The following is a 57,671-nucleotide window of genomic DNA, read 5'->3' as shown; positions in this document are numbered from 1 at the left end:
AACAAGCTGGTCATTCCCGGCGCCGGCACCATTGCCCCGGCCTCCAGCCAGCCGGCCCCTACCCAGCCGGCCGCCACCGTGACGCCGCTGGTGCCCAGCACGTTCCTTGGGTTCAGCTACCCGGAAGCGGTCGTCAACTCGGCCAACCAGAACAAGGCACTGCTCAACGCCGCGCCGGTTCCCAGCACCGAACAGATGAAGCAGATCGTGGCCGACACGGCGCGCCGCATGGGCGTGGATCCCTCCTTGGCCCTCGCCTTCGCCTTCCAGGAATCCAGCTTCAACCAGCGCTCGGTGTCCCCCGCCAACGCCATTGGCGCCATGCAGGTGATCCCGTCCTCGGGCCAGTGGGCTTCGGACCTGGTGGGCCGGAAGCTGAACCTGCTGGACCCGTATGACAACGCCACCGCCGGCGTCGCCATCATCCGCCAGCTGGTCCGCACCAGCAAGGACCTGGACAACGCGATCGCGGGCTACTACCAGGGCCAGTATTCGGTGAGCACCAGGGGCATGTTCGACGATACGAAGATCTACGTGGCCTCGATCAAGAAGTTGCAGCAGAGCTTCAGCTGACCGCCAGCATCGCGCGGAGCTGAGCACTCCGCCGCGTAACGATACGGGTCCGGATTGCATGTCAATCCGGGCCCGTTTCCGTGCAGAGCTTAGGATCAAATGGTGCAGGAATACACATCGGACGCTCTCGTCGGGACCCTGGTGGACAACCGGTACCTGATTCAATCCAAGCTGGCCCGTGGCGGGATGTCGACCGTCTATCTCGCCACCGACCGCCGGCTTGAGCGGGACGTGGCGCTCAAGGTCCTGCATCCGCACATGGCCGGCGACCCGCAGTTCCTGGACCGGCTGGGCCGCGAAGCCAAAGCAGCGGCCAGGTTGTCGCACCCGCACGTCGTGGGCGTTTTGGACCAGGGTGAGGACGGTCCGTTGGCGTACCTGGTGATGGAGTACATCAAGGGCCACACGCTGCGGGACGTGCTCAGGGAAAAGGGCGCCCTCACCCCGCGGCTGGCCCTGGCCCTGATCGACCCTGTCGTGGAAGGCCTCGGCGCGGCGCACGGAGCCGGCCTCATCCACCGCGACGTCAAGCCCGAAAACGTGCTGATCGCCGACGATGGCCGGATCAAGATCGGCGATTTCGGCCTGGCCCGGGCTATCACGACGACGACGAGCACCGGGGCGCTGATCGGTACGGTCGCCTACCTCTCACCAGAACTCGTGATGGGCCGGCAGGCCGACGCCCGCAGCGATATCTATTCCCTCGGGATCATGCTTTACGAGATGCTCACCGGACAGCAGCCGTTCGACGGCGAAGTCCCCATCCAGGTCGCCTACCAGCACGTGAACTCCACCGTCGGTGCGCCTTCCGCGCTGGTCCCGGGACTGGCCGCCGAGCTCGACGAACTGGTTCAGTGGTGCACCGCCAACGACCCCGACAAGCGCCCGGTGGACGGCAATGCGCTGCTTTCCGAGCTCCGCCACATCCGCACCAACCTCAGCGACGCGGAACTGGAACTCCGTCCGCCCGCGGCCGCAGCCGCGGTCACCATGCCGGGAATCGCAGCGACGGCGGCAGCCGGTGCGGGCGCGCCCGGTGAAGCCCACACCGAAATGCTTGGCGGCATCCAGCGGCCCACCGAGGTCATCAGCCGGGCCAGCAATCCGACCACCGTCCTCTCCGGCACGCCGCGGCAAGGTCCGCCGCGGCAAGGTGCGTACGGACCGCTCGCCACCCCGGAGGAACGCGAGTTCGGCGCCGATGCGGAAGTGGGCCGGGAGGCGCCAACGGTCCCGGCCAGCAAGCGGGCCCAGCGCAAACAGGGCCGTGACGAGGAGAAGGCCCGTCAGCGGGCGGCGGCAACGCCCAGCCGCAGCCTGCGTGCGGGCAACCCGCGGCGCCGCGGCCTGGTCTGGATCCTGGTGCTGGTCATTGTCGCGTTGCTGGCAGCAGGTGCCGGCTGGTTCTTCGGCATGGGCCCGGGGTCGCCGGGGACCATTCCGCAACTGGCCAACAAGACCGTCGCCGAGGCACAACAGCTGCTCCGCACGGCCGGTTTCCAGTCGACCACCCGGGACGTCTTCGATGACAACGTGTCGCCGGGGCTGGTGGTCGGCTCTGAGCCTCCGGCCGGGAAGGTCATCCGCAGATTTGAGCCCGTCTCCCTCGCCGTCTCAAAGGGGCCGGAGCTGTTCCCGCTGCCCGCGCTGACGGGCAAGTCGCTCGATGACGCCAAGACCGCCCTCAACGGCGCCGGGATGGCCCTGGGGCCGGTCACCGAGAGCTACGACGACGCCGCGGCTGCGGGAACCGTGCTGGCCCAGGCCCCGGGCAAAGACACTCCCGCCAGACACGGGACGCCCGTCGGRCTGACGGTCTCGAAGGGCCCGCAGCCGCTTCCGGTGCCGGATGTGCGAGGCAAGGATCAGGGTGAGGCCGTCAAAGCCATCGAAGCCGCCGGCCTGAAAGCCGCGATCGCACCCGAGACCGTCTTTGATAAGAAGGTGCCTAAGGGCGCCGTGGTATCGCAGGATCCGGCGTCCGGCACCCTCACCAAGGGCGGCGCGGTGACCCTGACCATCTCCAAGGGTCCCAAACTTGTTGACGTGCCCAGCTTCATCGGCAAGCAGGTCGACGAGGCGCGCAAAGCCCTTGAACAGCTGGGCTTCGAAGTCCGGGTGAACAACATCCTGGGCGGCTTCTTCGGCACCGTCCGGGACCAGGAACCTGTGAACAAGAAAGTCCCCGAGGGCTCCGTTGTCACGCTGACCGTGGTCTGACAACCGTCAGGCGGCCACTTACACAAAACAGCTCCGCCCCCGGCCTTATCAGGCCGGGGGCGGAGCTGTTTGCCGCGACGGAACCGCCGTTTAGCGCTTGGAGAGGGATCCCGCGACCAGGAACGCCATTTCCAGGGACTGCATGTGGTTCAACCGGGGATCGCAGACGGACTCGTACCGGTCCAGGAACGCGTCCTGGTCGACCGGGTCGGCCCCGCCGAGGCATTCGGCCACATCGTCGCCGGTCATTTCCACGTGCAGGCCGCCCGGGACTGTGCCGAGGCCGTGGTGGACTTCGAAGAAGCCGCGCACTTCGTCGATGACGTCGTCGAAGTTTCGGGTCTTGTAGCCGTTCGGCGAGGTCACGGTGTTGCCGTGCATCGGATCCGTGACCCAGAGGACCTGCGCGCCCGAAGCGGTGACCCGCTCAACGATGGGCGGCAGCTTCTCCCGGATGTTGCCCGCGCCCATCCGGGTAATGAACGTCAGGCGGCCCGGTTCCCGGTTCGGGTCCAGCTTGTCGATCAACCGAAGCGCGTCATCGCCGCTGGTGGCCGGGCCGAGCTTCACACCGATCGGGTTGCGCACGCGGGAAAGGAAATCGACATGCGCGTGGTCAAGTTCGCGGGTGCGTTCCCCGATCCAGAGGAAGTGCGCCGAGGTGTCGTAGGGCAGCCCGGTGCGCGAATCGATGCGGGTCAGGGCGCGCTCGTAGTCGAGCAGCAGGGCCTCGTGGCTCGCATAGAACTCCACCCGCTTGAGCGCCTCGAAGTCAGCCCCGCACGAAGCCATGAATTTGATGGCGCGGTCGATGTCGCGGGCCAGCGACTCGTAGCGCGCGTGCGCCGGGTTCTCGGTGAAGCCCTTGTTCCACTGGTGCACGAGCCGCAGGTCGGCGAAGCCCCCCTGGGTAAAGGCGCGGATCAGGTTCAAGGTCGACGCCGAGGTGTGGTAGGCCTTGAGCATCCGCCCGGCGTCGTGGGCGCGCGATTCGGGTGTGAACTCATAGCCGTTGACAATGTCGCCGCGGTAGGCCGGCAGGGTGACGCCTTCGCGCGTTTCATCGTTGGAGGAGCGCGGCTTGGCGAACTGGCCCGCCATCCGGCCCATCTTGATCACGGGCATCGCCGCGCCGTAGGTGAGCACGACGGCCATCTGCAGGATGGTCTTGACCCGGGCGCTGATCTTGTCCGCCGTGGCGGCTTCGAAGGTTTCCGCACAATCCCCGCCCTGGAGCAGGAACGCCTTGCCCTGGGCCGCCGCGGCGAGCCGTTCGCGCAGGATGTCCACCTCGCCGGCGAAGACCAGCGGCGGCAATACGGACAGTTCCTTAACCGAGGCCTCAAAGACGGCCGGGTCGGACCAGCTGGGCTGCTGCGAGGCGGGCAATTCCCGCCAGTCGTCCAGTCCCGGATAGTTGGCGGCGCCGCTCTGGGCAGTGCTCGCTAACGACGTGCTCGCTAACGACGTGCCGGCGAAAGGCGTGCCGGTCAGGGCGGAACCCGCAGGCGAGGAGTTGTTGACGGGGGACGTCGAAGGCGCAGATAGCTCAGTCACCCTCTAAGGATAGTTGCCGCCGCACCGAACGGGGGTGCCCGGCGTCATTGACTGAACGCCCTCCGTCACACTGATCCGGGAGCGTCCGGGCCGGTGCTCCCGGCGCCGGCCTCCGGCAGTCCGGTGGCCTTCCCGGCCAACCGGAGTTTGACGACGGCGGCGTACTCGTCGACGTATTCCTGGCCTGAGAGCCGCATCAGTTCGTACATGATCTCGTCCGTCACGGAGCGTTGGATCAGCCGGTCGTCCTCCATGCCGTAGTAGCGGCTGAAGTCCATCGGTTCGCCGAAGATCATTCCGATCCGGCGGATGTTCGGCACCCGCTTGCCGATCGGCTGGACCTTGTCCGTACCGATCATCGCGACCGGGATCACTGGAACGCGGGCCTGCAGGGCGAGCCGCGCCACGCCCACCTTTCCGCGGTACAGGCGGGCGTCAGGGCTGCGGGTGCCCTCGGGGTAGATGCCCAGGAGCGAGCCGTTTTTCAGCACATCCATGCCCGCGTTAAGGGAGAGCGCGGACGCCGCTCCCCCGGACCGGTCCATCGGCAGCTGGTTGGTGAGGCGGAAGAAGGCAGCCGTCAGTTTGCCCTTGATTCCCTTGCCCGTGAAGTACTCGGACTTGGCCAGGAACACCACCGGCCGGGGCACCATAAGCGGCATGAAGATGGAATCGGAGAAGGACAGGTGGTTGGAGGCCAGGATTGCCGCGCCTTCGGCCGGGACGTTGTCCAGCCCCTTGACCCACGGGCGGAACAGCGACTTCAACACCGGCCCAAGGACGAAGGTCTTCATGAACCAATAAAACACGCGATGTACCCCTCCGGCAGGCGTCTGGCCGGCCCTGGGTCGGCCCGGCCAGGACTTCAATGACACCCTACTCTAGTGAGTTTTGCCACGAACAGTGACACGATGGGCACATGAGCGAAAGCAGCACTCCGATGGCCCCTGCCGCTTTCAGCTACCCCGGGCATGGGACCAACGCCGGCATCGGCGTGGCCATCTGCCACGGCTTCACGGGAAGCCCCCTGTCGGTTCTGCCTTGGGCCGAGCATCTGGCGTCGCTGGGCCATGCGGTGTCCGTTCCGTTGCTGCCCGGACACGGCACCGACTGGCGCGACCTCGCCCGGCACAGCTGGCAGGACTGGTACGGCGCGTTCGAAGCCGCGTACCTGGACCTCGCGGCCAGGACCCGCACCTGCTTCGTGGCCGGGCTGTCCATGGGCGGAGCCATCGCCCTCCGCACCGCGGCCCGGCAGCGGGTGGCCGGCGTCGCCGTCGTCAATCCCGGCCTCAGCTTCTACGACCGCCGGGTGCGGTACATCGGGGTACTCAAGCACCTGCAGCGCACCACCGTGCCGCTCCGGGAGGCCGAGTCGACGGCGGCGCCCACGCAGGACGGTGACTACTCGCTGACCCCGCTGCACGCCGTGCATCAGTTGCGCAAGCTGTTCACCGCGACCCTGCGCGAACTGCCCGCCGTCGAGGCGCCCACCCTCGTGTTCAAGTCAGACACCGACGCCGTGGTGCCGCCCTCCTCGCTGGACCTGCTGCGCAAGCGCCTCGGATCGCGGGAGCTGTCAGTGGTGCGCCTGCCCGAGAGCGGACACGTTGCCACCCTGGACGTCGACGCACCGCTGATCTTCGCGGAGTCCGACCGCTTTTTCCGCGAGCACACGGCCGCATCCGGCGTCCAGTCCCATGTCCAATCCCCTGTCCAGTCCCCAGTCGAACCCAGAGTCCCTGCCGGCCCCGCGCAGGCAGCTAGCACGGAGCGCCCATGAGCACAGCACCGGACCACTCACCCTTCAGCAGCCCGTTTACCGGCGCCGGTCCCCGGACCGGCGTCGTGGTCTCCCATGGATTCACCGGCAGCCCGCACGGCGTCCGGGAATGGGCCGAGTCCCTCGCCGCCGCCGGATACGCCGTGCGGATGCCGCTGCTGCCCGGGCACGGCACCAGCTGGCAGGAACTGGCCCGGACACGGTGGCAGGAGTGGCACGCGGGGATCGACGCAGCCTACTTGGAGCTGGCCGCGGAGTGCGAGCACGTGGTGGTGGCCGGCCTCTCGATGGGCGGGGCCCTGGCGCTGCGGCTGGCGGCCACCCGCCCGGTCGCCGGAGCGGTCCTGGTGAACCCCGGTCTGGTTATCGACGATCCCCGCGCGCCGCTGGCCGGGATCCTGAAGTTCGTGCTCAAAAGCACGCCGGCAATCGCCAATGACATCCTCAAGGCGGGCGTCGATGAGGGCGCGTATCCGCGCACCCCGGTGGCGGCGGCCCACGAATTGAACAAGATGTTCAGGGACACCCTCCGACTGTTGCCCCGGATCACGGCGCCGGTCCGGGTCTACCGCTCCGCCGTGGACCACGTCGTCTCCGACGCCAGCGTGGCCGCCCTCCGCCGCGGGCTGAGCAACGCCCCGCTGGAAGTCATCAGGTTGGAGAACAGCTACCACGTGGCTACCTTGGACAACGACGCGCCCCGGATCTTCCGCGGCACGGCCGAGTTCATCCGCTCCGTCGTGGACGGGCAAAACCCCGGTGCCACCAGCACCAGCCGGAAGGAAACGGCAGATGACTAAATCCGACTCCGGCTCCCCCGACCCGGACTCCAGCGCCAACCAGGACGACGCGGTCTGGCTGGATCTGGTCGCCAGGCTCGAGGCCACCGACTCAGGCCTCGGCGGCCCTGGCGACGGGACCCCCGCCGCACGGACTTTCCGCGACTTCGACCCGCTCGGCCTCGCAGCCCCGCCCCCGCCGGAACCCCATGCCGGCCGCCCGGCCGCGCAGGACGGTGTTGGCCAGCACCGTGACGGCGGTGGCGATGGAGATGCCTTGCCCGGGCCGCGGGACTATGAGCCGGAGGACGAGGGCGACTTCATTCCCGAAGAGCCTCCCACCCTGGCCGGATCGGACCCGATGACCGTGCTGGCATGGCTGGGGGCCGTCGGCGGCCCGATCGCGCTGCTGCTGTCCGCCATCTTCTGGCGGACTGCGCCACCGTTGGCGGTGGCCGGCATGGTGGTGGCGTTCGCGGCGTCGGTGGTGTTCCTGATCATGAAGTTGCCGCAGGAAAAGGACGAGCACGACGACGGAGCCAGGGTCTAGCCGGCCCGGGGCCGCCGAGCTTCGGACCCGCTAGCCCCGCATCCGGCTGCTGACCCGGGAGAGGTCCGCGGCGCCGATCAGCCCCGCGTTGGGGCCCAGCGCCGCGAGTTCGATCGCGGCGGCCGGGCGGAAGCCGCGGCCCGTCAGGTTACGCGCGAAGGCCTTCCGTGCGGGGGCCAGGAGGAGGTCACCGGCGTCGCAGAGGCCCCCGCCGATGACGAGGGTGCCCGGGTCCAGGGCAGCGGCCAGGTTCGCCAGCCCCAGGCCGAGCCACTCCCCGACATCTTCGAGGAGTTCCCGCGAGGCGGGGTCGCCGGCTTTGGCAAGCCCGGTGACGATCGCTCCGGTGATCCGCTCGGGGCGGCCGTCCGCCGCCTTCAACAGTTCCTGGGCCACCGGCGAGTTGCCGTCGGCCAGTTCCCGCGCCTCGCGCCCGAGCGCGTTACCGGAGGCATACTGTTCCCAGCACCCGCGGTTGCCGCATTCACAGCGGTGGCCGCCGGGCACCATGATCTGGTGGCCGAATTCGCCGGCGACACCGAACCGGCCCCGTTCCAGCCTGCCGTCCATCACCATGGCGCCGCCGATTCCGGTGCCCAGGGTGATGCAGACCAGCCGGCTCTCGCCCCGCCCCGCGCCGAAGCGCCATTCCGCCCAGCCGGCGGCGTCGGCGTCGTTGGTCAGCAGCACCGGCCGCCGCAGCATGCGTTGCAGGTTGTCCCGCAGCGGCTCGTTGCGCCAGGCCAGGTGCGGGCTGAACAGCACGGTGGACCCGTCCAGGTCCATCCAGCCTGCGGCGCCGATGCCCACCGACCAGATCCGGTGGCCGCGCCCCAGTTCCTCGACGAGTTCGACGATCACCCGTTCGACGGCGCGCGGGTCGCTTCCGGGGGTGGACCGTCGGGCCTGGCTGAGGATGCGCCCCTCGGCGTCCACCACTCCGGCCGCCACCTTGGTGCCCCCAATGTCCACGCCGATCGCCAGTCCCCTGCGCCCGAGCCGCAGGTGCTCGCGGAAACGTCCGCCCCCCGCCGGGCCGGGGTGGCCTGGTGCCCTGCTCCGCCAGGCGGCTGTCATGCGCTGAGGGCCGGCCGCCGGCCGGGTGTTGGTGTGTGCATCGTTCCTCATTCTATGGTCTGCCAGGTCATTCTCCGCGGGCACCCGGGGGCGGCCCGGGTGGCACGACCGGCGGTCGGGACCATAAAGTTACTCACCAGTAGTGAAATTGAACACACCCGCCACGGGCCACCTACTAAGGTTGGTCGTACCCCCTTGCGGGTCTATGGATATCAAAGGAGCTATCGTGCGAGAAATCATTGTCCCGCCCCTGGTCACCGTCCCGCCGGAAACGAACGTGACGGACCTGGTCCTGCGCCAGGCCGCCAAGGCATCCAATCCTGCCCTGTTCTCACGGCTTGACGCCGCCGGCCAGTGGCAGGACGTCCGGGCCACTAATTTCCTGGCCGACGTATCCTTGCTCGCCAAGGGCCTGATGGCCAGCGGCGTGGGGGCCGGCGACCGTGTCGGCATCATGTCCCGCACCCGGTACGAATGGTCTCTCGTCGACTTCGCGATCTGGTTCGCCGGCGCCGTCTCGGTCCCGATCTACGAAACGTCCTCCCCCTCGCAGGTTGCCTGGAACCTGGGCGACTCGGGCGCCGTCGCGGCGTTCGGCGAGTCGGCCCACCACGAGGACATCATCCGGCAGGCCGCGACCTCCGAGGGCCTGACCGGGCTAAGGCACGTGTGGCAACTCGAAGGGGACGGCCTCCACGAGGTCCGCGCGGCCGGCTCCGCGATCAGCGACGAGGCACTCGAGGCCCGGCGCAGCCAGGCGTCCCTGCAGGATCTCGCCACCATCATCTACACCTCGGGCACCACCGGGCGCCCCAAGGGCTGCGAGCTGACCCACGGAAACTTCGTGGAATTGTCCGACAACGTGCTGGCCACCTCTTTGGGCCAGACTGTCAACGAGCACGCCCGGACCATCATGTTCCTCCCGCTGGCGCACGTCTTTGCCCGCTTCATTTCTGTCCTGGCCGTGGCGGCCGGCGTGACCGTCGCGCACACCCCCGACATCAAGAACCTGCTGCCGGATCTGCAAAGCTACCGGCCCACGTTCATCCTCGCGGTGCCGCGGGTTTTTGAGAAGGTGTACAACTCGGCCCTGACCAAGGCCGAGGACGGCGGCAAGGGCGCCATCTTTCACCGGGCCGCGGAAACTGCCATCGCCTATTCCCGGGCCAGGCAGGCAGGCAAGGTGGGCCCGGGCCTTCGGCTCAAGCACGCCCTGTTCGACCGGCTGGTCTATGGCAAGCTCCGCGCCGCGATGGGCGGCGAGGTCGCGCACGCCGTATCCGGAGGCGGCCCGCTGGGCGAACGGCTCGGGCACTTCTTCCAGGGCGTCGGCCTGCAGATCCTCGAAGGTTACGGCCTGACGGAAACCACCGCCCCGGTCACCGTTAACACGCCGTCGCTGATTAGGATCGGCACCGTCGGCGCCCCGATCCCCGGCAACGCCGTGAAGATCGCCGACGACGGCGAGATCCTCGCCAAAGGCGTCTGCGTGATGCGGGGCTACTTCAACCGGGACGATCTCACTGCCGAGGCCTTCGAGGACGGCTGGTTCCGCACCGGCGACATTGGCCAGCTCGACGACCAGGGCTTCCTGACCATCACCGGCCGGAAGAAGGAAATCATCGTCACCGCCGGTGGCAAGAATGTGGTGCCGGCGCTGCTGGAGGACCAGATCCGTGCCGACGCGCTCGTCTCGCAGGTCCTCGTGGTGGGCGACAACCGGCCCTTCATCGGCGCCCTCGTCACGCTCGATGAGGAGGCCCTCCCGGGTTGGCTGCAGCGCCACGGGCTCCCGGCGTCCACCACGCTGGCCGAGGCCACCGGGAACCCCGCCGTCATGGCGGCGGTCCAGGAGCTGATCAACCAGGCGAACCAGTCCGTCTCCCAGGCCGAGGCCATCAAGTCGTTCCGGATCGTGACGTCGGACTTCACCGAGGCCTCCGGCCACCTGACCCCGTCCATGAAGGTAAAGCGCGCCCAGGTGATGAAGGACTACGAGGACGTGGTCGAGGAGATGTACGCCGCGAAGCGTCCCACCCACGCCTGAGACGCCCGCACCACACTCACCTGCACAACGAAGACCTGCACCACTCAGACCAGAAAGGGCTCCCCCGGCCGCAGCCGGAGGAGCCCTTTCTGCTGGATGCCGCTGCCGCTATTCGACGACCAGCAGCAGGTCACCGCCCTGGACCTGTTCGACGGCGCTGACGGCGATCCGGGCCACGGTGCCGGCCACCGGCGTCGTGATCGAGGCCTCCATCTTCATCGCTTCGATGGTCGCGACGGTTTCCCCGGCCTTAACCGCGTCGCCCGGCTTGACGGTCAGGGTGACGGCACCGGCGAACGGCGCGGCCACCTGGCCCGGCTGCGAGGCGTCGGCCCGCTCGGCCGCCTTGACGTTGCTCACCACGGACCTGTCACGGACCACCACCGGCCTGGACTGGCCGTTGAGCGTGCACATCACGGTCCGCATCCCCTTCTCATCCGGCTCCGACACGGCCTCCAGCGAGGCGATCAGCCGGACCCCCTTCTCCAGTTCGATCTCGTGCTCCGCGCCGCGTTGCAGCCCGAACAGGTAGTCGCGGGTGTCCAGGACCGAGAGGTTGCCGTAGGTGTCGACGCTCTTCTGGTAGTCCTTGGTGGGACCGGCGAAGAGCAAACGGTTGAGCGTCTGCTGCACCGTCTTGGAGTCGCCCTTGAGGGCCTCGCTGTCCTCGGCGCTGAGTTCGGCGTCGCGGACCTTGACGCTGCGGCCCTGCAGGGCCTTGGTCCGGAACGGCTCCGGCCAGCCGCCGGGCGGGTCGCCCAATTCGCCGGAGAGGAAGCCGATGACGGAGTCCGGGATGTCGTACTTTTGCGGGTTCTCGTTGAAGTCCGCCGGGTCCGCGTTGAGGCCCACCAGGTGCAGGGCCAGGTCGCCGACCACCTTGGAGGAGGGCGTGACCTTCACGAGCCGGCCCAGGATGCGGTCCGCCGCGGTGTACATGTCTTCGATCGCTTCGAAGCGTTCGCCCAGGCCCAGCGCCATCGCCTGCTGGCGCAGGTTCGAGAGCTGACCGCCGGGGATCTCGTGCTGGTAGACCCGGCCTGTGGGGCCTGGCAGGCCCGATTCGAAGGGGGCGTAGACGCGGCGCACGGCCTCCCAGTAGGGTTCCAAGGCGCACACGTTGGCCAGGCTCAGGCCGGTGTCGCGGGGTGTGTGGGCCAAAGCCGCGACCAGCGCCGAGGCGGAGACCTGGCTGGTGGTACCGGCCAGTGAGGCCGAAGCCACGTCCACGGCGTCCACTCCGGCATCCACGGCGGCCAGCAGGGTGGCCAGCTGGCCACCGGCGGTGTCGTGGGTGTGCAGGTGGACCGGCAGGTCGAACCGCTCCCGCAGGGCCGTCACCAGGCGTGCGGCGGCCGCTGGGCGCAACAGCCCCGCCATGTCCTTGATGGCAAGGATGTGCGCGCCGGCGTCAACGATCTTCTGCGCCAGCTCCAGGTAGTAGTCCAGGGTGTAGAGGGTTTCCTCCGGATCCAGCATGTCCGCGGTGTAGCAGAGGGCGACCTCGGCCACGGCGGTGCCGGTCTCCCGCACGGCGCGGATGGCGGGGGCCATCTGGTTGACGTCGTTGAGGGCGTCGAAGATGCGGAAGATATCGATGCCGGTCGCGGCGGCCTCGTTGACGAACGCCACGGTCACCTCCTCCGGGTACGGCGTGTACCCGACGGTGTTCCGGCCGCGGAGCAGCATCTGCAGGCAGATATTCGGCAGCGCCTTGCGCAGCGCGGCCAGGCGGTCCCAAGGGTCCTCGCCCAGGAAGCGCAGGGCGACGTCGTAGGTCGCGCCGCCCCAGGCCTCGACGGAGAGCAGTTCCGGGAGCAGCCTGGACTCGGCGGGGGCGGCCGCCACGAGGTCTCGGGTACGGACGCGGGTCGCCAGCAGTGACTGGTGCGCGTCGCGGAAGGTGGTGTCGGTGACGGCGACCGCCACCTGCTCGCGGAGGGCCTTCGCGAAGCCCTCCGGCCCGAGCTCGAGCAGCCGCTGGCGGGACCCCGCCGGGGCGTCTCCTTCGGCGAGGGCCGGAAGCTTGTCCGCCGGGTCGCTGTGCACGGTGAGCTCGCCGTTCGGCTTGTTGACCGTGACCTCGGCGAGCCAGGTCAGCAGCTTGGTGCCGCGGTCCGCGGAGACCCGCGCCTTGAGCAGTCCGGGGCGTTCGTCGATGAACGAGGTGGCGACGTCGCCCGCGACGAAGTCCGGATCGTCCAGTACGGCCTGCAGGAAGGAGATGTTGGTGGACACGCCGCGGATCCGGAACTCGGCGAGGGCCCGCCGGGCGCGGGCGACGGCGGTCGGGTAGTCGCGGCCGCGGCAGGTCAGCTTGACCAGCATCGAGTCGAAGTGCGGGCTGATCTCGGCACCCGAGTACACGGTGCCGCCGTCGAGCCGGACACCGGCGCCGCCGGCCGAACGGTAGCCGGTGATCTTGCCGACGTCGGGACGGAAGCCGTTCGCCGGGTCCTCGGTGGTGATGCGGCACTGCAGCGCGGCGCCCCGAAGCTTGACCGTCTCCTGCGAGAGGCCCAGGTCGGCGAGGGTCTCGCCGGCGGCGATGCGCAGCTGCGCCTGGACGAGGTCGACGTCGGTGACTTCCTCGGTGACGGTGTGCTCGACCTGGATGCGCGGGTTCATCTCGATGAAGACGTGCTGGCCGGCCCGCTCACCCACGGTGTCCACGAGGAACTCCACGGTGCCCGCGTTGACGTAGTTCAAGGCCTTGGCGAATTTCACGGCGTCCCGGTAGAGCGCCTGCCGGATTCCCTCGTCCAGGTTGGGCGCGGGGGCAATCTCGATGACCTTCTGGTGGCGGCGCTGGATGGAGCAGTCGCGCTCGAAGAGGTGCATCACGTTGCCCTCGGCGTCGGCGAGGATCTGGACCTCGATGTGCCGCGGCCGCAGCACTGCCTGCTCCAGGAACATGGTGGGATCGCCAAAGGCTGCATCGGCCTCGCGCATCGCGGCCTGCAGGGCCTCGGGCAGCGCCTCACGGGTGTCCACCCGGCGCATGCCCCGCCCGCCGCCGCCGGCGACGGCCTTGGCGAAGATGGGGAACCCGATTTCGTCCGCGGCGGCGATGAGCTCGTCAACGTCCTTGGAAGGCTGGCTGGATCTAAGCACCGGCACGCCGGCCCTGCGGGCGGCCTCGAGGGCGGCGACCTTGTTGCCGGCCAGTTCCAGGACCTCCGCCGGCGGACCGACGAAGGTGATGCCGGCGGCCGTTGCCGCGCGGGCCAAGTTGGGGTTCTCGGAGAGGAAGCCGTAGCCGGGGTAGATCGCGTCGGCGCCCGCCTCCTTCGCGACCCTGACCACTTCGTCCACGTCGAGGTACGCCCGGACCGGGTGCCCCTCCTCGCCGATCAGATACGCCTCGTCGGCCTTCTGGCGGTGGATGGAGTTACGGTCTTCGGTAGGAAACACCGCAACCGTTTTGGCACCCAGCTCATAGCTGGCCCGGAAGGCACGGATCGCGATTTCGCCGCGGTTAGCCACCAGAATCTTGGAAAACATACTTCTCCTGCATCATTGCGAGCGGTCGGTAAGTTGTCACAGTTTCTAAGACCTGTGCGCACACACACAAATGAATGTGTCGACCATCACAGCATTATGCTTCATTTCGGGTGCAGTAAGGAGATCACCGGCCTTCCGGGAGCGTCCGGCATGGTTCCCGGCCACCGGGAGGGTCGCCGGGCCGGATGAGACGGGTTTAGCCGGCGCATCAACATATGATGAATGCGTGGGTTGCGCATGCACGCCCCCGGCCCAAGGAACGCACGGGCCGGCATGACCCCGTCCCGGCAACCGGCGTTAGGTATTGGTTTTTCAAGTGCAAGTAGTCAGCATCAGCAGCCTCAAAGGCGGTGTCGGCAAGACCTCCGTGACAACCGGACTCGCGTCGGCCGCACTCGCAGCCGGCATCTCCACCCTCGTGGTCGATCTTGACCCGCACGCGGATGCCAGCACAGCCCTCGGTGTCCGCCCAGGCGAACAGTTGGACATCGGACGGATGCTCAAGGCCCCGCGACGGGCACGCCTCGCCGACAACGTAGTCCCCAGCGGCTGGGTGGAGCACGGCCCCGCGGGCTCCCCCGGCAGCTCCAACGGCGCAGCTGCGCCCGTCCTGGATGTCGCCGTCGGGTCCGCGTACACCGGGATCTATGACCGGCCCGACCTGGGCCGCCGCGACCTGCGCCGGCTCTCCTCGGTGCTGGCCGGCGCCGGGCAATACGAGCTGGTCCTGATCGATTGCCCGCCCTCGCTCAACGGGCTGACCCGGATGGCCTGGTCGGCCAGCGACAAGGTCACCCTGGTCGCGGAACCCGGGTTGTTCTCCGTCGCGGGAACGGAGCGCACCCTGCGCGCCATCCAGCTGTTCAGGCAGGAATTTGCGCCGGGGCTCTCCCCTGCCGGCATCGTCGCCAACCGGGTGCGTTCAGGCTCTTCGGAACACAGCTTCCGGCTCTCCGAGATGCAGTCCATGTTCGGCGAACTGCTGCTGTCTCCGCACATCCCGGAGCAGGCCAACTGGCAACAGATCCAGGGCGCGGCCCATTCGGTCCACCACTGGCCGGGCGATTCCGCCAAGAATGCAGCCGCCTTGTTCGACGCGCTGCTGGAGAACCTGCTGCAGACCGCCGCTCCGGGCGATGCGGCTGGACTGGTCCGCAACCGCAGCCGGCGCTGACCACAGCACCGCGGGGCCACTTGGCGGCCATCATGACGTGCACGATGGGCGCGAAGTGACCCCGCGTTGCTTTTAAGTAGTGGGCTGTGCGCTAGCCGATTTTCCGGGCGGCTCGGCGCTTGCTGAGTTCGTCGTCCGGAAAGGACTGGTCCGTGGCGTGTTCGCTCGGCAGGGCGGCAAGGCTCCCCTCGACTTCGCGCCAGACCCGGCCGACGGCGATGCCAAAGACACCCTGCCCGCCCTGGACCAGGTCGATGACCTCGTCCGCCGAGGTGCATTCGTAGACGCTGGCGCCGTCACTCATCAGGGTGATCTGGGCAAGGTCCTCGACCCCCCGCTCGCGGAGGTGTTCGACGGCGGTGCGGATCTGCTGGAGTGAGACGCCGGTGTCGAGGAGACGCTTGACGACCTTGAGCACGAGGATGTCACGGAAGCCGTAGAGCCGCTGCGAGCCGGAGCCCGCGGCGCCGCGCACTGCAGGCTCGACGAGTCCGGTGCGGGCCCAGTAGTCCAACTGCCGGTACGTGATTCCGGCGGCCTTGCACGCCGTCGGGCCGCGGTAGCCCGCGTCTTCGTCCAGGACCGGAAGATCTTCGGTGAACAGCAGGCCCTGGGCACCGCTTGCGGGCACAGCAACACCTGCCGTCGAGGCCTGCTTGAGCTCGCCTGCTTCGCCTTTCGGACTCACGTGGATCCTCCTTGTCATGAGTTCCCGTGGGAACTTGCAGCAACAGCGCGTTCTTCGGGACAGGCGTCGGTCGGAACGGCACTAAAATCATCCGTGTACGTCCGGATCCGGCTGCACTGTCCAGTGTGACTTGCGCGGCTGTTGTATGCAATGGGAACTTGTACCTCCGACGTTAGGCCTGCCGGGGCCCAAGGTCAAAGACGTCGGGGCTATTCCCGGGGCGTGTCGAAAGTTTCGACCTCGACTTTAAGCTTTGGGCCGTTTCAGCCGGCAAAATCCTCGGGTTCGACGTCGTCGAGGAACTCCCGGAAGCGCCGCAACTCACCCTCTTCGTCGACGGCGGGCCCGGGTTCGGTATCCTCACCGTCGTCGTGCTCGGTGATCCGCACACCGGCGTCCTCCATCACGGCGTCCGCGCACCAGATCCGGCATCGCGCGCGCAGGGCCAGTGCCAGGGCATCCGAGGCCCGCGAGCTGACGGTGGTGCCGTCGTCGAACTGGAGCTGGCCGTAGAAGATATTGTCCTCCACCGCGACGATGTTCACGCTGACGATCGTGTGGCCCAGCGCCTCGACGACGTCCACGAGCAGGTCGTGCGTCATGGGCCGCGGCGGGACCACACCCTGCTGGGCCAGGGCGATGGCGCTTGCCTCCGGGGTGCCGATCCAGATGGGTACATGGCGCTCCCCGTGCAGCTCCTTGAGCAGGACGAGTGGCTGGTTGGACGGCAGCTCGATCCGCACGCCTACGATTTCCACCTCAATCATCAGCTGTCCATCCTCGAGATGCGGTCCTGGACGAGGGCCCGGTGCAGCGAGAGGCAGAGCTCGCTGATCTCCCGAGCCGCTTCGGCCGCGCGGGCCTGCGAGGCGGCGTCCTTGCGTGACATCAGGGTGCCCACCGCCCGTTCCACGAGCCCGAATTCGCGGTCCGCGGCCGCCTGGAAGGGCCGCAGGTGGCGGGGTTCCAAGCCGTGGCTTTCCAGCTGCACGCACGCGCGGGCTACCTGCAGGGCGTGTTCGTCGAAACTTCCGTTGACATGCCCGATCAGGCCGAAGCTGAGGAGCGACTCGAGCAACGGGACGCTGGCCCCGGACTCGACGCGCAGCTGTTCTTCGCTGAGCATGCGCACCCGATTGTTCAGCTCCGAGGCAAGTTCCGCGGAAACGATCCGCGGCGAGACCGTGACGCCCGGGGGCAGATTGTCCGGGCGTTCGCCGCGGTCGATCGCGTCGAGGTAATCCTTGATCACCTTCAGCGGCAGGTACTGGTCGCGCTGCAGGGCCAGCACGAAACGGAGCCGTTCAACGTCGCTCTCGGAGTATTGCCGGTAGCCCGCCGGGGTCCGCTGCGGGTTGATGAGTCCCTTTTCTTCAAGAAACCTGATTTTTGACGCGGTCATGGTGGGGAAGTCATCGCTCAGTTGAGCCAGGACCTCCCCGATGTTCAGGACCTGGGGTCCGCGCCGTTCGGCTTGTGCCATGGCCACCGGCAACTGCCCCGATATCAGACGTTGCCTGCGGTACGGGCAGGGCTGAGGTAAAAGGTGAGCCGGAACTTGCCGATCTGCACCTCATTACCGGACTTCAGCTCCACGCTGTCGACACGGTCGTGGTTGACGTAGGTGCCGTTCAGGCTCCCGGTGTCGACCACCTCAAAGCTGCGCGCCGTGCGCCGAAATTCGACGTGCCGGCGCGAAACCGTGACGTCGTCGAGGAAGATGTCGGCGTCCGGGTGACGGCCCGCCGTCGTCACATCCGAATCGAGCAGGAAGCGGGCGCCCGAGTTGGGGCCGCTGTGTGCCACCAGCAGGGCGGACCCGGCCGGCAGCGACTCGATCGACGAACGCTCGTCGGCCGAGACTTTCGGGGTGATGGTGGGCTCATCGCGCACGGGAGTGAGATGGATCGACGTGGTCTCCGAGGCTTTCACGCCACCCGCGCCGTAGTCACCGGTGTCGTTCTGTCCGTGCCCAACCATTGAGTCCTCCTCATTCGTTGCAGGTGTCCCCCCTGCAAACAACGCATACCGTCCGGAAAAGCCTGGCAGATCCGGTAATCGGTCCCCCGGCGCGGTAACGCGTCCCGTGGACCTTAGCTTTAGCCTACCTGCTGTTCGTACTCCGATGCACTGAGCAACGACTCGACGGCGTCCGCCTCCGCGAGCTTAATCTCGATCAGCCAGCCCTCGCCGTACGGATCCGAATTGATCAGGGCCGAATCGGTGTCCAGTGCCTCGTTGCGGGCCACCACTTCGCCGCTGACCGGCGCGTAGATGTCGCTGACGCTCTTGGTCGATTCGACCTCCCCGACGACGTCATTGGCGCTGATGTTGGTGCCGACCTCCGGCATCTGGGCGTAGACGACGTCCCCGAGGGCGTCCTGGGCAAAATCCGTGATCCCGACGCGCACGACGCCATCGGCGTTCGGGGCGGTAATCCATTCGTGTTCGGCGGTGTAGGACAGGTCTGCGGGAATGTTGCTCATGACGGGCCTTTCGTCGGGTCAATCACCAAGGTCGACGGCGGCCTACCGATCGGGCCGCCGCTGAAAGTATAGGCATATCCGTCCGGGGCCGGGAGGACTCTGGCATGATGGGGCCATGGCGGCACCAGCACCGGTTCTGGAAGGAATTGCCCATGCCTGAGCTACCGGAAGTGGCAGCCTTGGCGGACTTTTTGGATGCGCGCCTGCGCGGAACTGTCCTGGCGAAGGTCCAGATTGTCTCCTTCGCGGTGCTCAAGACCGCGGATCCGCCGCTCTCCGAGCTGGAGGGCAGGACCGTGACCGGAGTGAGCCGGCACGGCAAGTTCGTGGATCTTGAGGCCGGCGGCCTGCACTTTGTCTTCCACCTGGCCAGGGCGGGCTGGGTGCGCTTCACCGAAACCCCCACCGGGACGCTGCTGAAAATGGGCAGCGGGCACATTGCCGCGCGGCTCTCGTTTTCGAGCGGAACCGGTCCGCTGGGCCTGGATCTGACCGAGGCCGGCACCAAGAAAAGCCTGGCCGTCTATCTGGTCCGGGATCCGTCCGACGTTCCCGGCGTTGCGGCGCTCGGTCCGGACCCGTTCAGCCCGGGGTTCGACGTCGACGCCTTGGCCGTGATCTTGGCCGGCAGTTCCCAGCAGATCAAGGGTGTGCTGCGCAGCCAGGCCATCATGGCCGGGATCGGAAACGCCTACAGCGACGAGATCCTGCACGCGGCCAAAATGTCGCCCTTCGCGGTCGCCGGCTCCTTGGACCGGCCGGCCGTGCAGCGTCTTTACGACTCGATCCACGAGATTCTGGGGACTGCGGTGGCGGAAGCCCGCGGGAAACCCCCGAGTGAGCTGAAGGATGCGAAGCGCAGCCATATGCGGGTCCACGGACGGACCGGCGAGGCGTGCCCGGTATGCGGTGACACGGTGCGGGAGGTGTCGTTCGCTGACACCTCGCTGCAGTACTGCCCCACCTGCCAGACGAAAGGCAAGATCCTCGCCGACCGGCGGACCTCGCGCTTCCTGAAGTAGGTACTGCCTGAAAGTTCGCACTGCCTGGGTAGCCCCTTCCGGGATACAGAAAACCCCGCCATTCCGTTGCCGGAATGGCGGGGTACTTTCTGTTGGTCGGGCTGACAGGATTTGAACCTGCGACCCCTTGACCCCCAGTCAAGTGCGCTACCAAGCTGCGCTACAGCCCGCTGGTCCCGCCGTTCTCCGCTCCCGATGCTTCACTTGGCGAACCAAAAGAATTCATCTGAGCAGTCCGGCCGAACCACCTCCAAAAGCTTACACGATGCCGGAGGGTGCCCGTGACATTTTGACTTGTGCCACGGGAACTTTCTCCCCCGGCGGGCGCGCGCCGAATCAGCGCTTCTTGCCGCGCTTTTCCCGGACCCGCATGTTGACCTCGATCGGCGTGCCCTCGAAACCGAAGGTCTCGCGGAGCCGTCGGGTGATGAAACGGCGGTACCCGGGGTCCAGGAAGCCGGTAGTGAACAGCACGAACTTCGGCGGCCGGCTCGAGGCCTGGGTGCCGAAGAGGATGCGCGGCTGCTTCCCGCCGCGGACCGGGTGCGGGTGGGCCGCCACGAGCTCGCCAAGGAACGCGTTGAGGCGACCGGTGGGGATGCGCTTGTCCCAGCTCTCCAGCGCGGTGTCCAGGGCCGGGACCAGCCGGTCCTTGTGCCAGCCGGTTTTAGCCGAGATGTTCACGCGCGGGGCCCACGCCACGTGGGCGAGGTCCTGTTCGATTTCGCGTTCCAGGTAGCTGCGGCGTTCGTCGTCGAGCAGGTCCCACTTGTTGAACGCGAGCACCAGCGCTCGGCCGGATTCGATGGCCAGCTGCAGGATGCGCACATCCTGCTCGCTGAGCACCTCGTCGACGGCGAGCAGCACCACGGCGACCTCCGCCTTTTCGAGCGCGCTCTGGGTGCGCAAAGAGGCGTAGAAGTCGGCGCCCTGGGCCATGTGCTGGCGGCGCCGGATGCCGGCCGTGTCCACGAAGCGCCAAGTCCGGCCGCCGAGTTCGATGAACTCATCGACCGGGTCGCGCGTGGTGCCGGCGGTGTTGTCGACGACGACGCGCTCGGAGCCGGCGAGCTTGTTCAGCAGCGAGGATTTGCCGACGTTCGGTCGGCCGATCAGGGCGATCCGGCGCGGGCCGCCGCTGCGCTCGAGGCCTTCGATCGTGGAGAACTCGGGAAGTGTGTCCATGACGTGGTCCAGCAGGTCGGCGACGCCGCGACCGTGTAGTGCGGACACCGGGTACGGCTCGCCGAAGCCGAGGCCCCACAGCGCAGCCGAGTCGGCCTCCTGGGCGAAGTCGTCGACCTTGTTGGCCACCATGATGACCGGCTTCTTGGACTTGCGCAGCATCTTCATGACGCCTTCGTCCGTGGCGGTCGCGCCCACGGCCGAGTCCACGACGAACAGCACGGCGTCGGCGAGTTCCACGGCCATCTCGGCCTGCTCGGCGACGCGGGCGTGGATGCCGCGGGCGTCGTGCTCCCAGCCGCCGGTGTCGACCACGGTGAAGTTCCGGCCGTTCCAGGTGGCGGAGTACATGACCCGGTCCCGGGTGACGCCGGGGGTGTCCTCGACCACGGCTTCGCGGCGGCCCAGGATGCGGTTGACGAGAGTGGACTTGCCGACGTTCGGGCGGCCGATGATGGCCAGCACCGGGTCAAGCTTGACCGGGCCGTCGAAGTCCTCGTCCTCGTAGCGGCCGCTCAACAGGGCGGCGTCTTCCTCGTCCAGCTCGTAGTCGTCCAGGCCGGCCCGGAGCGAGGCCGCGCGGAGGTCGGCTTCCTCGTCGTCCAGGGCAGCGAGATGCTCCGCCACCTGGTCCGTGCCGGTGGGCGTGTATTCGTCTTCACCGGCGCCAAAATGGCCGGGGGTTTGAGTCGTATCGCTCATTGCACTTTCCTTAGGTGGTGATCTGCCGGCGTCCCGGCTACTGCTGTCTGAAGTTCTTGCGGGGAATCCGCGTCGGGCAGGCGCTGCCCGCTGCATTGAATTGCGTCCTGGACGTGCCGCGCCAAAGCTGCGCGGATCTCGGTTCCCACCCTGTCCATTGAAGCACGCCCGGTCTCTCCGGGCCTGCGGTTGACAGTGAGGGCACCGCCGAAGCTGACATGCAGCCTGCGGCCGGGCCGGGGAACCGTGTTGAGGTGCTCGCCGCCGATTCTCGTTCCGAGGATGGCCACCGGGATCACGGTGGCCGCCGAGTTCAACGCAAGCCAGGCCACCCCGTTGTTGATCGTCGCCGCCTGTCCGCTCCCCCGGGTGCCTTCGGGGAGGATCCCGACGCACCGTCCGGCGTCAAGGATGTTCTTGGCCCGGTGCAACGCCGCCCGGTCCCCCGCGCGGTCGACCGCCAGTTGGCCGGAGGCCTTCAGGACCAGGCCCGGGAGGCCCGCGAACATCTCCTTCTTGACGAAGATATGCATCGGCCTCGGCGCGGCGCCAAACATCACCGGACCGTCCAGGAAGCTGATGTGGTTGCCGGCGAAAATCACCGGACCGGCCGCGGGAACGTTGGCTCGGCCCATGACTGTGGTCCGGTACACCAAGTGGTCCAGGGTCCAGCCGACCGGCCGGCTCCAAGCCATGGTTCCGTCCAGGAACCAGCGGCCCGGACGCTGCGCCCCGGCTCCGGGCTCAGTCACGATTGAGCGCCGTATGGTTGATGACCGTGTGCACAATCCCGAGCGCCGCCTCGACGGTTTGGGCGAAGTCGAGCTCCGAGGAGTCCAGGGTCACCACGCCGTCGGCGGCCTGGGTGAAGTTCACCACCGTAGAGTCCTTGGCGTCCCGCGCCGTGACCTGCGCCGCGAGCTGTTCGGCGTTCTGGCTGCCGCCGAGCTGGATTCCGCGGCGGCGAAGCCGGGCTTCCTCGCTGGCGGTGAGCAGCATGCGCACTTCGGCATGGGGCGCGACGACGGTGGTGATGTCGCGGCCCTCCACCACCATGCGGCGGTGGTGCTTTTCGATCAGCTCGCGCTGCCGGCGGATCAGTTCGGTGCGTGCCCCGAGCGTGGTGGCGACGGCGCTGACGGAGCCGGAGATGCGCGGCTCCCGGATGGCCAGGGTGATGTTGGCCCCGGCCACGCGGACGTACTCTTCCTGCGGGCTGGTGCTGATTTCGAGGGGAAGGCCCTCCGCTGCGGCTTCGACGGCTTCGGCGTCCGCCAGATCGGTGCCGCTGTCGAGGCAAAACCAGGTCAGCGCCCGGTACATGGCGCCGGTGTCCAGGTACGACAGCCCAAGCCGGCGCGCCACCTCTTTGCTGACGCTGGATTTGCCCGAGCCGGAGGGTCCGTCGATCGCCACGACGAGGCTTTTTCCGGGGCGGACGACGTCCACAGTTTCGATAAGTTCCTGGGTCATTACTGGAGTACCCGCCATCCGCGGTCGTTGAGGGCTTCGATGAGCAGTTCGTGCTTGTTGGGCAGCACGGAGATTTCCACCATGCCGACATTCTGCCCCGAGGAGTGGTCCAGCCGGAGGTCCTCGAGGTTGACGCCGATCTCGCCGATCTCGGTCAGGAGCTTCGCAATCTGTCCGGGCGTGTCGTCCACCAGGACGGTCAGCCAGGAGTAGGCCTGCGGGGGCCCGCCGTGCTTGCCCGGGATCCGGGACTGGCCGGCGTTGCCTTCGCTGATCAGCTGCGCGAGGTCCAGCCTGGCGCCCGGCGCCGTCGGATCCTCCAGCGTTCCGATCAGCCGGTTCAGGTCCTCGCGGACGCCGTGCAGGATCTCCACGACCTTGCCGGCGTTGGCGCCGAGGATCTGCACCCAGAGCGTGGGATCGCTCGCGGCGATCCTGGTCACGTCCCGCAGCCCGTTTCCGGCCAGCGAGAGGGCGTGCAGGGGTGTGCCCTGGAGCCGGCTCGCCACCAGCGAAGACATCACCTGGGGCAGGTGCGAGACCAGCGCCACGGCTTCGTCGTGTTCTTCGGCGCCGAATTCGGAGACCACGGCGCCAAGGTCCGTGGCCAGCGCGCGCGCAGTCTGCAGGGCCTCGGGCCGGGTTTCGGCAGAGGGACAGAGCACCCACGGCATAGAGGTGAACAGTTCGCCGCGGGCGGCCACCGGGCCGGACTTTTCCCGGCCGGCCATCGGGTGCGTGCCGACGTAGCGGCCCAGGTCGGCACCRCGGTCACGCAGTTCCGCCTGGATGCCGGCCTTGACGCTGGCGATGTCGGCGACAACGGCCTGCGGGTATTCCGCGAGGGCGCGGGCGACGACGTCGGCCGTCACGTCCGGTGGCGCGGCAACGACGACGAGTTCGGGCGCCTCGCCGTCAAGGCGCGCCAAGGGCAGGCCGGCGCCGATGTCGACGGCGACGGCCTGGTTGGTTGGCGACGGGTCGGTCAGGAAGACGGCGACGCCGCGGCCGCGGAGGCCCAGCCCGATGCTGGTTCCCAGCAGCCCGGTCCCCACGACCACCACCGGCCCGTTCAGGTGGCCGCGGCCGTGAGTGCGAAATGCGGACATGCCCTACAGCCCCACGGATGCCAGCAGGTGGCCGACTTCCTGCCTGCCGAGGTTGCGGATGCTGCCCTGGCGCTGGTCGCCCAGGCCGATGGGGCCCACCTTGACGCGGACCAGGCGCAGCACCGGGAACCCGACGGCGTCGAAGAGCCGCCGCACAATGCGGTTCTTGCCGGAGTGCAGCACGACCTCGATCAGCACGTGGCCCGGGGTCGAGTCGACGAGCCGGAAGGAATCCACCGAGGCGATGCCGTCTTCGAGTTCGATGCCGGCCTTGAGCTGTGCGCCGACGCCCTGCGGGAACGGCCCGCGGACCTGGACGAGGTAGGTCTTGGGGACCTCATAGGACGGGTGCGTCAGGCGGTTGGCGAGCTCGCCGTCGTTGGTCAGCAACAGCAGCCCCTCGGTGGCGACGTCGAGCCGGCCGACGTGGAAGAGGCGTTCGCCGTGATGGTTGCGGACGAAGTCGCTGATGCACGGCCGGCCGTCCGGGTCCTCCATCGTGGAGACGACACCCTTGGGCTTATTGAACACCATGTAGACCATGTTTTCGTCCAGCTGGATGCGCAGGCCGTCCACGTGGATCACGGCGGACTTGGGGTCGACGCGCATGCCAAGCTCGGTGACGACCTGGCCGTCTACCTCGACGCGGCCTTCGGCGATCATTTCCTCACACACGCGCCGGGAGGCGACGCCGGCGGAAGCCATGACCTTCTGCAGGCGGATGCCGTCGGCGTCGTGCAGTTCGGACTGGGGCACCTCGGCGCGCGGGCCGCGCTTGCGGGCCGGCTTCCGGACGGGGCCGAGGCTCTGGCCGAAGCGTTCGCCGCCGAAGGCCCGGGAACCGACAGCCTTGGCTGCCCCGGCACCGATCCGCGGTTTGGGCTTGAGGGCACCGGGCGTGCCGGGGACCTTGCCGGCGCCGGGCTTGCGGGCGGCCGCCTTGCGGGCCGCGGCCTTTGCGCCGCCGCCCTTTCGCTCCGCCGGGTTGGCGCCCTTCCGCTCGGCGGGGTCAGAGACCCCGCCGCCGGGGTTCAGGTCCGGATCGACGAATGCTTCTTCGCGCGGCTTGGGGCGCTTGAACGGGCGGTCGCCGCCGCCCTTGGTGAAGTCGCGCTGGCCGCGGCCGGCGCCGCCGGCACCCTGGGTGCGCGCTGCCTGTTGTCCGGCGCTGGTGCGTCCCGAACCGTTACGTGGTGAACCCTGGCGTCCCGCCTGTGTCATGACCCGTCCTTCGTTTGGATACTCTTTGCGTAGGCAGCGTTCCTGCCTACATTCTTCCTGCGTCGTAATACTCTGCAATGCCTTCAAGCCCCGGAAGATGGGGTGAAAGCTGCGGCAACTCAGCCACCGAGCCGATTCCCATGCGTTCGAGGAAATACGACGTAGTGCGGTACAGGACGGCTCCGGACTCAGGATCGTGTCCCGCGTCCTCTATCAGTCCGCGCTGGGTCAGCGTCCGCACCACGGAGTCAACGTTGACCCCCCGAATTGCCGACACCCGCGCCCTGGAAACTGGCTGCCGGTAGGCGATAACGGCGAGCGTTTCGAGCGCCGCCTGCGTCAGCCTGGCCGTTTGACCCTCCAGCACAAACCCGCCGACGACGTCGGCGAACTCGGCGCGGGAGTAGATCCGCCAGCCTCCGGCGATGTTCCGCAATTCAAAACCCCGGGGGGCGGCACTGAAACCAGCTGTCTTTGTACACGCGCTGGCGTCGTCCGCATCCGGGGCATTACCAGTATAGCCGTTATACTCCCGTTGCAGTTCCCCGAGCAGGCCGTCGACGACGTCGACGGTCAGGTTCAGGCCGGCGGCAAGTTGGGTCGCCGTCGCCGGTTCGTCGATCACCATCAGGACGGCTTCGAGGGCGGCGCGGGCTCCGCCGGGCAGGTTCGCGACGTCCGGCCCGGCGTCCGGGCCGGTGGCGGGCGAGGTGTCAGACACTCGTTCGGTCATGGCTGCTCCTCGTATTCTTCGCTCAGGTTCTCGCTGCTCCAGTCCTCGGCCGCTGCGCTCCACTGCACCGACAGCTCGCCGAGTGGCAGCAGCTGGTCGAAGGTCACCGCCTTGTCCCGGAACATTTCCAGCAGGGCGAGGAACCGGGCCACCACCACGAGGGTGGATTCAGCGTCGGCGATCAGGGCGCGGAAGGTCAGCGCCTTGCCCAGCCGCAGCCGGAAGCCGATGATTTCGGCCTGCTCCCGTACGCTGACCGGCGTGCCGTGCAGATGCGCCAGGCCCACCTCGGTGGGGGCTGCTTCCTTGGGTTTCAGCGCGGCTTCGGCCAGCGCCGCGAACTCCTGCGGGCTGTGCTTCCAGACCAGTTCCGGCAGCAGCGCCGCGAAATGGCCCTCCAGGGCGACCTGGCGCGGGTAGCGCCGGCCCTCCAGTTCCAGGGTGGCGTCGATGAGTCCCGCAACCTGCTTGAACGCCTTGTACTGCAGCAGCCGGGCGAACAGCAGATCGCGGGCCTCCAGCAACGCGATATCCTCGTCGTCCTCGACCTCGCCGGCGGGCAGCAGCCGGGCGGCTTTAAGGTCCAGCAAGGTGGCGGCGATCACCAGGAACTCGCTGGCCTCATCCAGGGCCCAGTCCTCCCCCAGCCGCTGCAGCCCCTTGATGTACTTGATGAACTCGTCGGTGACCGTGGCCAGGGCCACCTCGGTGATGTCCAGCTGGTGCTTCGAGATCAGTCCCAGCAGCAGGTCGAACGGACCCGTGAAGTTGGCCAGCCGGACCTCGAAGCCGGGCTTCTTCCCGGGCGGAGCGAGCTCCGGCTGCGCTGTGGGGGTGCCTGTAGCCGTCACGGCCCTGGCTAGGGGGCGCCGCCGCGCGAAATCAGCTCTTTGGCCAGGCGGCGGTAGGCATCGGCGCCGGGATGGTTAGCGGCGTAGCTAGTGATCGGTTCGGCGGCCACGGTGGCGTCGGCGAACTTGATGGAGCGTTTGATGACGGTTTCGAAGACCGTGTCACCGAAGGCCTCCACGAGCCGGGCGATGACCTCGCGGCCGTGCAGGGTGCGGGCGTCGTACATGGTGGCGAGCACGCCGTCGACCTGCAGTCCCGGGTTCAGCCGGTCCTGAACCTTGTCGATCGTCTCGACCAGCAGCGCGACGGCGCGCAGGGCGAAGAATTCGCAGATCAGCGGGATGATGACGCCGTGCGCCGCGGTCAGTGCGTTGACGGTGAGCAGCCCGAGCGAGGGCTGGCAGTCGATCAGGACGACGTCGTAGTCGTCCTCGACCTTTTTCAGCGCCCGGTCGAGCACCTGTTCCCGGGCCACCTCGTTCACCAGCTGCACTTCCGCGGCGGAGAGGTCGATGTTGGCCGGCAGCAGGTCAACGTTTTCGACGCCGGTCTTCTGGATGGCGTCGCGGATGTCGACCTTGCGGTCCATCAGTACGTTATAGACCGTGAGGTCCAGTTCGTGCGGGTTCGTTCCGAAGCCCGCGGAGAGGGCTCCCTGGGGATCGAAGTCGACCAGCAGCACCCGGCGGCCGTATTCGGCCAAGGCCGCGGCCAGGTTGATGGTGGACGTGGTCTTACCCACGCCGCCTTTCTGGTTGACCATGGCGATAACCCGCGCCGGGCCGTGGGAGGACAGCGGCGCAGGCTCCGGGAAGTCGCGTTGGGGGCGCCCGGTGGGGCCCATGATGGCGTCGTCCAGGTCGAGTTCGGTGCCTTCCAGAGTGGCTGAACCCTGTTCGCTGCTCACGTATCTATCCACACTTTCGATGACGGTGATTTTCGTGCCCGATCCGGCCGCCCGGCGCGGATCGTTACGTTATTCCTCCCAAGGTTACAGCCCCCGACACGGTATTCCGCGGACCTTGACAACCGCCGTTCCGCGCGCCTTGACCCTCTGGTAGAGGTGGAAGGTTGCCTGATGGCATCCCGTCCGGGCATGGAAAACCGCCCGGACGCAGCGGCTGCGTCCGGGCGGTTCTTGGTTGGTGCGGGGCGCTCCTTAGGCGTTGGCCGGGACCGGCTGGGGTGCGGGCTCGTCGACAGGCTGGACCGCGGAGTGGCCGGCGATCATGGTCTGCTCGTCGAAGGGTGCGGCGCCGGAGAGGACACGCTCAACCTGGCCGCCGTCGATCTCCTTGACCCAGGTGCCGATCAGGATGGTGGCGACGGCGTTGCCGGTGAAGTTGGTCAGCGCGCGGGCCTCGGACATGAACCGGTCGATGCCGACGATCATGCCGACGCCGCCGAGCAGCTCGGGACGGTGGGCCTGCAGGCCGGCGGCCAGGGTCGCGAGGCCGGCGCCGGAGACGCCGGCGGCGCCCTTGGAAGCGATGATCATGAAGATCAGCAGCGAGATCTGCGCGCCGAGGTCCAGCGGCGTGCCCATGGCGTTGGCAACGAACAGCGAGGCCATCGTCAGGTAGATGGCGGTGCCGTCGAGGTTGAAGGAGTAGCCGGTCGGGACGGTGACGCCGACGACCGGCTTGGAGACACCGAGGTGTTCCATCTTGGCGATCAGCCGGGGCAGCGCCGCTTCGGAGGAGGAGGTGGAGAAGATCAGCAGGTATTCGCGGGCCAGGTACTTCATCAGGCGGAAGATGTTGACGCCGGAGACAACCTGGAGCAGGCCGCCGAGGATCACGATGATGAAGACGGCACAGGTGAGGTAGAAGGCGACCATCAGCGTGGCCATGCCGATGATGGCCTGGACGCCGGTGGCACCGACGACGGCGGCGATGGCGCCGAAGGCGCCGACCGGGGCGAGCCACATGACCATGATCAGGATGCGGAAGACGAGGGCCTGGCCGTGGCCGATGGCCTTGAGGATCGGGGTGCCCTGCGGGCCCATCTTCTGCAGCGCGAAGCCGACCAGGATGGCGGCGAGCAGGGTCGGCAGGACCGGGATGTCGCTGGGGATGATGCCGAGCAGGAAGTCGACGGTGCTGTCGGTGGCGGCCTTCTTGTTCGGGTCGTACGGAGCCAGCTTGAGGCCGGTGCCCGGGTGGATGAGGTTGCCGACGACGAGGCCGATGGCCAGGGCGAAGGTCGACATGACGATGAAGTAGCCGAGGGCCAGGCCGCCGACCTTGCCGACGGTGGCCGCCTTGGCGATCGAGCCGATGCCCAGGACGATGGTGCAGAAGATCACCGGGGCGATCATCATCTTGATCAGCTTGATGAAGCCGTCGCCGAGCGGCTTGAGCGACTTGCCGACCTCGGGGAACATCAGGCCGATGAGGGCGCCGAGGACGACGGCCACGATGACCGCGATGTACAGGTAGTGGGACTTGTCCAGCCCCTTGCGCTTCTTGACCGGCGCCGCGGCAAGTGCCGCTGACTCTCCTCGTTGAGAGGCCATGGTGTTTCTCCTTGGATAGGCTGGACTTCGATGCGGCACTCGTTGCGCATCACGTCCGTTCTGCGTGTTCCCCAATCATTGGGCAGGAAGTGACGCGCATCACCGTTGCGTTCATATTGAACATGGAAGGTCCGGTTGATCCATCACTGGAGCATCGCCCGCAGGCTGTTTGTGGCCCACCTGCTGTTCATGCTGGCCCTGACGGCGGTCGTGGGCACGGCCACCTTCGTGGACGCCCGCGACCACGCGTACGAGGAGGCCGGGCGGCGGATGGCCGGCGTCGCCACCGCCGTGGCGGACAATCCGCTCGTCTTGCAGGCAGCGGCAGCGCCGGACCCGTCCGCGCGGCTCCAGCCCTACGCCCTGCAGGTGATGCGGGACGCCCGCGCGGACTTCATCACGATCATGGCGCCGGACCGAACCCGGTGGACCCACCCCAGCGGGGATGAGCTGGGCAAGCCGTATATCGGCTCGGTCGACGCCGCCCTCAACGGCGAGGTCTTCACCGAAGTCATGGCCGGGACCCTCGGGCCGTCGGTGCGCACGATTGCCCCGGTCAAGGATTCTGCCGGCAAGGTCCGCGCGCTCGTGGCCGCGGGCGTGACGGTGGGCACTGTGGACGTGGCATTTTCCGGCCGGCTGCCCGCCTTGCTTGCGATCGCCGCAGCCCTGCTGGCGGCCGGCTCGGCGGCTTCCTGGGTGCTGGGGCGCTACCTGCGCCGCGTGACCCGCGGCTGGGGCCCGGAGCAGCTCGCGCAGCTGTTCGCCTACTACGAGTCGGTGCTCCATTCGGTCCGCGAAGGGGTGATCCTCATCGATCCCAAGGGCAAAGTGGTGATGTACAACGACCAGGCGGCGGCGCTGCTGGGGGTGCCGCCACGCCCGGCCGACGGCGATGCTCCCGGAGTCCAAGGCGGCGACGCGCCGTCGCTGGCCGAACTGCCGCTGGCCCCGAGCCTCCGGGAGCTCTTCGAGTCCGGCCGCGCCGTCCGGGACGAAATCCACCTGACCGGCCCGCGGGTGCTGGTAGTGAACCAGGGCCCGGCGGTGGGCCCCCGCACCCGTGCCGGCCGCCAGCGCCCGGCGCCGTCCGGCAACGCACTTTCGGGCAAGGCAGCATCCGGCAAGTCGCCGTCCGGGCCGCCCGTCTTCGGGACCGTGGCAACGATCCGGGACCGCACCGAGATCGAATCGCTGGGCAGTGAGCTTGAAACCATGCGGACGCTCTCCGACGCCCTCCGCGCCCAGACCCACGAGCACGCCAACCGGCTGCACACGATGGTGTCCCTGATGGAGCTCGGCCGCGGCGCCGAGGCCCTGGACTTCGCCACGAAGGACCTGGAGCTGACCCAGCGGCTCACCGATGACCTGGTCGGTTCCATCGAGGAGCCGGTGCTCGGCGCGCTCGTGATGGGCAAGGCGGCCCAGGCGCATGAACGCGGCGTTGAACTCATCCTGACGACCGGGGGCTCCACGGCCGTGGCCGGACTGGCCGTCCAGGACCTTGTCGCCATCCTGGGCAACCTGCTCGATAACGCAATCGACGCCGCCGCCGATGCGCCGCCGCCACGGCTGGTGGAGCTGTCCGTCGTGGCCCAGGGCGGCACCGTGGAGATCTCGGTGGAGGACAGCGGTCCGGGAATTGATCCGGCTGCGGTGGAGGACGTCTTCCGGCACGGCTTCAGCACTAAGGCGTCCGGCCCGTTCGGGCGCGGGCTTGGGCTGGCGCTGGTCCGGCAGGCGGTGCACCGTCTGGGCGGTACCATGACAATCACCAGCCCGGCCGGAGCTCTGTTCCGCGTCACCCTGCCGGCGGCTCCCGCCGCCGCGGCAGGCGAAGGGTTGAGCGCCGTGACGGGCAACGCGGCGGACACAGGCAGCACAACAGAGGAACAGCTATGAGCGATATCCGCGTACTCGTCGTCGAAGACGAGCCGATCGCGGCCGCCGCGCACGCTGCCTACATCGGCCGGCTGGACGGTTTCAGCTTGGCCGGCTCCGCCCCTGACGGCCAGTCGGCGCTACGCCTGATGACGGAGCTGTTGGCCGCCGGCCAGCCCGTGGAACTGGTCCTGCTCGATATGAACCTGCCGGACCTGCATGGACTGGACATCGCCCGCCGGATGCGCGCTGCCGGTCTCTTCGCCGACATCATCGCGATCACAGCGGTGCGCGAGCTGAACATCGTCCGCAGCGCCGTGGCAACCGGCGTCGTTCAGTACCTGATCAAGCCCTTCACCTACGCCACGTTTGCGGACAAACTGGGCAGCTACCGGCTGTTCCGCGAGCAGCTGGCCTCCCCCGGGCCTGGTGGTGCCGGGACGGGCGCGTCGCAGAGCGATGTAGACCAGGCCTTCGCGAGCCTGCGGGCGCCCTCCGACCTGCCGCTGCCCAAGGGCCTGTCCGGCCCCACCCTTGATTCGGTACAGGGCTTCATGAAACTGCAGTCCGGGGCGGTCTCGGCCAGCGAGGTGATGGCGGCGCTGGGCATCTCCCGGGTGACGGCCCGCCGCTACCTCGAGTACCTAGCCGACGCCGGGCTGGTGTCCCGCACCGCGCGCTACGGAGCCCCGGGCCGGCCCGAAAAGGAATACCGCTGGAGCCGCGCGGGGTCCTGATCCTCCGGGCACCTGATCCTCCGGGGCCCTGATCCTCCGGGCCCTAGGCGGGCCGCTCCCCTCCGGCAGCGGGCCGCAGCGTCCCCAGGAGCTGGTCGATTACGCCGGCGTCCTCGATCGTGGAGGGCACCACATAGTCGTCCCCGTCGGCGATCTGGCGCATCGTCTTCCGCAGGATCTTGCCGGACCGGGTCTTCGGTAGCGCCTCGACCACCGTGACGTGCTTGAAGTCCGCTACGGCGCCGATGTCCCGGCGGACCAGGGCGATCAGGTCCTTGACCAGGACGTCCTCCGGCACGTCCACGCCGGTCTTGAGCACCACGTAGCCGCTGGGGCGCTGGCCCTTGAGCGGGTCGGCGAGTCCGATCACGGCGCATTCGGCGACAGCCGGGTGCTGGCCGATCACTTGTTCCATGGCGCCGGTGGAGAGCCGGTGCCCGGCGACGTTGATGATGTCGTCAGTCCGGCCCATCACGAAGAGATAGCCGTCCTCGTCGCGGTAGCCGGAGTCGCCGGTGGCGTAGCTGCCCTCGAAAGCCTGCAGGTAGGACGAGATATAGCGTTCGTCGTTGCGCCAGAGGGTGGCCAGAGTACCGGGCGGCAGCGGGAGGCCCAGGACAATGTTGCCCTCGGTGCCCGGTTCGACTTCCTCGCCGGAGCCGTCGAGGATCCGCAGCTTGAACCCGGGCATCGGAACACTCGGCGAGCCGGCCTTGATCGGCAGCCCGTCGAGGCCTCGGGGGTTGGCGCAGATGGCCCAGCCCGTCTCGGTCTGCCACCAGTGGTCCACCACCGGAACGCCCAGTACGCCGGAGGCCCAGTGGAAGGTGTCGGTATCGAGGCGTTCGCCGGCGGCAAACAGGGTCCGCAGGCTGGAGATGTCGTACTGTTCAAGTAGCTTGGCCTCGGGGTCGGCTTTCCGGATGGCCCGCAGGGCGGTGGGCGCGGTGAACAGGACGTTGACCTTGTGATCCTGGATAACACGCCAGAACGCGCCGGCGTCAGGCGTGCCCACCGGTTTGCCTTCATAGAGCACCGTGGTGGCTCCCGCCAGCAGCGGCCCGTAAACGATGTAGGAATGACCCACCACCCAGCCGACATCGGAGGCTGTCCACATCACGTCGCCAGGGCCGACGTCGTAAATGTTTTCCAGCGTCCAGCGCAAGGCGACGGCGTGGCCGCCGTTGTCCCGGACCACTCCCTTGGGCGCCCCGGTGGTTCCCGAGGTGTAGAGGATGTAGAGCGGGTCCGTGGCCTTGACGTCGACCGGGGCAGCCGGCTCGGCCGCCGCCATGGCGGTGTCCCAGTCCAGCCAGCCGGCGTGGTCGGCCCAGGAGGCAGCGAAGCCATCACGTTCCTTGACCAGCACGGGGGTGTCAGGAGCGCCGGCCAGTTCGAGCGCCTCGGCGACGGCCGGCAGGTATTCGATCCGGCGGGAGGGTTCGATCCCGCCGGAGGCGGTGACCACGGCGGCGGGGGTGGCGTCCCGGATCCGGGCGGCGAGTTCCTTGGGCGCGAAGCCGCCAAAGACCACCGAGTGGATGGCGCCGAGCCGGGCGGTGGCGAGCATGGCGATGGCGGCCTCGGGGATCATCGGCATGTAGATCACCACGCGGTCACCTTTACCCACGCCGTGGCTGCGCAGGACGCCGGCGAAGCGGGCGACGAGCTCGGTGAGTTCGGCGTAGCTGAAACGCTGCTGCGTGCCGAGCATGGCGGAGTCGTAAATCAGGGCGTCCTGCGCTCCGCGGCCCTCCGCTACGTGGCGGTCGAGGGCGTTGTAGCAGGTGTTCAGGACCCCGTCGGGGAACCAGTCGTAGAGCGGCGCCCGGCCTGAGTCGAGGGCCCGGGTCGGAGGCGTGCTCCAGGCGACCTTGGCCGCGGCCTCGAGCCAGAAGTCCTCCGGCTGCTCAACGCTGCGCTGGTAGCTGTCCCGGTAGCTTTTGGTGACCATGAAGTAATCCCGTCCACGACGTTGTGATGCAGCTCATGGTAGCCCGGCCCCGGCCCCCAAGGCAAGGGTTATGTATACAGAAAGCCGCTCGTTAGACGGGATTTGCCGAAAGAGCTAGGCCGACGGTGGGATTGTGTATACACTGAGGGGGTTAGCCGAGGAAGGAGACCAGCATGCGCGCCAGCGACAAGGCCTACGCGGCCCTGCGCGACGACATCATCGAATGGCGTCTTGCACCCGGAACCGTCCTCGGCGAGGTCGAGCAGTCCGAGCGGCTTGGCATCTCGCGCACGCCGCTCCGGGAAGCGCTGAGCCGACTCACCGCCGAGGGGCTGACGACGACGGCCGGCGGCCGCGGCGTCGTCGTCACCGACATCTCGCTCGAGGACATCGACGAGCTCTTCGAATTGCGCGAAACGCTTGAGGGCAAGGCCGCCGCCCTCGCGGCCGAACGCGGCGACGCCGCAGTTTTTGAGCAGCTGCGGCGCGAACTGCTGCGAGCGCCGGAGCTGATCAGCGGCACGGACCCGGCCCGGCATGACTATTACGGCCTGGTTGGGCGGCTGGACACGGCCATCGACGCCGCGATCTCAAACGCCTACTTGGCCCAGGCCATGCGCAGCCTGCGTGTGCATCTGGTCCGGGTGCGCCGACTCGCGGCTGACGACGCCGCGCGCCTCACCGCAGCTGCGGCCGAGCACGCGGCGATCGCCGAGGCGATCGCCGCCGGCAACCCGCGGCTCGCCGAAGCTGCCACCACCCTTCATCTGCACCGTAGCCTTTCCCACGTCAAAGCAACCCACGTACCTCACCAGAAGGAGCATCATGGTTAAGGAACACCACGTCCGCGTCTACAAGAGCGAAGAAAACCTGCCCCGCGAGGACCAGCTCGCCTACAAGATCGCCAAGGTGGCCGCTGATCCCGTCGCGGTCTCCGACGAGGTCACCGACATGGTGATCAATCGCATCATCGACAACGCCTCGGTGGCGATCGCCTCCCTGAACCGCGCCCCCATCGTCGCGGCGCGAGCCCAGGCGCTTTCCCACGGCCCCACCACCGGCGGCAAGGGTTCGAAGGTCTTCGGCATCGACGAGCGCGTCGCCGTCGAATGGGCGGCGTGGGCCAACGGCGTCGCGGTCCGGGAACTCGACTACCATGACACCTTCCTCGCTGCGGAGTACTCCCACCCGGGCGACAACATCCCGCCGATCCTCGCCGTTGCCCAGCACGTCGGCGCCAGCGGCCAGGACCTGATCCGCGGTATCGCCACCGGCTACGAGATCCAGGTCAACCTGGTCAAGGCCATCAGCCTGCACAAGCACAAGATCGACCACGTGGCCCACCTGGGCCCCTCCGCCGCCGCCGGCATCGGTACCCTGCTGGGTCTCGACGTCGAGACGATCTTCCAGTCGATCGGCCAGGCGCTGCACACCACCACCGCGACGCGGCAGTCCCGCAAGGGCGAGATCTCCACCTGGAAGGCCCACGCCCCGGCCTTCGCGGGCAAGATGGCGATTGAATCCGCCGACCGCGCCATCCGCGGCCAGACCTCCCCGGTGCCGATCTACGAGGGCGAGGACGGTGTGATCGCGTGGATGCTGGACGGCCCCGATGCCAGCTACACCGTGCCGCTGCCCGAGGACGGCGAAGCCAAGCGCGCCATCATGGACACCTACACCAAGGAGCACTCCGCCGAGTACCAGGCGCAGGCGTGGATTGACCTGGCCCGCAAGCTGCACGGCGAACACCCCGAGGTCACCGACCCGGCCAACGTGGCGTCCGTGCTGATCAAGACCAGCCACCACACGCACTACGTGATCGGTTCCGGCGCCAACGATCCGCAGAAGTACAGCCCCACGGCCAGCCGGGAAACGCTGGACCACTCCATCCCGTACATCTTCGCGGTGGCCCTGCAGGACGGCGCCTGGCATCACGTCGATTCCTACGCGCCGGAGCGCGCGGGACGCCCGGACACCGTGGAACTGTGGCACAAGGTGACCACCGTCGAAGACCCGGAATGGACCCGCCGCTACCATTCCCTGGACATCGCCGAGAAGGCCTTCGGCGGCTCCGTCGAGATCACGCTCAAGGACGGCACCGTCGTCACCGACCAGATCGCCGTCGCTGACGCGCACCCGCTGGGCGCCAGGCCGTTCGCCCGCGAGCAGTACGTCAACAAGTTCCGTACCCTCGCCGCCGGCCTCGTCGCCGAAGACGAAATCGAGCGCTTCCTCGCCGCCGCCGCGCGGCTTCCCGAGCTCGCCGCCGGTGAACTCGACCAGCTCAACATCAAGGCAGCCGACGGCGTGATCGACCTGGCCGCCGCACCGAAGGGACTCTTCTAATGTTGTATTCGAAGACCACGCCGGAGCAGAAGCGGATCCGCTTCCGGGAGCTGCTGGCGTCCGGCACCATTGCGCAGTTCCCCGGGGCGTTCAATCCGCTCTCGGCCCGGCTGATCGAGGAGAAGGGCTTCGCCGGCGTCTACATCTCCGGCGCCGTCCTGGCCAATGACCTCGGCCTGCCGGACATCGGCCTGACCACGCTCACCGAGGTGGCTACCCGGGCCGGACAGATCGCCCGGATGACGGACCTGCCCTCGATCGTGGACGCCGACACCGGCTTCGGCGAACCGATGAACGTGGCGCGCACCGTCCAGGAGCTTGAGAACGCCGGCCTGGCCGGCCTGCACATCGAGGACCAGTTCAACCCGAAGCGCTGCGGCCACCTTGACGGCAAGAACGTCGTGGACCTGGACACCGCCACGAAGCGGATCCGGGCCGCAGCTGATGCCCGACGGGATCCGAACTTCCTGATCATGGCCCGCACCGACATCCGAGCCACCGACGGCCTGGAAGCCGCGCAGCAGCGCGCCAAGGCCCTCGTCGAGGCCGGCGCGGACGCGATCTTCCCCGAAGCCATGAAGGACCTCAACGAATTCCAGGCGATCCGCGACGCGGTGGACGTGCCGATCCTGGCGAACATGACCGAGTTCGGCAAGAGTGCCCTGTTCACCGTGGACGAGCTGGCCGGCGTCGGCGTCAACATGATCATCTACCCGGTGACGCTGCTCCGTAGTGCCATGGGCGCCGCTGAGCGTACTCTGGAATCGATCCAATCCGACGGCACCCAGGAGGCACAGGTTTCGAGCATGCTGACCCGTGCACGGCTCTACGACCTCGTCGACTACGAGGCCTACAACCGCTTTGACACCGGGGTGTTCAACTTCCAGATCCCCGGCAGCTGACACCCCCACCGGACTTCCGGCCCCCGGCCGGTCAACAGGCGTTAGGAACAAAGGAGTTTCAGCATGGCTGAAAATGAGATCAAGAAAGGCCTCGCCGGCGTCGTGGTGGACTACACCGCCGTCTCGAAGGTCAACCCGGACACCAATTCCCTGCTCTACCGCGGCTACCCCGTCCAGGAACTGGCCGCCAAATGCAGCTTCGAGGAAGTGGCCTACCTGCTGTGGAACGGCGAGCTGCCCTCAGACGAGCAGCTGGCCGAATTCACCGCCAAGGAACGCGCCGGCCGCGTCCTGGACCCGGTGGTCAAGCAGGTCATCGACGCGCTGCCGCTCACCTCGCACCCGATGGATGTCTGCCGGACGGCTGCGTCGGTGATGGGTGCCCGGCACCCGCTCGCCGAGGATTCCTCGCGCGAGGCCAACATGGCCAAGGCCGTTGACTTGTTCGCGGCGATGCCTGCGGTGGTCGCCTACGATCAGCGCCGCCGGCACGCGGAAGGGCCCGTTGAACCGCTGGAACCGCGCGACGACCTCGGCTACTCAGCGAACTTCCTCTGGATGTCCTTCGGCGAGGAGCCGGTCCAGGAAGTCGTCGAGGCCTTCAACGTCTCGATGATCCTGTACGCCGAGCACTCCTTCAACGCTTCGACCTTCACGGCGCGGGTGATCACCTCAACGCTGTCGGATCTGCACTCGGCCGTGACCGGAGCCATCGGGGCGCTGAAGGGGCCGTTGCACGGCGGCGCGAATGAGGCCGTCATGCACACCTTCGACGAGATCGGCATTCGGCAGGAGGAGTCACTCGAGGAGGCAGCGGTCCGGGCAAAGGCCTGGATGGAAAATGCCCTGGCCCAGAAGAAGAAGGTCATGGGCTTCGGACACCGGGTCTACAAGCACGGTGATTCCCGGGTCCCCACCATGAAGGCCGCCCTGGACAAGATGGTCGCGCACTACGGCCGTCCGGAGCTGCTGGGGCTCTACAACGGCCTGGAGACGGCCATGGATGAGGCGAAGGCGATCAAGCCGAACCTCGACTACCCGGCCGGTCCGACGTACCACCTGATGGGCTTCGACACCCCCACCTTCACTCCCCTGTTCGTAGCCAGCCGGATCACCGGCTGGACCGCGCACATCATGGAGCAGCTGGACGCAAACTCGCTGATCCGCCCGCTGAGCGAATACAACGGTGTGGAAGAACGGCACGTGCCGTAGCACCACCCCCAGCACGACGGCGGGCCGGTCACCTTTTGAAGGTGACCGGCCCGCTTTGCTTATCGGAGCCGTCGGGGCTCGCTGAGATAGCTAACCCGCGGTGATTTTCACGGACGTGAGCATGCGCTTCGCGTTCAGGTACTCGGGGGTCTGCATGTAGGCCCGGGCCGCGTCCATCGACGGGAACGCCTTTGCGCCCTTGCGGTTGGGGACTTGTTCGGTGCCGCCGGCGTTGACTTGGAAGGTGTCGGCGAAGGAGAAGAGCGGCGACCATGCGGGGCCGTTGACGACGTTGTAGAAAATACACGTGATGCCGTTCTGCCCGGCCGCCATGCTGGTCAGTCCGTAGGACGCAGTGACATGGTCTGCCTCCTGAAGTGCGCGGAAGGCGAACCTGGGCGTGACCGAACCCTTCGTGGGCTGGTACGGAATGTCGACTTCAACCGAATCCAGAACGGTGTAGGGTACCGGTCCTTCGCAGGCACCGCCGATCCCGCCGGACGGCCCTGCGTGGAGGGACGCCACCACCATGCCCGCCTCATCCGAAACGTCAACGTCCACCACATCCGACCCCGCGCCTGCCGGCGGGGCCACCCGCCAGGCGGCCGGGTGCTCGAAACTGACCCTTCCGTCCGCGCTGGTGAAGGTCTGCCAGGACGCGGCGGGAGGAGTCGGTGCGGCGGCCGACGGCGGCGCGGTCGGCACCGATGCCGACGTCGCAACGGTGGGTGATGACGGCGTCGTGAGCGACGGGGACGCGGCCGGCGCCGAGACGGAGTCCGTTGAGCCTGCGGTGGTGGCAGAGTCCGCTGCTCCCAGGTTTCCTGCCACGGCTACGCCTCCGGCGAACGCCGCCGCGACGAGGGCAACGGCACCCACCGCCCAGGGCCAGCGCCGCCGCGCCCCGGTGCGCTTCGACGGTTCGTCGTTATAATCGTCCTCGCCCGGAAGGTCGAGAATATTCGAGTCCATGTCCTGCCCCCAATGGTCCGCGTGTGCCGGCCGCCGGGCGAAGGAATGACTGGATCGCCGCGGCGGAGTGTCTGGTCCCTAGGCTACCGGCGGGGCCGCGGGGTTGCGGGCACCGCCGTTCGACTCGCGGCCTGTGTCGCGCGGGGCGTGCTCTCAGCCAGGAGTCGAGGAATACCGCACCGAAGCGACGGTCTCATTGTCTTCGTTGAGGACCACGACGACGTCGACCGTGCGGCCTGCCAGTGCGGGGGGCAGCCAGTGCTCCGCGTCCTGCCACATGCGCTCCAGCGGCAGCGCCGCGGCGTCGAACCACTCCGGGGTGATCTCCGGGCTCTCCGCCGGTTCGCCTGCCCACCGGCGGGTGGTGAAGAGGCGGCACGACATATTCCATTCGGGCTTCGCCGGAAAAACGAACTGGACGACGCCGGCGTGGGCCAGGTCTTCCTCCAGCACGACGATGCCGGCCTCTTCCCAGACCTCGCGGACGACGGCCTCGGCGTCGCTCTCGCCCGGCTCCACATGGCCGCCGATGCCGACGATTTTGCCGAGGCCGAAGCCGGTCCGCTTCAGGCCCAGCAACACTTCGGTGCCGCTGCCCGCGTCGCGCAACATAAAGCAGAGGGTGACCGGTGTGTACTTCATGTGCTCAACCCTATAGCTGCTGCGTCTGCAGCTGCCGCCGAAAACCCGGCCTACCCTACGGCCGGGCCGACGCCGACCAGTTGAGGCCGTAGTTCGACCGGGATGCCCTTCTGCACGAACTCCTTGTCCATCGCCTGCTGGGGCGTAAGACCCTGGTTGTTCAGTGCCTGGAACTCCCAGTTGAAGACGACGGCCCATTCTTGCCGGATATCCCAGAGGAACCGGCCGTTTTGCAGTTTGGCAAGCCTGAACCAGGCGTTCCCGCCGTCGAGTTGGAGGGCCTTCACGCCCTCGTCGGAAATGGAGTAGGCGAGCCAGCCATCGGCGCAGCCGCGCACGGTGTAGTAAGGCTGCTCCGCCGGCGGAATGGGCAGGATCGGGCGCTGCTGATCGTTGCGCAGCTGGTCGATGTTCGCCGGGGTGCAGGCAACTCCCCCGGTGGTCAAAGCTGCGGTACTCGTTGGGGTGGGAGATGTGGTGGGAGTGGCCGCGGAGGGGCTTGGGGAGGCCGGCGTTGTGGGGGCGGAGACTGCGGGGGTCGGGGCGGCGGTCTGGGCTGGCCCGGGCGCCGACCGCGGCATCAGGTGGCCGCCGACGACCACTGCCCCGACCACGGCTGCGGCGGCCACCAACGTCGCAGCCGCAGCCCGCAGGGCCGTGCGTCGCGCCGTTGGACGGCCCGCCGCCGTTGCGCCCGCCAAGTGGACCGCGCTAGGATCCGTGGACACCACGATCGAGCGGAAGGAAGCGACTCCCGGCGCCGCGCCCGGAACTCCGACCCGCGGTTTAGCTTCTTTCATGAGCTGTTCGATGCGGTCCATGGCTAGTCCATCCGTTCTGTCATGAGGTCGGCGGGGGCGGCCTTGGCAAAAGCCCGGCGCGCCCGGTGGAGGCGTACCGCGGCGGCCGAAGCCGAACAGCCCAGGGCTTGGCCCAGTTCTGTGCCGGTCAGATCGTCCCAGTAGCTGAGCATGAGGGCTTCGCGGTCCCGTTCCCGGAGCTGCAGGAGCACCTCAGCCACCGCGTCCCGATCTGCAGTGTTTGAGTCAGGCGTGCGGCTGCGGGCTTCGTCTTTGAGCCGGTCGACCAGCTCCTGGCGGCGCCGGCGGCCCTTGTACTCATTTCCGATCACATTCCGTGCGGTCACCAGCAGCCAGCCGACGCCTGGTAGCGCTGGAAGCTGCTTCTCCCAGGCGATCCTGAAGACATCAGCCGCCAATTCCTCGGCCCGATATTGGTCATTGATGTGGCAGGCAATATAGCCGTAGACACGTGCGAAATGTTGAGAGTGCAGGTCAATGAAGTCCTGCTCCTTCGCAGCCAACATAGTGTTTCCCCCGAACATCGGATGACTTGTTCTTAATGCCTAAGTGTCCCGTGAAGCGTCGTTTCTTACACCGACGCCAAGATCGAAGACCGCCCCGGCGAATCGCCACCCGCCGCGGTTCCGTGCTCGCTTTGCCCGGATAACACGCAGTTCGTCGTTCAGGCGCGCTGGACCGGAAGTTTGTCCGCAAGGTGTCCTCAAATGACGGCCGCAAGAATTCATCGTCGGCGTCCAAGGCGGACGAGGAGCCGCCGGCCGTGAACAGGTACCAGTCCGGGAAGGGGTCCCTGGGGAGCAGTGATTCTTCGAGGTCCTGGTTGGGTCCGGGATCTTGGTCCGGGCCGGGGTCCGGGCCGGCGTCCGCGGCTAAGAGGCCCGGGGGGCAACGGGGTGGTTCCCAGTCCTGCTGTTCGCTGGCGTAGTGCCGCCCTGCCGGTGAGGTCCAGCCCGGCGGGTGGTCTTTACTCGCTCCGGTGGGTGTCCAGGCGGTGCTGTGTTTGAGGCCGTGGTGTTTGCGGCACGGCTGGCCGAGGTTTGAAATTCCGGTGGTGCCGCCGTCGGCCCACGCCAGCAGGTGGTCCGCCTCGTTATCCAGGGATTGGTTGTTGCAGCCCGGGAACGGGCATTTGCCGTCCCGGAGCCGGAGCCAGTGCCGCAGGGCCTTCGGGACCCGGTAGCTGGTCCGTCCGATCTCCAGCGGCGCCCCGTCCCGCGGGTCGGTCAGGACCCGGTAGAACGAAGCGGCGCCGTCCGCGACCAGGCGGCGGGCCATCGACGGCGGGATCGGACCATACCCGTCCAGCACGGCCGGTTCCTCCGTGGCTCCCAGGAGCGACAGCGCCGGGACGGTGACCAGGACCTGCGCCCGCGGCCACGGAACACCACCCGCCACGCCCCCACCCGCACCACCGGTCACGCCGGTCAGGCTGTCGGGCATTCCGGGGGTGAGGAGCCAGCCCGCGGCGACGTCCGCGCGGAGCTGGCTGAGGTTTCTGGCCTCGTCGGGGCCCTGCAGGGCGCGGGCGGCGGCGGTGGTCCGGTCCCAGATTCCCGCGGCCGTGGCGGCGGGGAGGTAGGCGGAGAGCCAGGCCATCCCGTCCCGGTCCGGGGCATACTCGACCCGCCGGTCCGCCGCACACTTCGTGTGGCGGGCCTCGATGCTGACCGGGTGGTGGCGTTCCCGCCAGGCGCGGGCCTTGGCGCGGAACCGGCCCGGGATCAGCTCCCCGGCCCGGCAACCGCGCGCCGGGTCCGGGCCGGCCGGGTCCAGGAAGTGCGCCTCCAGCCCGGCTGCCCCGGCCGGATCCAGGCCCGACGTTTCGTCGACGATGACCCGGGCGTGCTGCCACGAAATCGTCCCGGCCTGCAACGCCGCCAGCGTCAACGGCAGGCCCGTCGTCAGCGCACGGGATTCGGCCAGCAGCGCCGACGCCGTCCGTTCGCTGACCGTCAACACACACGCAACCTCGGCCACCACCGCCAGCTCCTGCACGGTACGCTCCCGCAGGGACGCCGCAGGCGCCGCCAGGGCCTCGGCCGCCGCCACGTACTCGGCGGCCAGCCTGACTTTCAGCGCCGCGAACCGGGCCTCACCGCGGGCGGCCTCGGCCAGACCGTCCAGGCATGCCTCCGCCCGGGCCCGCAACGGATCGGCATCCCGCCACGAATCGGCGTCGGAACAGTGGTCAGCGCCGACCAAAGCAGTAAGCGCAGCAGCCGACGCGGCGACAGCCGCCACCACCTCCCTGCACTCCGCACTCAAAGCCGCATTGCTTTCCATACCCACAGCATCCCAGGAGGCACCGACAATATAAGGGGGATCAAAGCCGAACTGCCATGACCGGCGCAGGTGCTGACAGTTGGGCCCGCCGTGCGGTCAGTGAGAACGTTCGCCTGCGTCGAAGGACCGCGGAGTCGCTAAAGGGGTCCCACTCAGCAAGCGGATGAGCTGGCTGATGCAATCGAAGTCTTCCCGACCGCGCGCATGTGCTGGCTTGGAGCAGGCGCCTGCGGCTCAGCCCAGCGCCCTTGGGTGCGCTGCGGCATAGATTTCCCGCAGCGTGTCTGCCGTGACCAGCGTGTAGACCTGAGTGGTGGTCACGGAAGCGTGGCCCAGGAGCTCCTGTACGACGCGTACGTCCGCCCCGCCTTCGAGCAGATGGGTGGCGAAGGAGTGCCGCATCGTGTGGGGCGAGACGTCCTTGGTGATGTTGGCTTTCTCCGCCGCGGCCTTCAGGATGGTCCATGCGCTTTGCCGGCTGATGCGGCCGCCCCGTGCATTGAGGAACAGCGCGGGGGTGCCTTTGCCCTTGGCTCCCAGCAGCGGCCGGCCGCGAACCAGGTAGGCGTCCAAGGCCCGCGCGCCGAAGGATCCCAGCGGCACCAGCCGTTCCTTCGAGCCTTTGCCGAACAGTCGGACGATGGCGGGGCCCTCACTTCCGGGACCGGCGCTGCCGGGTTCCCCGTCCCCCTGCAGCGAGATATCGTCGACGTCCAGGCCGACGGCCTCGCTGATGCGTGCACCGGTGGAATAGAGGAACTCGAGCAGGGCCCTGTCACGGAGACCGGTGGCTGTGTCCGTCCCGACTGCTTCCAGGATGCGGGTGACCTCGTCGACCGTGATGGCCTTGGGCAGCCGTTTGCCCGGCATCGGCGGGTGTACGTCACTGGCAGGGTCGGTCGGGGTGACACCTTCCAGCGCCCAGAACTTGTGTAAGCCACGGACCGCGACGACGGTCCGGGCTGTCGAGCGCACGCCCAAGGCGGAGCCGCCGTCGGACCCATCGGCGAGGGCCTGGACGAAAGCAGTCACGTCGCGCCGGGTGATCTCTTCGGGGCGGCGTCGTCCGGCCGCGGCGAGATGCCGGGCGTAGCGGGCAAGGTCCCGCCGGTAGGCGGACAGGGTGTTGGCGGCGAGACCGCGCTCCACCCCCATGTGCTGGAGGTAGTCGGTCATCGCCCGGTCAACGGCGGTCGGTGGCCGGGCAGCCGACGGCTGGGCGGGAGCTCCGACTGCGGCCGGTTCGACGGCGGGCGGTTCGGCCGCCAGCAGCCCGGTCATCAGCGCTGGCTGGGGTGGGCCGGCCAGAGCGCGTCGCCCGGACGGAGGCCCCGGAAATCGTCGGCCCTGGCCGCGGCGGCGGCGAGGATCCCGACGACGGCGGATGGGTTGTGCAGGCGCCCTTCCAGCACTGCCCGGACCGCGTCGTCGAGCGGAATCCAGTGCAGTTCGATTTCGGCTTCCTCGTCGGTGCGGACGTGCAGTTCGTGGCCGGGGACGTCGCTCAAGTCCCGGGCCAGGTAGATGCGGATAGCTTCGCTGGAGGAACCAGGTGAATTGAAGAAGTCGGACAGCACGTCCCAGCGCCCAGCCACGAGATCGGCTTCCTCGGCGAGCTCCCGGGCCGCCCCAACAACGAAGTCCTCACCCTCGACATCAAGCAGTCCGGCCGGAATCTCCCAGAGGGCCATACCGACCGGGTGCCGGTATTGCTTGATCAGCAGGATCTCGCCGTCGTCGTTCATCGGGAGTACGGCCACGGCGCCGGGGTGGTCGATGTAGTCGCGGACCAGGGGCTCGCCGTCGTCGCTCAGCTGGAAGCTGTCGCTGACAACATCCCAGATCCGGCCTTGGTAGACCTTCTCCGAAGACAAAAGACGGCGCGGGCTCGGCTCATCCGAAACCTGCCGTGCAGCATTGGGGGTCTCAGGCTTACCGGGCATCGCGCCGTCCTTTGATTCAGTTGGTAGTTATTTGGACTCTACCGGAGCCGACTTGGCAGCAGCCTTGGCAGTCCCCGCTGGCTTGGCGGGGCCGTGCTGGTGGTCCAGGGCGGCCTTGACTAGTCCCGCGAACAGGGGATGCGGGCGGGTCGGCCGTGAGCTTAGCTCCGGGTGCGCCTGCGTGGCAACGTAGTACGGGTGGACTTCACGGGGAAGTTCCACGTACTCCACCAGCTTGCCGTCGGGTGAGGTTCCGGAGAACACCAGGCCCTGGGCGGCGATCTGCTCGCGGTACTTGTTGTTAACCTCGTAGCGGTGGCGGTGGCGTTCGCTGACCTTGGTGGTGCCGTACGTTTCGGCGATAACCGAGCCCTCGTCCAGCTTGGCTTCGTAGAGGCCCAGGCGCATGGTGCCGCCCAGGTCTCCCCTGCCCTCCACGATGTCGAGCTGCTCTTCCATCGTGGCGATGACCGGGTACTTGGAGTCCGGTTCGAATTCCGAGGAGGACGCTCCTTCGAGGCCAACCACGTTGCGGGCGTATTCAATCACCATGCACTGCAGGCCCAGGCACAGGCCGAGGACCGGGAGCTTGGTTTCGCGGGCGTATTTCAGGGCGCCGAGCTTGCCTTCGAGGCCGCGGATGCCGAAGCCGCCGGGAACACAGATCGCGTCCACGCCGTCCAGGGACTTGACCGCACCTTCGCGGGTTTCGCATTCGTCCGAAGGGACCCAGCGGATCTTGACCTTGGTGTTGTTCGCGAAGCCGCCGGCACGCAGCGCCTCGGTCACGGACAGGTAAGCGTCAGGCAGGTCGATGTACTTGCCCACGAGGGCAATCTCCACCTCGTGCTTGGGGTTGTGAACCGCGTCGAGGAGCTTGTCCCAGCTGGTCCAGTCGACATCCTTGAACGGCAGGTCGAGGGCGCGGACGATGTAGGAATCCAGGCCCTGGGAGTGCAGTGTCTTGGGGATGTCGTAGATGCTCGGTGCGTCCGGGCAACCGATGACGGCGTCGATGTCGACGTCGCACATCCGGCCGATCTTGTCGCGCATGGGCTGCGGGACTTCGCGGTCCGAACGGATCACAATCGCTTCGGGCTGGATACCGATGGAGCGGAGCGCGGCAACGGAGTGCTGCGTGGGCTTGGTTTTGAGCTCCTGCGAGGGACCGATGTACGGCACGAGTGAGACGTGCAGGAAGAACACATTTCCGCGGCCGATGTCCTGGCGGACCTGGCGGGCGGATTCGAGGAACGGCTGCGACTCGATGTCGCCTACCGTGCCGCCGATTTCGGTGATGATCACGTCGGGGGCGTTCTTCACCTCGGCCGGCAGCCGCATGCGGCGCTTGATTTCATCGGTGATGTGCGGGATGACCTGGACGGTATCGCCGAGGTACTCGCCGCGGCGTTCCTTGGCGATGACCGTGGAGTAGACCTGACCGGTCGTGACGTTGGCCGAACCCTCGAGGTTTTCATCGAGGAAGCGCTCGTAGTGGCCGATGTCGAGGTCCGTCTCGGCGCCGTCGTCGGTCACGAAGACTTCGCCGTGCTGGAAGGGGTTCATCGTGCCCGGATCCACGTTCAGATAGGGATCGAGCTTTTGCATTGTTACAGACAAGCCGCGTGCCCGCAGGAGGTGACCGAGGCTCGAAGCCGTCAGTCCCTTACCGAGCGAGGACGCCACACCACCGGTAACGAAGATGTGTTTGGTCGTCTTGGACGAGCCCGGAAACCGGGAATTTACACGGGAATTTGATCGCTGCACCACGGAATTCGAGCCTATCACCATTTCGGCCCTCCTAGCGTCGATTGATCATTGCCTCGACAAAACACCGCTGTGATCGTCATCCCAGTCCCGGCCCGGCCTGCGGCGGCCGAGCCCGTCCCGTCCCGTCCCGGCAACGACGACGGTCCCGGTTACGCCTGTTGCGGCAACAGCTTGGCGTCGTCCAGGAGCTCCTGGGCGTGTGCGCGGGCCGACTCGGAGTCCTCCTGCCCGGCCAGCATGCGGGCCAGCTCCCGGACCCGTTCGGCTTCGTCCAGCAGCTGGACGTCACTGGAGGTGAAGCCGGTCGCCGTCGACCCGCCCGCGCCGCGCACCGAGGTCTTGGTGACCCGGATGTGCTGGTCCGCGAACGCCGCCACTTGCGGCAGGTGCGTGACCACGAGGACCTGGACGTGCCGGGCCAGCATCGCCAGCCGGCGGCCAATTTCGACGGCCGCGCGGCCGCCCACGCCGGCGTCGACCTCGTCAAAGACGAACGTCGGGACGGGGTCGACGGCGGCGAGCACCACCTCGATGGCCAGCATCACGCGGGAGAGTTCGCCGCCGGAGGCCCCCTTGCCCAACGGCCGGGCCGGCGCGCCGGAGTGCGGCTGCAGGAGGAAGGAGATCTCGTCGGTTCCGAACGGGCCCAGTTGTTCGCCGGGGTCCACGTTGATCACCAAGGTGGCGTCAGCCATGGCCAGCGCGGTCAGTTCGGCGCTGACGCGGGCGGAGAGGTCCTTGGCGGCCTTCTTGCGTGTCTTGCTGATGGCGGCGGCCTGCTTGCGGAGGTCCGTCTCGGAGCGGGCGACCTCGGCTTCCAGCGCCTCGATCCGGGTGGAGTCGTCCTGGAGCTCGTCATAGCGCGCCCGGGCCTGCTCAGTCCAGACCAGTACCTCGTCGATGCTGGGCGCATACTTCCGCACGAGTTTCGCCAGCGCTGCCCGGCGGTCTTCGATCTCGGCAAGGCGTTCCGGGCCCTCGGTGTCGAGGGCGGCCTGGTAGCTCGCCAGTTCGCCGGCGATGTCGTTGAGCAGGAATCCGACCTCCGCCAGCCTGGCGGCGGCCGATCCCAATTCCTCGTCGTGTTCCGCGACGTGCTCCAGGGTCCGTTTCGCGGCGTCCACCAGTGTGGTGGCGTCGGCTTCCTCGCCGAATTCCTCGGAGATGAGGGCCTGATGGGCGGTGCTGGCGGCGATCCGCAGCTCCTCGACATTGGCAAGCTTGACGGCCTCGGCCTTGAGCGATTCATCCTCGCCCGGCTGCGGGTCGACGGCGTCGATCTCGGCCAGGGCGGCCTCAAGGGATTCGGCCTCGCGCAGCCGTTCGCGGGCGGCGCTGCGGAGCTCCTCCAGCTCCGCTTGGTTGGTCTTCCAGTGCGCGTGCAGCTCCTGGTAGGCGGCCAGCGCGCCGGCCAGGGACTCCCCCGCGAACTTGTCCAGGGCCTCGCGCTGGGCCAGCGGGCTCTTGAGCCTGATCTGGTCGGACTGCCCGTGGACTACCACCAGCGTCCCGCCGATCTCGGCGAGGACGCCGACCGGCGCCGCGCGGCCGCCGAGGTAGGCGCGGCTGCGCCCGTCGGCGCCGACGCTGCGGGCCAGCAGCAGTTCGGCGCCGCCGTCGAATTCTTCGACCTCGGCCCCCGCCTCACGCGCCCGGGTGACTGCGGCGTGGGCCGCGTCGAGCTTCAGCACCGCCTCGGCGGAGGCGCTCTTCGCGCCGCTCCGGACCGCGCCGGCGTCGGACCGCGCGCCGAGGAGGAGGCCGACGGCGGTGACCACCATAGTCTTGCCTGCGCCTGTTTCGCCGGTCACGACACTCAGGCCCGGGCCCAGCGGCAGTGTCGCATCGGTGATGACGCCGAGGTCGCGGATTCTCAGTTCTTCAAGCATGGGTCACTTCACAGTCGAGGGATCGGTCGGTGCGCCGGGGTCCGCGGAAGGCGGCTCCGCGAGTGGCGGCTCCGCGGACGGCTCCGCGTGCCGCGGAGGAGTGGGCAGGCCGCGGCTGGGCCGCAGGGTGCGCACCACCGGCACAGGCCCGGTGTGGATGGCGTCGGTTTGCGGCACCGGGCCGCGCCAGCCTTGGATGGGCAGCTCGAACTTGCGGACCAGGCGGCCGGAGAACGGGGTCTGGTGGGTGCGTGCCAGCCGGACCRGGGTGGCGGAGCGGGTGACTTCCACGCGGGCGCCGGGCGGCAGATCCACGGAACGCCGGCCGTCGCACCAGAGCACGCCCTGAGCATCGGTCCGGTTGAGGATCTCGACAGCGAGCCGGGACCTAGGCGAGACTACCAGCGGCTTGGCGAAAAGGGCGTGGGCACTGATCGGCACGATCAGCAATGCCTCGACCTCCGGCCACACCACGGGGCCGCCGGCGGAGAACGCGTAGGCGGTGGAGCCGGTGGGGGTAGCGAGGACCACCCCGTCGCAGCCGAAGGACGTAAGCGGGCGTTCGTCGACTTCGGTGACTACCTCAAGCATCCGTTCCCGGTTGCCCTTCTCGATGGCCGCCTCGTTCAGCGCCCAGGTGTGCCAGATCTTCTGGCCGCGGACCCACACCTGCACATCGATGGTCATCCGCTCCTCCACCGTGTACTGGCGGCTGGCGACCCATTCGACCGTCTGGGCCAGGTCCGCCCGCTCGCTTTCCGCGAGGAAGCCGACATGGCCGAGGTTGACGCCGAGCAGCGGCACGTCGACTTCGCGCACCAGCTCCGCTGCGCGCAGGATCGTGCCGTCGCCGCCCAGCACCATGACCAGTTCGACGTCGGGCAGTTTGACGTGGTCGTGCAGGACCTCGACGGGCTGGTCCAGTTGCCCGAAGAACCGGACCATGTCGCCGAGCTCGGATTTTTGCATCACGGGAACTATGCCGGAGGCATGCAGCTGGGCGCACGCTTCCCAGGCGGCCTTGAGGGACTCCTCACGGCCGGTGTGGGCAAGGATGAGGACACGCCTGCTCATCGGGTTCCGCCTCCTGGTGCTTCTTGTGCTGCTCTTGCTTGTGGTAGTACTTCCACTGCTAGGTCCAGATCGTGCCGAGTAACGCGGCAACCGCCGCGTCCCGCTCCTCGATCTTAGGCAGGTCTGTCCGGTTCCCGCGTTTTATCCACAGAAAGTACTCGACGTTTCCGTCCTGGCCGGGCAGCGGGCTCTCCGCCAGACCATGCAGGTCCAGGCCTGCATCCATTGCCGCGGCTGCCACCTTGGCGACCGCCAGCCGGCGTTCCCGTTCGGAGCTGACCACCCCGGTGCGGCCCAGCCGGTCCTTGCCGATTTCGAACTGCGGCTTGACCATCAGCACCAGGTCCCCGCCGGGCTCGGTACAAGCCGCGAGGGGCGCCACCACGAGGGTCAGCGAGATGAACGACAGGTCCGCCACGGTCAGTGCGGCCGGGCCGCCGATCTCTTCCGCGGTCATGTAGCGCACGTTCAGGCCTTCGTAGACTGAGACCCGCGTGTCGTTCCGGATTTGCGGCACCAGCTGGTCATGCCCGACGTCGACGGCCACCACATGAGCTGCGCCGCGCCGGAGCAGCACCTCGGTGAAGCCGCCGGTGGAGGCGCCCGCGTCGAGGCAGCGTTTGCCGGAAACCTCGACGGCGGGAAAGGCGTCCAGCGCGCCCGCGAGCTTGTGGGCCGCCCGACTGACGTAGTCATCCTCGCGCGTGGCCGCGACGTCCAAGACCATGCCGTCCTGTACCTGCAAGGAGGCCTTGGCCAGCACTTCTCCACCGGAGCTGACCTTTCCCTCGCCGATCAGGCGCGCAGCGTGGGTGCGGGACCTCGCCAGACCGCGGCTGACGAGGGCCTGATCAAGCCTGGTCATGGGCGGGGATCCCCCGCAGGCTGGCCGGCCACGTCCTCGTTGAGGGCTTCGACCAAGCCGTCGTGCAGGCCGGCATAGACCTCGCCGTGGGCCGACACCGGCAACCCCGACAGGCTGGCGAGGCGACTGAGTAAATTCTCGATAGCGGGATCGTCGATGGCGGCATCGTCGGTCGGCGTCGGCCAATCAACCCGGGCGTCAGCGCTGTTCGGTTCCGCGTCAGGGGCAAGAATCTGCTCGGTCATGCTCTCCAGTCTAGTGATTGAGCCACTCGAGACCGGGCGGCCGTGCGGTTTCCGTCTCGGGGTTGGCAGCCCACCAGGCGGCGCAGGCTGCACGCCACGAGTCGAGATCCGCGGGGGCACCGCTAACGCGAACGGTGTCCCCGTGCACCTCCGCCGTGGCGGCGCCGCAACGGAACCGGCCGTCGCCGTCGTGCTCCACCGTCGGGTACGGCCGGTAGAGATCGGTGAGGTCATTGATCAGGAAGGTGGGCCGTTCCCGAGTGCGGGCGGCGAGGATGGTCTCCCTCGTGTCGACCCCGGTCAGCACGGCCACGGTGGCAAAGCCGGCATTGGTGCCGCCGAGGATGTCCGTATCGAGCCGGTCGCCGACGACGAGCGGGCGCTCGGCGGCCAATCTCTTGGCGGCGGCATGGAACAGCGGGGCCTCGGGTTTGCCCGCCACGAGGGGCTCCCGCCCGGTGGCCGCGGTGACGGCGGCGACCAGTGTGCCGTTGCCCGGCGCCATGCCGCGGGCCTGCGGGATGGTCAGGTCCGTGTTGGTGGCGACCCACACGGCGCCGGCCGCGACGACGTAGGACGCCTCCGCGAGGTCCTTCCAGCCCAGATCGGGGTGGAAGCCCTGCACGACGGCGACGGGGTCGTCGGCCTCGCTTCGGACCGGCACCAGACCTGCGATTTCGATTTCGCGGGCCAGCGCGTCGCCTCCGGTGATCAGGACGCGGGCGCCGGCGGGCAGCAGGGAAACCAGCAGTTCAGCGGCGGCCTGCGGCGAACTGACCACCTGCTGTTCCTCGGCCGGAGCGCCGAGCTCGCGCAGGTGCTGCGCGACCTCGGCGGGCGTCCGCGAGGCGTTGTTCGTCACGTAGCCCAACCCGACGCCGATTTCGGCGAGCCGTTTCAGCGATTCCACCGCGCCGGGAATGGCGTGTGGACCCGCGTAAACGACGCCGTCCAAATCGGCGAGGAGCGCGTCGAACCCGGAAATCAGCTCAGCTTCGGCCATGACTGGGCTAGTCCTCGGCGCGTTCCGGCGCGCTGGACTCATCAGCGTGGGCGTCTTCCGCGTGCCGGTCCTCCGCTTCCAGCTCGTCAGTTTCGACCGAATCCTGATCGGACTCGGCGTCGTCGGACTCGAAGAAGTCGGTTTCCTCGTCGTCGGAGCCGGCTTCAAGATCGTGCCCGGCGGACTGCGGTTCAGCGGCCTCGGGGAGCCCGGCTACCGATTCGGCGCTGGCAGCCCGAGGGGCCTGCTCCGCCGCCGAAGCCGCGGCCTGCTGGGCGGCCTGCTCCTGAAGAACCCGGCGCCGCTGCTGTTCCTCGCGGGCTTCCTCTTCCTCGTCCCAGCCAAGGTCAATAATGTCCGGCTCTTCGTCGACGTTCATGCCCAGGGCGTTCTGGGCAACGACGGCTTGACGCTGCCATTTCCCGGCTTCGGCTTCGCGGCCAGCTGCCGTCAGGGCATCGCCGTAGGCGCGGAACAGCCGCGGGCTGTACGAAAAGGCGCGGTTGATGTCCAGTTGCGCGATTTCCAACTCGGAGACGGCGGCATCGAACTGGCCCAGGTCGGTACGCGCGCCGGCGGCGACGATGGCCAGTTCCACCTTGCCCGGAGCATCGAGGTCCTTGGCTTCTTCGGAGCGGGCGACGTCCAGGGCCCGGTCCGGGCGGCCGAGGCCACGCTCGCAGTCCGCCATGACCGGCAGATGCATGTTGGAGCCACTGATCCGGCGGTACGTCCGGAATTCGCGCAGCGCCTCGCCGTAGTGCCCCGCCGCGTACGCGGTCAGGCCGACTGCTTCCCGGACCGCCGCGAGGCGGCCGCCGCGCCGGCTGGCGGCCAGGGCGTGTTGGAAGGCGAGTTCCGGCTCGTCGTCAATCAGGCGGCCGGCCATGACGAGGTGGCGTGCCACCCATTCGGCGCTGTTATCTTCGAGCGTCTTGATCTGGTGCTGCGTGGCGCGGTCGAGTTCCTTGCCCGTGACGTCCTCGTCAATCTGGGGTGAACGCTCGCGGTCGGGTCGGTTGGCGCTGCGCAGGTCCCGGGCGTTCGGCTCGCGGACGGGACGGTCCTCGGGGCGGTCGCGGCCGAACTGGCGGGGACCGGAGTCTCCGCGGTCGAAGCTGCGGGCCGGCCGGTCCTCGCGGCTGCCGAAAGGCTTGCGGTTGTCACCACCGCTGAAGGGCTTGCGATCGCGGTCACCGCCACCAAAGCTGCGACGCTCTCCACCCTCACGCGAGGGACGATCGCCAAACGGCTTACGCTCGCGATCGCCGCCACCACCGAACGGCTTACGATCACGGTCACCGCCACCGAACGGCTTACGGTCACGGTCACCGAAACTGCGACGCTCTCCACCGTCACGTGAGGGACGGTCACCAAACGGCTTACGGTCGCGGTCACCGCCACCACTGAACGGCTTACGATCACGGCCACCACTACCAAAGCTGCGTGGCTCTCCACCCTCACGCGAGGGACGATCACCAAACGGCTTACGATCACGGTCGCCACCACCACTGAACGGCTTACGGTCACGATCACCACCACCACTGAACGGCTTACGATCACGATCACCACCACCACTGAACGGCTTACGATCACCATCACCACCACCACTGAACGGCTTACGATCACGATCACCACCACCACTGAACGGCTTACGATCACGATCACCACCGAAACTGCGACGCTCGCCACCCTCACGCGACGGACGATCACCAAACGGCTTACGATCTGAATCCCGCGAGGTACGATCACCGTCGCTGGGCTTACGATCACGATCATTGAACGGCGGCCTCGATCCGCCCGAACGGTCATCCCTGCCGCGGAAGCCTCGAGGGTCGCCGCCCGAGTTGTTGGTCCCGCGGAACCCCCCGCCCCCGGAATTACGTCCGCCGCCGAAGTTGCCGCGGTCATTGCCGCCGCGGTTACCGTCGTTATGCTCAGCCATGGTGGATTCCTCCTGTTATGAGCTGACCACTGGCGCAATCGCAGCCGCTCTGTTTTCGTGTTTCGTTCGCTACGCAACCCGAAATCAAGGCGCTTCGAAGTCCGTACATCTCATCCAATTCTAGGCGAGTCGCCCGCACCGGGCTAACAGCACCAGGGCCCACAGCTTTCACGGTGTCAATCCTCACAGGGAGCATCGCGTCGTCAGCGGGTCCCCTTCCCGACGGTGCCGCGGGAGCGTCATCGGAATGTGCGCTGGTTGTGCGGGGGCGTCCGGGTGGTGGTGGGGGTTAAAGGGGGAGAGCCTCCAACCTGGTGGTTGGAGGCTCTCGACCTAATAGATGTCCGGCGGTGACCTACTCTCCCACACCCTCCCGGGTGCAGTACCATCGGCGCTGTGGGTCTTAGCTTCCGGGTTCGGGATGGGACCGGGCGTTTCCCCCACGCTATGACCGCCGTAACCCTGTGTCCGCACCCCCGTAGCGGGTTTGTTGTTTGGGAACCACATAGTGGACGCAAGCAGTCTTGTTTCTTTGTACCACCCCGGTGGTGCGAACCCCTTTTGAAGTTGGGTTTGCGGGGGTGGTGTGTGGTGTAAGTTATCGGCCTATTAGTACCGGTCAGCTTCACGAGTCGTTAGTCCTCGCTTCCACATCCGGCCTATCAACCCAGTGGTCTGGCTGGGGGCCTCTCACACACRAGGTGTATGGAAATCTCATCTCGAAGCGAGCTTCCCGCTTAGATGCTTTCAGCGGTTATCCCATCCGAACGTAGCTAATCAGCGGTGCACTTGGCAGTACAACTGACACACCAGAGGTTCGTCCGTCCCGGTCCTCTCGTACTAAGGACAGCCCTTCTCAAATTTCCTGCGCGCGCAGCGGATAGGGACCGAACTGTCTCACGACGTTCTAAACCCAGCTCGCGTACCGCTTTAATGGGCGAACAGCCCAACCCTTGGGACCTACTCCAGCCCCAGGATGCGACGAGCCGACATCGAGGTGCCAAACCATGCCGTCGATATGGACTCTTGGGCAAGATCAGCCTGTTATCCCCGAGGTACCTTTTATCCGTTGAGCGACGGCCATTCCACAATGTACCGCCGGATCACTAGTCCCGACTTTCGTCCCTGCTCGAGATGTCTCTCTCACAGTCAAGCTCCCTTGTGCACTTACACTCGACACCTGATTGCCAACCAGGCTGAGGGAACCTTTGGGCGCCTCCGTTACTTTTTAGGAGGCAACCGCCCCAGTTAAACTACCCATCAGGCACTGTCCCTGACCCGGATTACGGGCCGAAGTTAGATGTCCAAAGTGACCAGAGTGGTATTTCAACGATGACTCCACCCGGACTGGCGTCCGGGCTTCCACGTCTCCCACCTATCCTACACAAGCCACTCCGAACACCAATACCAAACTATAGTAAAGGTCTCGGGGTCTTTCCGTCCTGCTGCGCGTAACGAGCATCTTTACTCGTACTGCAATTTCGCCGAGTTTATGGTTGAGACAGCGGGGAAGTCGTTACTCCATTCGTGCAGGTCGGAACTTACCCGACAAGGAATTTCGCTACCTTAGGATGGTTATAGTTACCACCGCCGTTTACTGGGGCTTAAATTCTCAGCTTCGCCTTGCGGCTAACCGGTCCTCTTAACCTTCCAGCACCGGGCAGGAGTCAGTCCGTATACATCGTCTTGCGACTTCGCACGGACCTGTGTTTTTAGTAAACAGTCGCTTCCCCCTGGTCTCTGCGGCCCCTGCACGCTCCGGACAGCTAGTGTCCATCACGATGGGGGCCCCCCTTCTCCCGAAGTTACGGGGGCATTTTGCCGAGTTCCTTAACCATAATTCTCTCGATCGCCTTAGTATTCTCTACCTGATCACCTGTGTCGGTTTGGGGTACGGGCGGCTAAAACCTCGCGTCGATGCTTTTCTCGGCAGCATAGGATCACCGGATCCCCCCGTACGGGGGTCCCATCGGGTCTCAGGCATCATGAACGGCGGATTTGCCTACCGTTCGCCCTACATCCTTAGACCGGGGCAACCATCGCCCGGCCCGGCTACCTTCCTGCGTCACACCTGTTAATACGCTTGCCTCCCGGGATCAGGTCCCGCGCTCCACCAAAACCCTCCACCCACAAGGGGTGTCGGGCAGGTCTCGGGCGGTTAGTATCCCCCGTTCAACATGGGCGGTTTTTCGCCGGTACGGGAATATCAACCCGTTGTCCATCGACTACGCCTGTCGGCCTCGCCTTAGGTCCCGACTTACCCAGGGCAGATTAGCTTGACCCTGGAACCCTTGATCATTCGGCGGACGGGTTTCTCACCCGTCTTTCGCTACTCATGCCTGCATTCTCACTCGTGTAGGCTCCACCGCTGGTTTACACCGCGACTTCACCGCCCACACGACGCTCCCCTACCACTCCGGACGCCTGAACCACAAGGGCTTGGCTATTATCCGAAATCCACAACTTCGGCGGTGTACTTGAGCCCCGCTACATTGTCGGCGCGGAATCACTTGACCAGTGAGCTATTACGCACTCTTTTAAGGATGGCTGCTTCTAAGCCAACCTCCTGGTTGTCTTCGCAACTCCACATCCTTTCCCACTTAGCACACGCTTAGGGGCCTTAGTTGGTGGTCTGGGCTGTTTCCCTCTCGACTATGAAGCTTATCCCCCACAGTCTCACTGCTGCGCTCTCACTTACCGGCATTCGGAGTTTGGCTGACGTCAGTAACCTTGTAGGGCCCATTAGCCATCCAGTAGCTCTACCTCCGGTAAGAAACACGCAACGCTGCACCTAAATGCATTTCGGGGAGAACCAGCTATCACGAAGTTTGATTGGCCTTTCACCCCTACCCACAGCTCATCCCCTCCATTTTCAACTGAAGTGGGTTCGGTCCTCCACGACGTCTTACCGTCGCTTCAACCTGGCCATGGGTAGATCACTTCGCTTCGGGTCTAGATCACGCCACTGCAACGCCCTGTTCAGACTCGCTTTCGCTACGGCTTCCCCACACGGGTTAACCTCGCGACGTAACACTAACTCGCAGGCTCATTCTTCAAAAGGCACGCCGTCACAACTACACAGCAAGCTGCGGTTGCTCCGACGGATTGTAAGCACACGGTTTCAGGTACTGTTTCACTCCCCTCCCGGGGTACTTTTCACCTTTCCCTCACGGTACTGGTCCGCTATCGGTCATTAGGGAGTATTTAGGCTTATCAGGTGGTCCTGACAGATTCGCACGGGATTTCTCGGGCCCCGTGCTACTTGGGATACTCTCACAGGCGGCATGACACATTTCGGTTACGGGGCTCACACCCTCTCTGGCCGGCCTTTCAAGACCGTTCACCTATGCCCATACACTCACCCCACTGTCCCGGCAGAGACAGAACGGAAAGTCCCACAACCCCGCCCATGCAACGCCCGCCGGCTATCACACATGGAACGGTTTAGCCTGATCCGCGTTCGCTCGCCACTACTAACGGAATCACTATTGTTTTCTCTTCCTGCGGGTACTGAGATGTTTCACTTCCCCGCGTTCCCCCCACGCACCCTATGTGTTCAGATGCGGGTCACCAGGTAACTCGCGCCCCTGGCGGGGTTTCCCCATTCGGACACCCTGGGATCACAGTCCGGTTATCGACTCCCCCAGGCTTATCGCAGATTCCTACGTCCTTCTTCGGCTCCTAATGCCAAGGCATCCACCGTGTGCTCTTAAAAACTTGACCACAAAAGATCAAGGAGTAATTTTCGAGAAAACCATGGAACCAGACCGCAACCAACCACCACCCAAAAGCGGCAGCACAATCACGGATCAGATCCAGGTTCATATTCTTGGAAATTGCTTCTTATAAAAGATGCTCGCGTCCACTATGTAGTTCTCAAACAACAACCCCACACCACACACCCCACACCCCCACACCACACACCCCACAC

47 protein-coding genes, 1 tRNA gene and 2 rRNA genes (1 of these 50 running past the window's edge) are annotated in these 57,671 nt (G+C 67.3%); 14 read left to right on the top strand and 36 right to left on the bottom strand.

Annotated features, from left to right (window positions below; translation table 11 throughout):
* Both AC1DGI_RS08540 and AC1DGI_RS08535 read left to right on the top strand, forming a co-directional pair.
* A protein-coding gene (locus AC1DGI_RS08540) for a LysM peptidoglycan-binding domain-containing protein (protein WP_476898462.1) crosses the window boundary here: on the top strand, positions 1–573 show its 3' end. The gene continues 843 nt to the left of window position 1, outside the view; 573 of the gene's 1,416 nt are visible here — the last part of the coding sequence; its start codon lies off the left edge, out of view; its stop codon occupies positions 571–573.
* Between the two features lie 99 nt (positions 574–672).
* On the top strand, positions 673–2,793 hold the full coding sequence (locus AC1DGI_RS08535) for a Stk1 family PASTA domain-containing Ser/Thr kinase (RefSeq protein WP_476898461.1): 2,121 nt from the start codon (positions 673–675) through the stop codon (positions 2,791–2,793).
* A 90-nt stretch (positions 2,794–2,883) separates the two neighbouring features.
* Here the strand turns inward: AC1DGI_RS08535 and AC1DGI_RS08530 are convergent, their stop codons facing one another.
* Both AC1DGI_RS08530 and AC1DGI_RS08525 read right to left on the bottom strand, forming a co-directional pair.
* Positions 2,884–4,287 (bottom strand): class II 3-deoxy-7-phosphoheptulonate synthase, encoded by a 1,404-nt coding sequence (locus AC1DGI_RS08530; protein WP_476898587.1) that lies wholly within the window; start codon positions 4,285–4,287, stop codon positions 2,884–2,886.
* A 128-nt stretch (positions 4,288–4,415) separates the two neighbouring features.
* Positions 4,416–5,159, bottom strand: a complete 744-nt coding sequence (locus tag AC1DGI_RS08525) for a lysophospholipid acyltransferase family protein (protein ID WP_441401729.1) — start codon at positions 5,157–5,159, stop codon at positions 4,416–4,418.
* 110 nt (positions 5,160–5,269) lie between these two features.
* On the opposite strand from AC1DGI_RS08525, the gene AC1DGI_RS08520 reads away from it, so the two are divergent.
* The 3 genes from AC1DGI_RS08520 to AC1DGI_RS08510 are packed head-to-tail and all read left to right on the top strand — an operon-like array spanning position 5,270 to position 7,462.
* Positions 5,270–6,133, top strand: coding sequence for an alpha/beta hydrolase (locus tag AC1DGI_RS08520; protein WP_441401731.1), 864 nt, complete (start codon positions 5,270–5,272; stop codon positions 6,131–6,133).
* Entirely contained in the window at positions 6,130–6,933 is an 804-nt protein-coding gene (locus tag AC1DGI_RS08515) for an alpha/beta hydrolase (protein ID WP_476898460.1), read from the top strand. The genes AC1DGI_RS08520 and AC1DGI_RS08515 overlap by 4 nt, the downstream gene beginning before the upstream one ends.
* Positions 6,926–7,462, top strand: coding sequence for a hypothetical protein (locus AC1DGI_RS08510; RefSeq protein ID WP_476898459.1), 537 nt, complete (start codon positions 6,926–6,928; stop codon positions 7,460–7,462). The genes AC1DGI_RS08515 and AC1DGI_RS08510 overlap by 8 nt, the downstream gene beginning before the upstream one ends.
* A 30-nt stretch (positions 7,463–7,492) precedes the next feature.
* Here the strand turns inward: AC1DGI_RS08510 and AC1DGI_RS08505 are convergent, their stop codons facing one another.
* On the bottom strand, positions 7,493–8,539 hold the full coding sequence (locus AC1DGI_RS08505) for an ROK family glucokinase (RefSeq protein ID WP_476898586.1): 1,047 nt from the start codon (positions 8,537–8,539) through the stop codon (positions 7,493–7,495).
* Positions 8,540–8,765: 226 nt separating this feature from the next.
* Between AC1DGI_RS08505 and AC1DGI_RS08500 the strand changes: the two genes are divergently transcribed.
* Complete coding sequence (locus tag AC1DGI_RS08500) at positions 8,766–10,586, top strand: AMP-dependent synthetase/ligase (protein ID WP_476898458.1); 1,821 nt, start codon at positions 8,766–8,768, stop codon at positions 10,584–10,586.
* Between the two features lie 108 nt (positions 10,587–10,694).
* Here AC1DGI_RS08500 and AC1DGI_RS08495 read toward each other — a convergent pair whose 3' ends face one another.
* A complete protein-coding gene (locus tag AC1DGI_RS08495; RefSeq protein ID WP_476898457.1) occupies positions 10,695–14,090 on the bottom strand; it encodes a pyruvate carboxylase in 3,396 nt (1,131 codons plus the stop codon).
* A gap of 316 nt (positions 14,091–14,406) precedes the next feature.
* Here AC1DGI_RS08495 and AC1DGI_RS08490 point away from each other — a divergent pair, with 316 nt between their 5' ends.
* The gene (locus tag AC1DGI_RS08490; RefSeq protein WP_441403339.1) at positions 14,407–15,264 is read left to right on the top strand and encodes a ParA family protein; all 858 of its coding nucleotides are present in this window, start codon (positions 14,407–14,409) and stop codon (positions 15,262–15,264) included.
* A gap of 91 nt (positions 15,265–15,355) precedes the next feature.
* Here the strand turns inward: AC1DGI_RS08490 and AC1DGI_RS08485 are convergent, their stop codons facing one another.
* From AC1DGI_RS08485 to gcvH, 5 genes are all read right to left on the bottom strand, one after another.
* Positions 15,356–15,952, bottom strand: a complete 597-nt coding sequence (locus AC1DGI_RS08485; protein WP_354235991.1) for a MerR family transcriptional regulator — start codon at positions 15,950–15,952, stop codon at positions 15,356–15,358.
* Between the two features lie 263 nt (positions 15,953–16,215).
* Positions 16,216–16,719: a bifunctional nuclease family protein gene (locus AC1DGI_RS08480; RefSeq protein ID WP_476898456.1), complete on the bottom strand. Its 504-nt coding sequence runs from the start codon at positions 16,717–16,719 to the stop codon at positions 16,216–16,218.
* Positions 16,719–17,435 (bottom strand): transcriptional regulator FtsR, encoded by a 717-nt coding sequence (gene ftsR / locus AC1DGI_RS08475; RefSeq protein WP_441403734.1) that lies wholly within the window; start codon positions 17,433–17,435, stop codon positions 16,719–16,721. Before ftsR ends, AC1DGI_RS08480 begins: the two co-directional genes overlap by 1 nt.
* A gap of 23 nt (positions 17,436–17,458) precedes the next feature.
* On the bottom strand, positions 17,459–17,932 hold the full coding sequence (locus tag AC1DGI_RS08470; protein WP_476898455.1) for an FHA domain-containing protein: 474 nt from the start codon (positions 17,930–17,932) through the stop codon (positions 17,459–17,461).
* Positions 17,933–18,051: 119 nt separating this feature from the next.
* Positions 18,052–18,438: a glycine cleavage system protein GcvH gene (gene gcvH / locus AC1DGI_RS08465; RefSeq protein WP_476898454.1), complete on the bottom strand. Its 387-nt coding sequence runs from the start codon at positions 18,436–18,438 to the stop codon at positions 18,052–18,054.
* 152 nt (positions 18,439–18,590) lie between these two features.
* Between gcvH and AC1DGI_RS08460 the strand changes: the two genes are divergently transcribed.
* Positions 18,591–19,460 carry an Fpg/Nei family DNA glycosylase gene (locus AC1DGI_RS08460; RefSeq protein WP_476898453.1) on the top strand — a complete coding sequence of 290 codons (870 nt, stop codon included), beginning with the start codon at positions 18,591–18,593 and terminating at the stop codon, positions 19,458–19,460.
* Between the two features lie 93 nt (positions 19,461–19,553).
* Here AC1DGI_RS08460 and AC1DGI_RS08455 read toward each other — a convergent pair.
* The 10 genes from AC1DGI_RS08455 to AC1DGI_RS08410 form a co-directional block, all read right to left on the bottom strand.
* Positions 19,554–19,630: transfer RNA gene (locus AC1DGI_RS08455), tRNA-Pro, on the bottom strand.
* A 166-nt stretch (positions 19,631–19,796) separates the two neighbouring features.
* Entirely contained in the window at positions 19,797–21,347 is a 1,551-nt protein-coding gene (gene der, locus AC1DGI_RS08450; protein WP_476898452.1) for a ribosome biogenesis GTPase Der, read from the bottom strand.
* On the bottom strand, positions 21,344–22,042 hold the full coding sequence (locus AC1DGI_RS08445; RefSeq protein ID WP_476898585.1) for a lysophospholipid acyltransferase family protein: 699 nt from the start codon (positions 22,040–22,042) through the stop codon (positions 21,344–21,346). The genes der and AC1DGI_RS08445 overlap by 4 nt, the downstream gene beginning before the upstream one ends.
* Before the next feature lie 49 nt (positions 22,043–22,091).
* Entirely contained in the window at positions 22,092–22,820 is a 729-nt protein-coding gene (gene cmk / locus AC1DGI_RS08440; protein ID WP_476898451.1) for a (d)CMP kinase, read from the bottom strand.
* Positions 22,820–23,929: a prephenate dehydrogenase gene (locus tag AC1DGI_RS08435; RefSeq protein ID WP_476898450.1), complete on the bottom strand. Its 1,110-nt coding sequence runs from the start codon at positions 23,927–23,929 to the stop codon at positions 22,820–22,822. Before AC1DGI_RS08435 ends, cmk begins: the two co-directional genes overlap by 1 nt.
* A gap of 3 nt (positions 23,930–23,932) precedes the next feature.
* Positions 23,933–25,150, bottom strand: coding sequence for a pseudouridine synthase (locus AC1DGI_RS08430; RefSeq protein ID WP_476898449.1), 1,218 nt, complete (start codon positions 25,148–25,150; stop codon positions 23,933–23,935).
* Positions 25,151–25,196: 46 nt separating this feature from the next.
* Positions 25,197–25,883, bottom strand: a complete 687-nt coding sequence (scpB, locus tag AC1DGI_RS08425; protein ID WP_441399738.1) for an SMC-Scp complex subunit ScpB — start codon at positions 25,881–25,883, stop codon at positions 25,197–25,199.
* On the bottom strand, positions 25,880–26,734 hold the full coding sequence (locus AC1DGI_RS08420) for a segregation and condensation protein A (RefSeq protein ID WP_476898448.1): 855 nt from the start codon (positions 26,732–26,734) through the stop codon (positions 25,880–25,882). The genes scpB and AC1DGI_RS08420 overlap by 4 nt, the downstream gene beginning before the upstream one ends.
* 8 nt (positions 26,735–26,742) lie before the next feature.
* Entirely contained in the window at positions 26,743–27,642 is a 900-nt protein-coding gene (locus tag AC1DGI_RS08415; protein WP_476898447.1) for a ParA family protein, read from the bottom strand.
* A gap of 252 nt (positions 27,643–27,894) precedes the next feature.
* Complete coding sequence (locus AC1DGI_RS08410; RefSeq protein WP_476898446.1) at positions 27,895–29,253, bottom strand: cation:dicarboxylate symporter family transporter; 1,359 nt, start codon at positions 29,251–29,253, stop codon at positions 27,895–27,897.
* Between the two features lie 135 nt (positions 29,254–29,388).
* Here AC1DGI_RS08410 and AC1DGI_RS08405 point away from each other — a divergent pair, with 135 nt between their 5' ends.
* Positions 29,389–31,155: a sensor histidine kinase gene (locus AC1DGI_RS08405; protein ID WP_476898445.1), complete on the top strand. Its 1,767-nt coding sequence runs from the start codon at positions 29,389–29,391 to the stop codon at positions 31,153–31,155.
* Complete coding sequence (locus AC1DGI_RS08400) at positions 31,152–31,871, top strand: response regulator (RefSeq protein WP_476898444.1); 720 nt, start codon at positions 31,152–31,154, stop codon at positions 31,869–31,871. The genes AC1DGI_RS08405 and AC1DGI_RS08400 overlap by 4 nt, the downstream gene beginning before the upstream one ends.
* Before the next feature lie 43 nt (positions 31,872–31,914).
* Here AC1DGI_RS08400 and AC1DGI_RS08395 read toward each other — a convergent pair whose 3' ends face one another.
* Positions 31,915–33,825 (bottom strand): propionyl-CoA synthetase, encoded by a 1,911-nt coding sequence (locus AC1DGI_RS08395; RefSeq protein WP_476898443.1) that lies wholly within the window; start codon positions 33,823–33,825, stop codon positions 31,915–31,917.
* A 173-nt stretch (positions 33,826–33,998) separates the two neighbouring features.
* Here AC1DGI_RS08395 and AC1DGI_RS08390 point away from each other — a divergent pair, with 173 nt between their 5' ends.
* The 4 genes from AC1DGI_RS08390 to AC1DGI_RS08375 all read left to right on the top strand — a co-directional run bounded on the left by AC1DGI_RS08390 (position 33,999) and on the right by AC1DGI_RS08375 (position 38,285).
* The gene (locus AC1DGI_RS08390; RefSeq protein ID WP_441399745.1) at positions 33,999–34,658 is read left to right on the top strand and encodes a GntR family transcriptional regulator; all 660 of its coding nucleotides are present in this window, start codon (positions 33,999–34,001) and stop codon (positions 34,656–34,658) included.
* Positions 34,651–36,171, top strand: coding sequence for an MmgE/PrpD family protein (locus AC1DGI_RS08385; protein WP_476898442.1), 1,521 nt, complete (start codon positions 34,651–34,653; stop codon positions 36,169–36,171). The genes AC1DGI_RS08390 and AC1DGI_RS08385 overlap by 8 nt, the downstream gene beginning before the upstream one ends.
* Entirely contained in the window at positions 36,171–37,073 is a 903-nt protein-coding gene (gene prpB / locus AC1DGI_RS08380; RefSeq protein WP_476898441.1) for a methylisocitrate lyase, read from the top strand. The genes AC1DGI_RS08385 and prpB overlap by 1 nt, the downstream gene beginning before the upstream one ends.
* Positions 37,074–37,136: 63 nt before the next feature.
* Positions 37,137–38,285, top strand: a complete 1,149-nt coding sequence (locus AC1DGI_RS08375) for a bifunctional 2-methylcitrate synthase/citrate synthase (protein WP_441399748.1) — start codon at positions 37,137–37,139, stop codon at positions 38,283–38,285.
* Between the two features lie 90 nt (positions 38,286–38,375).
* On the opposite strand, the gene AC1DGI_RS08370 is transcribed toward AC1DGI_RS08375, so the two are convergent.
* The 16 genes from AC1DGI_RS08370 to AC1DGI_RS08295 all read right to left on the bottom strand — a co-directional run bounded on the left by AC1DGI_RS08370 (position 38,376) and on the right by AC1DGI_RS08295 (position 57,463).
* Positions 38,376–39,257 carry a hypothetical protein gene (locus AC1DGI_RS08370; RefSeq protein ID WP_476898440.1) on the bottom strand — a complete coding sequence of 294 codons (882 nt, stop codon included), beginning with the start codon at positions 39,255–39,257 and terminating at the stop codon, positions 38,376–38,378.
* A 153-nt stretch (positions 39,258–39,410) separates the two neighbouring features.
* Positions 39,411–39,899, bottom strand: coding sequence for an 8-oxo-dGTP diphosphatase (locus AC1DGI_RS08365; RefSeq protein ID WP_441399750.1), 489 nt, complete (start codon positions 39,897–39,899; stop codon positions 39,411–39,413).
* A 50-nt stretch (positions 39,900–39,949) separates the two neighbouring features.
* Complete coding sequence (locus AC1DGI_RS08360; protein WP_476898439.1) at positions 39,950–40,720, bottom strand: hypothetical protein; 771 nt, start codon at positions 40,718–40,720, stop codon at positions 39,950–39,952.
* A 2-nt stretch (positions 40,721–40,722) separates the two neighbouring features.
* Complete coding sequence (locus AC1DGI_RS08355) at positions 40,723–41,226, bottom strand: RNA polymerase sigma factor (protein ID WP_476898438.1); 504 nt, start codon at positions 41,224–41,226, stop codon at positions 40,723–40,725.
* Positions 41,195–43,006 (bottom strand): HNH endonuclease signature motif containing protein, encoded by a 1,812-nt coding sequence (locus AC1DGI_RS08350; protein ID WP_476898437.1) that lies wholly within the window; start codon positions 43,004–43,006, stop codon positions 41,195–41,197. Before AC1DGI_RS08350 ends, AC1DGI_RS08355 begins: the two co-directional genes overlap by 32 nt.
* 234 nt (positions 43,007–43,240) lie before the next feature.
* Complete coding sequence (gene xerD / locus AC1DGI_RS08345) at positions 43,241–44,182, bottom strand: site-specific tyrosine recombinase XerD (protein WP_441402458.1); 942 nt, start codon at positions 44,180–44,182, stop codon at positions 43,241–43,243.
* A gap of 104 nt (positions 44,183–44,286) precedes the next feature.
* Positions 44,287–44,949, bottom strand: a complete 663-nt coding sequence (locus tag AC1DGI_RS08340; protein WP_476898436.1) for an NUDIX domain-containing protein — start codon at positions 44,947–44,949, stop codon at positions 44,287–44,289.
* 27 nt (positions 44,950–44,976) lie between these two features.
* A complete protein-coding gene (locus tag AC1DGI_RS08335) occupies positions 44,977–46,737 on the bottom strand; it encodes a CTP synthase (protein ID WP_441402459.1) in 1,761 nt (586 codons plus the stop codon).
* 131 nt (positions 46,738–46,868) lie between these two features.
* Positions 46,869–48,608, bottom strand: a complete 1,740-nt coding sequence (recN, locus tag AC1DGI_RS08330; RefSeq protein ID WP_476898435.1) for a DNA repair protein RecN — start codon at positions 48,606–48,608, stop codon at positions 46,869–46,871.
* 3 nt (positions 48,609–48,611) lie between these two features.
* Positions 48,612–49,682, bottom strand: coding sequence for an NAD kinase (locus AC1DGI_RS08325; protein ID WP_476898434.1), 1,071 nt, complete (start codon positions 49,680–49,682; stop codon positions 48,612–48,614).
* 58 nt (positions 49,683–49,740) lie between these two features.
* On the bottom strand, positions 49,741–50,547 hold the full coding sequence (locus AC1DGI_RS08320; protein ID WP_476898433.1) for a TlyA family RNA methyltransferase: 807 nt from the start codon (positions 50,545–50,547) through the stop codon (positions 49,741–49,743).
* The gene (locus AC1DGI_RS08315; RefSeq protein WP_476898432.1) at positions 50,544–50,792 is read right to left on the bottom strand and encodes a hypothetical protein; all 249 of its coding nucleotides are present in this window, start codon (positions 50,790–50,792) and stop codon (positions 50,544–50,546) included. The genes AC1DGI_RS08320 and AC1DGI_RS08315 overlap by 4 nt, the downstream gene beginning before the upstream one ends.
* Before the next feature lie 10 nt (positions 50,793–50,802).
* The gene (locus tag AC1DGI_RS08310) at positions 50,803–51,795 is read right to left on the bottom strand and encodes an HAD-IIA family hydrolase (protein ID WP_476898431.1); all 993 of its coding nucleotides are present in this window, start codon (positions 51,793–51,795) and stop codon (positions 50,803–50,805) included.
* Between the two features lie 7 nt (positions 51,796–51,802).
* A complete protein-coding gene (locus AC1DGI_RS08305) occupies positions 51,803–53,740 on the bottom strand; it encodes a tetratricopeptide repeat protein (protein ID WP_476898430.1) in 1,938 nt (645 codons plus the stop codon).
* Positions 53,741–54,082: 342 nt separating this feature from the next.
* A 5S ribosomal RNA gene (rrf, locus tag AC1DGI_RS08300) occupies positions 54,083–54,199 on the bottom strand.
* Positions 54,200–54,328: 129 nt separating this feature from the next.
* Positions 54,329–57,463, bottom strand: a 23S ribosomal RNA gene (locus AC1DGI_RS08295).
* Between the last annotated feature and the right edge of the window lie 208 nt (positions 57,464–57,671).

It is taken from the genome of Arthrobacter sp. 05N428_2 (assembly GCF_056397065.1).
The sequence above is the reverse complement of the archived record's forward strand: the minus strand, read 5'-3'. Positions and strand labels throughout refer to the sequence as shown.

What these genes read in the sequence shown, in the direction of transcription:
- prpB (WP_476898441.1), top strand. Translation starts at nt 36,171, where the DNA reads ATGTTGTATTCGAAGACCACGCCGGAGCAGAAGCGGATCCGCTTCCGG.
- AC1DGI_RS08430 (WP_476898449.1), bottom strand. Translation starts at nt 25,150, where the DNA reads ATGACACAGGCGGGACGCCAGGGTTCACCACGTAACGGTTCGGGACGC.
- scpB (WP_441399738.1), bottom strand. Translation starts at nt 25,883, where the DNA reads ATGACCGAACGAGTGTCTGACACCTCGCCCGCCACCGGCCCGGACGCC.
- gcvH (WP_476898454.1), bottom strand. Translation starts at nt 18,438, where the DNA reads ATGAGCAACATTCCCGCAGACCTGTCCTACACCGCCGAACACGAATGG.
- AC1DGI_RS08350 (WP_476898437.1), bottom strand. Translation starts at nt 43,006, where the DNA reads ATGGAAAGCAATGCGGCTTTGAGTGCGGAGTGCAGGGAGGTGGTGGCG.
- AC1DGI_RS08320 (WP_476898433.1), bottom strand. Translation starts at nt 50,547, where the DNA reads ATGACCAGGCTTGATCAGGCCCTCGTCAGCCGCGGTCTGGCGAGGTCC.
- der (WP_476898452.1), bottom strand. Translation starts at nt 21,347, where the DNA reads ATGAGCGATACGACTCAAACCCCCGGCCATTTTGGCGCCGGTGAAGAC.
- AC1DGI_RS08360 (WP_476898439.1), bottom strand. Translation starts at nt 40,720, where the DNA reads ATGGACCGCATCGAACAGCTCATGAAAGAAGCTAAACCGCGGGTCGGA.
- AC1DGI_RS08460 (WP_476898453.1), top strand. Translation starts at nt 18,591, where the DNA reads ATGCCTGAGCTACCGGAAGTGGCAGCCTTGGCGGACTTTTTGGATGCG.
- AC1DGI_RS08445 (WP_476898585.1), bottom strand. Translation starts at nt 22,042, where the DNA reads ATGGCTTGGAGCCGGCCGGTCGGCTGGACCCTGGACCACTTGGTGTAC.
- recN (WP_476898435.1), bottom strand. Translation starts at nt 48,608, where the DNA reads ATGCTTGAAGAACTGAGAATCCGCGACCTCGGCGTCATCACCGATGCG.
- AC1DGI_RS08385 (WP_476898442.1), top strand. Translation starts at nt 34,651, where the DNA reads ATGGTTAAGGAACACCACGTCCGCGTCTACAAGAGCGAAGAAAACCTG.
- AC1DGI_RS08520 (WP_441401731.1), top strand. Translation starts at nt 5,270, where the DNA reads ATGAGCGAAAGCAGCACTCCGATGGCCCCTGCCGCTTTCAGCTACCCC.
- ftsR (WP_441403734.1), bottom strand. Translation starts at nt 17,435, where the DNA reads ATGGCACAAGCCGAACGGCGCGGACCCCAGGTCCTGAACATCGGGGAG.
- AC1DGI_RS08365 (WP_441399750.1), bottom strand. Translation starts at nt 39,899, where the DNA reads ATGAAGTACACACCGGTCACCCTCTGCTTTATGTTGCGCGACGCGGGC.
- AC1DGI_RS08370 (WP_476898440.1), bottom strand. Translation starts at nt 39,257, where the DNA reads ATGGACTCGAATATTCTCGACCTTCCGGGCGAGGACGATTATAACGAC.
- xerD (WP_441402458.1), bottom strand. Translation starts at nt 44,182, where the DNA reads ATGACCGACTACCTCCAGCACATGGGGGTGGAGCGCGGTCTCGCCGCC.
- AC1DGI_RS08480 (WP_476898456.1), bottom strand. Translation starts at nt 16,719, where the DNA reads ATGATTGAGGTGGAAATCGTAGGCGTGCGGATCGAGCTGCCGTCCAAC.
- AC1DGI_RS08310 (WP_476898431.1), bottom strand. Translation starts at nt 51,795, where the DNA reads ATGGCCGAAGCTGAGCTGATTTCCGGGTTCGACGCGCTCCTCGCCGAT.
- AC1DGI_RS08400 (WP_476898444.1), top strand. Translation starts at nt 31,152, where the DNA reads ATGAGCGATATCCGCGTACTCGTCGTCGAAGACGAGCCGATCGCGGCC.
- AC1DGI_RS08390 (WP_441399745.1), top strand. Translation starts at nt 33,999, where the DNA reads ATGCGCGCCAGCGACAAGGCCTACGCGGCCCTGCGCGACGACATCATC.
- AC1DGI_RS08340 (WP_476898436.1), bottom strand. Translation starts at nt 44,949, where the DNA reads ATGCCCGGTAAGCCTGAGACCCCCAATGCTGCACGGCAGGTTTCGGAT.
- AC1DGI_RS08495 (WP_476898457.1), bottom strand. Translation starts at nt 14,090, where the DNA reads ATGTTTTCCAAGATTCTGGTGGCTAACCGCGGCGAAATCGCGATCCGT.
- AC1DGI_RS08375 (WP_441399748.1), top strand. Translation starts at nt 37,137, where the DNA reads ATGGCTGAAAATGAGATCAAGAAAGGCCTCGCCGGCGTCGTGGTGGAC.
- AC1DGI_RS08510 (WP_476898459.1), top strand. Translation starts at nt 6,926, where the DNA reads ATGACTAAATCCGACTCCGGCTCCCCCGACCCGGACTCCAGCGCCAAC.
- cmk (WP_476898451.1), bottom strand. Translation starts at nt 22,820, where the DNA reads ATGACCCAGGAACTTATCGAAACTGTGGACGTCGTCCGCCCCGGAAAA.
- AC1DGI_RS08315 (WP_476898432.1), bottom strand. Translation starts at nt 50,792, where the DNA reads ATGACCGAGCAGATTCTTGCCCCTGACGCGGAACCGAACAGCGCTGAC.
- AC1DGI_RS08305 (WP_476898430.1), bottom strand. Translation starts at nt 53,740, where the DNA reads ATGGCTGAGCATAACGACGGTAACCGCGGCGGCAATGACCGCGGCAAC.
- AC1DGI_RS08470 (WP_476898455.1), bottom strand. Translation starts at nt 17,932, where the DNA reads ATGGTTGGGCACGGACAGAACGACACCGGTGACTACGGCGCGGGTGGC.
- AC1DGI_RS08395 (WP_476898443.1), bottom strand. Translation starts at nt 33,825, where the DNA reads ATGGTCACCAAAAGCTACCGGGACAGCTACCAGCGCAGCGTTGAGCAG.
- AC1DGI_RS08505 (WP_476898586.1), bottom strand. Translation starts at nt 8,539, where the DNA reads ATGACAGCCGCCTGGCGGAGCAGGGCACCAGGCCACCCCGGCCCGGCG.
- AC1DGI_RS08410 (WP_476898446.1), bottom strand. Translation starts at nt 29,253, where the DNA reads ATGGCCTCTCAACGAGGAGAGTCAGCGGCACTTGCCGCGGCGCCGGTC.
- AC1DGI_RS08355 (WP_476898438.1), bottom strand. Translation starts at nt 41,226, where the DNA reads ATGTTGGCTGCGAAGGAGCAGGACTTCATTGACCTGCACTCTCAACAT.
- AC1DGI_RS08515 (WP_476898460.1), top strand. Translation starts at nt 6,130, where the DNA reads ATGAGCACAGCACCGGACCACTCACCCTTCAGCAGCCCGTTTACCGGC.